The 56175-nt window shown below is 71.4% G+C and carries 52 protein-coding genes (2 of these 52 only partly in view); 32 read left to right on the forward strand and 20 right to left on the reverse strand.

The window, feature by feature from the left end:
- Positions 1–1517: the 5' portion of an FtsX-like permease family protein gene (locus M8C13_RS33035; protein ID WP_252484693.1), read on the reverse strand. Its footprint begins 985 nt before the window's first position; the window shows 1517 of its 2502 coding nt (coding positions 1–1517); it begins with the start codon at positions 1515–1517; its stop codon lies beyond the left edge, outside the window.
- A gap of 3 nt (positions 1518–1520) precedes the next feature.
- A complete protein-coding gene (locus M8C13_RS33040; RefSeq protein ID WP_252484694.1) occupies positions 1521–2246 on the reverse strand; it encodes an ABC transporter ATP-binding protein in 726 nt (241 codons plus the stop codon).
- A gap of 89 nt (positions 2247–2335) precedes the next feature.
- Between M8C13_RS33040 and M8C13_RS33045 the strand changes: the two genes are divergently transcribed.
- The 8 genes from M8C13_RS33045 (at position 2336) to M8C13_RS33080 (ending at position 10469) form a co-directional block, all read left to right on the forward strand.
- Positions 2336–3553, forward strand: coding sequence for a sensor histidine kinase (locus M8C13_RS33045; RefSeq protein ID WP_252484695.1), 1218 nt, complete (start codon positions 2336–2338; stop codon positions 3551–3553).
- 13 nt (positions 3554–3566) lie between these two features.
- The gene (locus M8C13_RS33050; protein WP_252484696.1) at positions 3567–4214 is read left to right on the forward strand and encodes a response regulator transcription factor; all 648 of its coding nucleotides are present in this window, start codon (positions 3567–3569) and stop codon (positions 4212–4214) included.
- A 1063-nt stretch (positions 4215–5277) separates the two neighbouring features.
- A complete protein-coding gene (locus M8C13_RS33055) occupies positions 5278–5898 on the forward strand; it encodes a hypothetical protein (RefSeq protein WP_252484697.1) in 621 nt (206 codons plus the stop codon).
- Positions 5898–6428: a hypothetical protein gene (locus tag M8C13_RS33060; protein WP_252484698.1), complete on the forward strand. Its 531-nt coding sequence runs from the start codon at positions 5898–5900 to the stop codon at positions 6426–6428. Before M8C13_RS33055 ends, M8C13_RS33060 begins: the two co-directional genes overlap by 1 nt.
- Positions 6421–7203, forward strand: a complete 783-nt coding sequence (locus M8C13_RS33065) for a hypothetical protein (protein WP_252484699.1) — start codon at positions 6421–6423, stop codon at positions 7201–7203. Before M8C13_RS33060 ends, M8C13_RS33065 begins: the two co-directional genes overlap by 8 nt.
- A 319-nt stretch (positions 7204–7522) precedes the next feature.
- On the forward strand, positions 7523–8692 hold the full coding sequence (locus M8C13_RS33070; RefSeq protein WP_252484700.1) for a lactate 2-monooxygenase: 1170 nt from the start codon (positions 7523–7525) through the stop codon (positions 8690–8692).
- The gene (locus M8C13_RS33075) at positions 8689–9651 is read left to right on the forward strand and encodes a 2-hydroxyacid dehydrogenase (protein WP_252484701.1); all 963 of its coding nucleotides are present in this window, start codon (positions 8689–8691) and stop codon (positions 9649–9651) included. The genes M8C13_RS33070 and M8C13_RS33075 overlap by 4 nt, the downstream gene beginning before the upstream one ends.
- A gap of 575 nt (positions 9652–10226) precedes the next feature.
- Positions 10227–10469: a response regulator transcription factor gene (locus tag M8C13_RS33080; protein ID WP_252484702.1), complete on the forward strand. Its 243-nt coding sequence runs from the start codon at positions 10227–10229 to the stop codon at positions 10467–10469.
- Here M8C13_RS33080 and M8C13_RS33085 read toward each other — a convergent pair.
- Genes M8C13_RS33085 through M8C13_RS33100 form a run of 4 tightly spaced genes read right to left on the reverse strand, consistent with a single transcriptional unit; the run spans position 10462 to position 12726 of the window.
- The gene (locus M8C13_RS33085; protein ID WP_252484703.1) at positions 10462–11226 is read right to left on the reverse strand and encodes a class I SAM-dependent methyltransferase; all 765 of its coding nucleotides are present in this window, start codon (positions 11224–11226) and stop codon (positions 10462–10464) included. The genes M8C13_RS33080 and M8C13_RS33085 overlap by 8 nt on opposite strands.
- Before the next feature lie 19 nt (positions 11227–11245).
- Positions 11246–11512, reverse strand: a complete 267-nt coding sequence (locus M8C13_RS33090) for a hypothetical protein (protein WP_252484704.1) — start codon at positions 11510–11512, stop codon at positions 11246–11248.
- Entirely contained in the window at positions 11509–11958 is a 450-nt protein-coding gene (locus tag M8C13_RS33095) for a cupin domain-containing protein (RefSeq protein WP_252484705.1), read from the reverse strand. Before M8C13_RS33095 ends, M8C13_RS33090 begins: the two co-directional genes overlap by 4 nt.
- Before the next feature lie 9 nt (positions 11959–11967).
- Entirely contained in the window at positions 11968–12726 is a 759-nt protein-coding gene (locus M8C13_RS33100) for an SDR family NAD(P)-dependent oxidoreductase (RefSeq protein WP_252484706.1), read from the reverse strand.
- Positions 12727–12894: 168 nt separating this feature from the next.
- Here M8C13_RS33100 and M8C13_RS33105 point away from each other — a divergent pair, with 168 nt between their 5' ends.
- The 7 genes from M8C13_RS33105 (at position 12895) to M8C13_RS33135 (ending at position 18457) form a co-directional block, all read left to right on the forward strand.
- Entirely contained in the window at positions 12895–13962 is a 1068-nt protein-coding gene (locus tag M8C13_RS33105; protein ID WP_252484707.1) for an NAD(P) transhydrogenase subunit alpha, read from the forward strand.
- The gene (locus M8C13_RS33110) at positions 13959–14249 is read left to right on the forward strand and encodes an NAD(P) transhydrogenase subunit alpha (protein ID WP_252484708.1); all 291 of its coding nucleotides are present in this window, start codon (positions 13959–13961) and stop codon (positions 14247–14249) included. The genes M8C13_RS33105 and M8C13_RS33110 overlap by 4 nt, the downstream gene beginning before the upstream one ends.
- Positions 14246–15616, forward strand: coding sequence for an NAD(P)(+) transhydrogenase (Re/Si-specific) subunit beta (locus M8C13_RS33115; protein WP_252484709.1), 1371 nt, complete (start codon positions 14246–14248; stop codon positions 15614–15616). The genes M8C13_RS33110 and M8C13_RS33115 overlap by 4 nt, the downstream gene beginning before the upstream one ends.
- A gap of 246 nt (positions 15617–15862) precedes the next feature.
- Positions 15863–16675, forward strand: a complete 813-nt coding sequence (locus M8C13_RS33120; protein ID WP_252484710.1) for a class I SAM-dependent methyltransferase — start codon at positions 15863–15865, stop codon at positions 16673–16675.
- Positions 16676–16718: 43 nt separating this feature from the next.
- Positions 16719–17054: a hypothetical protein gene (locus M8C13_RS33125; protein WP_252484711.1), complete on the forward strand. Its 336-nt coding sequence runs from the start codon at positions 16719–16721 to the stop codon at positions 17052–17054.
- A gap of 151 nt (positions 17055–17205) precedes the next feature.
- Positions 17206–18153, forward strand: coding sequence for a DUF3048 domain-containing protein (locus M8C13_RS33130; protein ID WP_252484712.1), 948 nt, complete (start codon positions 17206–17208; stop codon positions 18151–18153).
- A 130-nt stretch (positions 18154–18283) separates the two neighbouring features.
- Positions 18284–18457 carry a hypothetical protein gene (locus tag M8C13_RS33135; RefSeq protein ID WP_252484713.1) on the forward strand — a complete coding sequence of 58 codons (174 nt, stop codon included), beginning with the start codon at positions 18284–18286 and terminating at the stop codon, positions 18455–18457.
- A gap of 1 nt (position 18458) precedes the next feature.
- Here the strand turns inward: M8C13_RS33135 and M8C13_RS33140 are convergent, their stop codons facing one another.
- On the reverse strand, positions 18459–19856 hold the full coding sequence (locus M8C13_RS33140) for a PLP-dependent aminotransferase family protein (protein WP_252484714.1): 1398 nt from the start codon (positions 19854–19856) through the stop codon (positions 18459–18461).
- Here M8C13_RS33140 and M8C13_RS33145 point away from each other — a divergent pair.
- Positions 19855–20808 (forward strand): DMT family transporter, encoded by a 954-nt coding sequence (locus tag M8C13_RS33145; protein WP_252484715.1) that lies wholly within the window; start codon positions 19855–19857, stop codon positions 20806–20808. The two genes, M8C13_RS33140 and M8C13_RS33145, sit on opposite strands and share 2 nt — an antisense overlap.
- A gap of 223 nt (positions 20809–21031) precedes the next feature.
- Here the strand turns inward: M8C13_RS33145 and M8C13_RS33150 are convergent, their stop codons facing one another.
- Complete coding sequence (locus tag M8C13_RS33150) at positions 21032–22369, reverse strand: PLP-dependent aminotransferase family protein (RefSeq protein ID WP_252484716.1); 1338 nt, start codon at positions 22367–22369, stop codon at positions 21032–21034.
- A 60-nt stretch (positions 22370–22429) separates the two neighbouring features.
- Between M8C13_RS33150 and M8C13_RS33155 the strand changes: the two genes are divergently transcribed.
- From M8C13_RS33155 to M8C13_RS33180, 6 genes are all read left to right on the forward strand, one after another.
- Positions 22430–23056 (forward strand): DJ-1/PfpI family protein, encoded by a 627-nt coding sequence (locus M8C13_RS33155; protein ID WP_252484717.1) that lies wholly within the window; start codon positions 22430–22432, stop codon positions 23054–23056.
- A 72-nt stretch (positions 23057–23128) separates the two neighbouring features.
- Positions 23129–24241 (forward strand): sensor histidine kinase, encoded by a 1113-nt coding sequence (locus tag M8C13_RS33160; RefSeq protein WP_252484718.1) that lies wholly within the window; start codon positions 23129–23131, stop codon positions 24239–24241.
- Entirely contained in the window at positions 24238–25572 is a 1335-nt protein-coding gene (locus M8C13_RS33165; protein ID WP_252484719.1) for a hypothetical protein, read from the forward strand. Before M8C13_RS33160 ends, M8C13_RS33165 begins: the two co-directional genes overlap by 4 nt.
- The gene (locus M8C13_RS33170) at positions 25554–26213 is read left to right on the forward strand and encodes a response regulator transcription factor (protein WP_252484720.1); all 660 of its coding nucleotides are present in this window, start codon (positions 25554–25556) and stop codon (positions 26211–26213) included. Before M8C13_RS33165 ends, M8C13_RS33170 begins: the two co-directional genes overlap by 19 nt.
- A complete protein-coding gene (locus tag M8C13_RS33175) occupies positions 26210–26617 on the forward strand; it encodes a RidA family protein (protein WP_252484721.1) in 408 nt (135 codons plus the stop codon). Before M8C13_RS33170 ends, M8C13_RS33175 begins: the two co-directional genes overlap by 4 nt.
- A 53-nt stretch (positions 26618–26670) precedes the next feature.
- Positions 26671–28137: a SulP family inorganic anion transporter gene (locus M8C13_RS33180; protein ID WP_252484722.1), complete on the forward strand. Its 1467-nt coding sequence runs from the start codon at positions 26671–26673 to the stop codon at positions 28135–28137.
- 5 nt (positions 28138–28142) lie between these two features.
- Here M8C13_RS33180 and M8C13_RS33185 read toward each other — a convergent pair whose 3' ends face one another.
- Complete coding sequence (locus tag M8C13_RS33185) at positions 28143–28589, reverse strand: DUF6098 family protein (RefSeq protein ID WP_252484723.1); 447 nt, start codon at positions 28587–28589, stop codon at positions 28143–28145.
- A gap of 43 nt (positions 28590–28632) precedes the next feature.
- Here M8C13_RS33185 and M8C13_RS33190 point away from each other — a divergent pair, with 43 nt between their 5' ends.
- Positions 28633–29664 carry a PHP domain-containing protein gene (locus M8C13_RS33190; protein WP_252484724.1) on the forward strand — a complete coding sequence of 344 codons (1032 nt, stop codon included), beginning with the start codon at positions 28633–28635 and terminating at the stop codon, positions 29662–29664.
- On the opposite strand, the gene M8C13_RS33195 is transcribed toward M8C13_RS33190, so the two are convergent.
- A complete protein-coding gene (locus tag M8C13_RS33195) occupies positions 29661–29828 on the reverse strand; it encodes a hypothetical protein (RefSeq protein WP_252484725.1) in 168 nt (55 codons plus the stop codon). The genes M8C13_RS33190 and M8C13_RS33195 overlap by 4 nt on opposite strands.
- Before the next feature lie 88 nt (positions 29829–29916).
- On the opposite strand from M8C13_RS33195, the gene M8C13_RS33200 reads away from it, so the two are divergent.
- Entirely contained in the window at positions 29917–31440 is a 1524-nt protein-coding gene (locus M8C13_RS33200; protein ID WP_252484726.1) for a CYTH and CHAD domain-containing protein, read from the forward strand.
- Positions 31441–31918: 478 nt separating this feature from the next.
- On the forward strand, positions 31919–32650 hold the full coding sequence (locus M8C13_RS33205; RefSeq protein ID WP_252484727.1) for a GNAT family N-acetyltransferase: 732 nt from the start codon (positions 31919–31921) through the stop codon (positions 32648–32650).
- Here M8C13_RS33205 and hrpA read toward each other — a convergent pair.
- Complete coding sequence (hrpA, locus tag M8C13_RS33210) at positions 32643–36539, reverse strand: ATP-dependent RNA helicase HrpA (protein WP_252484728.1); 3897 nt, start codon at positions 36537–36539, stop codon at positions 32643–32645. The genes M8C13_RS33205 and hrpA overlap by 8 nt on opposite strands.
- A gap of 118 nt (positions 36540–36657) precedes the next feature.
- Between hrpA and M8C13_RS33215 the strand changes: the two genes are divergently transcribed.
- Entirely contained in the window at positions 36658–37167 is a 510-nt protein-coding gene (locus M8C13_RS33215; protein WP_252484729.1) for a GNAT family N-acetyltransferase, read from the forward strand.
- Here the strand turns inward: M8C13_RS33215 and M8C13_RS33220 are convergent.
- The gene (locus M8C13_RS33220) at positions 37134–38345 is read right to left on the reverse strand and encodes a cytochrome P450 (protein WP_252484730.1); all 1212 of its coding nucleotides are present in this window, start codon (positions 38343–38345) and stop codon (positions 37134–37136) included. The genes M8C13_RS33215 and M8C13_RS33220 overlap by 34 nt on opposite strands.
- Before the next feature lie 164 nt (positions 38346–38509).
- Here M8C13_RS33220 and M8C13_RS33225 point away from each other — a divergent pair, with 164 nt between their 5' ends.
- Complete coding sequence (locus M8C13_RS33225) at positions 38510–39535, forward strand: hypothetical protein (protein ID WP_252484731.1); 1026 nt, start codon at positions 38510–38512, stop codon at positions 39533–39535.
- A gap of 128 nt (positions 39536–39663) precedes the next feature.
- Here M8C13_RS33225 and M8C13_RS33230 read toward each other — a convergent pair whose 3' ends face one another.
- The 3 genes from M8C13_RS33230 to M8C13_RS33240 form a co-directional block, all read right to left on the reverse strand.
- Positions 39664–41679, reverse strand: coding sequence for a GAF domain-containing protein (locus tag M8C13_RS33230; protein WP_252484732.1), 2016 nt, complete (start codon positions 41677–41679; stop codon positions 39664–39666).
- Positions 41676–42980, reverse strand: coding sequence for an MFS transporter (locus M8C13_RS33235; protein WP_252484733.1), 1305 nt, complete (start codon positions 42978–42980; stop codon positions 41676–41678). Before M8C13_RS33235 ends, M8C13_RS33230 begins: the two co-directional genes overlap by 4 nt.
- Positions 42981–43052: 72 nt before the next feature.
- Positions 43053–43808, reverse strand: coding sequence for a 3-hydroxybutyrate dehydrogenase (locus M8C13_RS33240; RefSeq protein ID WP_252484734.1), 756 nt, complete (start codon positions 43806–43808; stop codon positions 43053–43055).
- A 133-nt stretch (positions 43809–43941) separates the two neighbouring features.
- Between M8C13_RS33240 and M8C13_RS33245 the strand changes: the two genes are divergently transcribed.
- Positions 43942–44913 (forward strand): DUF5914 domain-containing protein, encoded by a 972-nt coding sequence (locus M8C13_RS33245; RefSeq protein ID WP_252484735.1) that lies wholly within the window; start codon positions 43942–43944, stop codon positions 44911–44913.
- Between the two features lie 4 nt (positions 44914–44917).
- On the opposite strand, the gene M8C13_RS33250 is transcribed toward M8C13_RS33245, so the two are convergent.
- Positions 44918–46459 carry an FAD-dependent oxidoreductase gene (locus tag M8C13_RS33250; protein WP_252484736.1) on the reverse strand — a complete coding sequence of 514 codons (1542 nt, stop codon included), beginning with the start codon at positions 46457–46459 and terminating at the stop codon, positions 44918–44920.
- Positions 46456–47187 (reverse strand): class I SAM-dependent methyltransferase, encoded by a 732-nt coding sequence (locus M8C13_RS33255; RefSeq protein ID WP_252484737.1) that lies wholly within the window; start codon positions 47185–47187, stop codon positions 46456–46458. Before M8C13_RS33255 ends, M8C13_RS33250 begins: the two co-directional genes overlap by 4 nt.
- 67 nt (positions 47188–47254) lie before the next feature.
- Between M8C13_RS33255 and M8C13_RS33260 the strand changes: the two genes are divergently transcribed.
- Complete coding sequence (locus tag M8C13_RS33260) at positions 47255–47728, forward strand: hypothetical protein (RefSeq protein WP_252484738.1); 474 nt, start codon at positions 47255–47257, stop codon at positions 47726–47728.
- 244 nt (positions 47729–47972) lie between these two features.
- Here M8C13_RS33260 and M8C13_RS33265 read toward each other — a convergent pair whose 3' ends face one another.
- Positions 47973–48245, reverse strand: a complete 273-nt coding sequence (locus M8C13_RS33265; RefSeq protein ID WP_252484739.1) for a zinc finger protein — start codon at positions 48243–48245, stop codon at positions 47973–47975.
- On the reverse strand, positions 48242–49801 hold the full coding sequence (locus M8C13_RS33270) for an amidase (protein ID WP_252484740.1): 1560 nt from the start codon (positions 49799–49801) through the stop codon (positions 48242–48244). The genes M8C13_RS33265 and M8C13_RS33270 overlap by 4 nt, the downstream gene beginning before the upstream one ends.
- Before the next feature lie 223 nt (positions 49802–50024).
- On the opposite strand from M8C13_RS33270, the gene M8C13_RS33275 reads away from it, so the two are divergent.
- A complete protein-coding gene (locus M8C13_RS33275; RefSeq protein WP_308202883.1) occupies positions 50025–50375 on the forward strand; it encodes a metalloregulator ArsR/SmtB family transcription factor in 351 nt (116 codons plus the stop codon).
- Entirely contained in the window at positions 50357–51790 is a 1434-nt protein-coding gene (locus M8C13_RS33280) for an ABC transporter substrate-binding protein (protein ID WP_252484742.1), read from the forward strand. The genes M8C13_RS33275 and M8C13_RS33280 overlap by 19 nt, the downstream gene beginning before the upstream one ends.
- A 277-nt stretch (positions 51791–52067) precedes the next feature.
- On the opposite strand, the gene M8C13_RS33285 is transcribed toward M8C13_RS33280, so the two are convergent.
- Positions 52068–55274: a BTAD domain-containing putative transcriptional regulator gene (locus tag M8C13_RS33285; protein ID WP_252484743.1), complete on the reverse strand. Its 3207-nt coding sequence runs from the start codon at positions 55272–55274 to the stop codon at positions 52068–52070.
- 68 nt (positions 55275–55342) lie between these two features.
- Between M8C13_RS33285 and M8C13_RS33290 the strand changes: the two genes are divergently transcribed.
- Positions 55343–56175, forward strand: the 5' portion of a protein-coding gene (locus M8C13_RS33290) for an MFS transporter (RefSeq protein WP_252484744.1). Its footprint extends 343 nt past the window's final position; only the first 833 of its 1176 coding nucleotides appear in the window; it begins with the start codon at positions 55343–55345; its stop codon lies off the right edge, out of view.

Raw genomic sequence — 56175 nt, forward strand, 5'->3', positions numbered from 1 at the left:
AAGTGGGTGACCGCGAAGCCGATGGTCAGCACCAGCGGGGTCACCGCGGCGGCCAGGCGGCGGGAGTTCGCGGTGCTGTTGTGCGCGGCCAGGTACCGGTCGGCCCTGGGGGAGCACAGGAACAGCCCCGCGGCGATCCGGGTCGCGGCCGAGGTGAGCACCGGGCCGAGCAGGCCGAGCCCGATGATGGCCAGCAGCGCCGACATGCTGGCCGGGACCTGCGCCACTGGACCGGGGATGAACAGGGTTGAGCAGGCCCCGGCCAGTGCCACGCCCAGCAGCGCCCACCCGGTGACCAGGCGACCGCGGCCCAGCGCCGCCGGTTCCACCGCGGCCTCGCCGAGCGCGGCCGTCGGCTTGAGCTTGAGCATCCGCCGGGCCGCGGTCAGGCTGGCCAGCTGGGCCGCGCCCACGCACAGCAGCACGGTGGCCAGCAACGGGACCGGGCCGATGGACAGGGTGAAGTCCTCGGCCACCACGCCGATCGAGGCGAACATGCCCAGCAGCCACTGCGCGGCGAACACCCCAGGGGCCAGGCCGAGCAGCGCGGCGAACCCGGACACCAGCAGGGTTTCCGCGGCGATGAGCCCGCGCACCTGTTTCGGGGTGGCCGCGATGGCGCGCAGCAGGGCCAGTTCCCGGCGGCGCTGGTTGAGCACCAGGGCCAGCGTGCTCGCGGTCACGAAGACCACGATCATCAGCACAAAACCGGCGAAGGAGCCGGAGACCATCATCAGCACGAACCTGGACCGCGCGCCGTCCAGGTTCTCCGCCTCGCCCCGGTCGAGTCCACTGTGGACGATCACCCCGGGCGGCAGCTGCTTGGCCAGATCGGGTGCGGGACCGAAGACGCCGATCGCGGAGACCTGGTCCGGCCTGCCGGAGAGGGCGCGCGCGGTGTCGTCGTGGAAGAACACCGCGGACTGGCGCACCAGCCGGTCCCGGCCCGCCGGTGCGGCGATACCGCTGACCCGGTAGGCGCGCGGGGCCGAGTCCACCATGATCCGCACCTGGTCACCGGCCGAGATCCCGGCCCGCTGGGCCAGCTCGGCGTCGAGCACCACCTCACCCGAGCGGGGCGCGGTGCCGGAGGCCAGCGCGAACGGGGTCAGCGGCGCGCTGCCCCAGCCGTGGCCCAGGGTGCGGCCCTGGTCCGCGCCGGGCAGCACCCGGTTGTCCTTGCCCACCACGGTGGCCGGGAAGCTCACCTCGCCGATCGCGCGTTCCACTCCGGGTATCCGGCGCACCTGCTCCACCAGCGCCGCGGGCAGCGGCACCTGCTCGGTCAGGTCCTCGCTCAGGTCCGTTTTCTCCGGCCGTGCCACGGTGATCGCGCGGTCGCCGCCGAGCACCACCGGCGCGGCCGCGTAGCGCTGCGCGGGAACCCCGCCGAAGAGCCCGGACTGCAACAGCACCCCACAGGCGGTGAGCAGGACCGCGCCGCCGAACAGCGCCAGGAAAGCCGCGGTGAACCCGCCCTTGCGGGCCCGGATCGTCTGCCAGGCAAAGGAGAACACCGCTCACCACTCCCCGAGGTGGGTCATCCGCTTGGCCACCTGGTCCGCGTCCGGCCCGGGCAGCTCGTCCACGAACCGGCCGTCGGCCAGGAACAGCACGCTGTGTGCGTGCGCGGCGGCCACCGGGTCGTGGGTGACCATCACCACGGTCTGGCCCAGCTCGTCCACCAGCTGCCGCAGCAGCCGCAGCACCTCCGCGCCGGTGCGCGAGTCCAGCGCGCCGGTGGGCTCGTCGGCGAAGACCACCTCCGGCCTGGCCACCAGCGCGCGGGCCACCGCCACCCGCTGCTGCTGCCCGCCGGAGAGCTGCCCCGGCCGCCGGTGCAGCAGCCCGTCCAGGCCGACCCGGCGCACGATCTCGTTGAGCCAGACCACATCCGCGCTCCGCCCGGCGAAGCGCAGCGGCAGGGTGATGTTGTCGGTGACGCTGAGCGAGGGCACCAGGTTGTAGCCCTGGAAGATGAACCCGATGCGCTCGCGGCGCAGCTCGGTCAGCTTCGTCTCCGTCAGCCCGGTCAGCTCGGTCTCGCCGAGCCGCACCGAGCCGGAGGTGGGCGTGTCGAGCCCGGCCGCGCACTGCAGGAAGGTGCTCTTGCCCGAACCGGACGGCCCCATCACGGCGGTGAACCGGCCCCGCGGGATGGCCCTGCTCACCCCGCGCAGCGCCGTGGTCGCGTGGTCACCGCTGCCGTAGACCTTGGTGACCGAGTCCAGTCGTACTGCTGTCATGGCCACGACGGTAGGTTTCAGGGGATGTGCCGCGACATCCCGCGCGGTGCCGGATCAGGGGTGGAGCCAGCTCTACCACGGGAGGTCGGATGCGACCGGAGCTGCTGCGGGTGTGGCGGGCGATCCTCAGCCTCGCCCTCGGGTTCGCCACCGCGCTGGCCGGCCTGTTCGTCCTGTTCGGACTGTTGATCTGCGTCATGCTGGTGTTCACCCTGCCGCTGCTGCCGCTGGCGGTGCGGGTGCAGCGCTGGCTGGTCGCGGTGGACCGCCGCCGGGTGGCCGCGCGCACCGGCCGGCCGGTGGAGGAGCGCTACGCCGAGGTCTCCGGCCCGCTGCCGCAACAGGTCGTCACCGTGCTTACCGACCCGGCCACCCGCAGGGACCTGCGCTGGTTGCTGGTGCACGCCCCGGCCGGGGTGGTGCTGGGCCTGCTCGGGTTCGCGGTGCCGGTCTCGGTGCCGCAGAACCTGGTGGTGCCGATGATCTGGTGGCTGGTGCCCGGCGGCCTGGACAGCTCCTACGGCATCCACGTCGACTCCTGGCCGAGCGCCGGGCTGTCCGTGCTCACCGCGCTGGCCGCCGCGCTGGTGTCCTGGTGGCTGCCGCCGAGGCTGGCCGACTGGGAGGCGGGCTGGGCGAGCAGGCTGCTCTCACCCGGCCGGGCCAGCCTGGCGCAGCGGGTCGCCGAGCTGACCGCGACCAGGGCCGCCGCGCTGGAGGCGCACGGCGCCGAGCTGCGCCGGATCGAACGCGACCTGCACGACGGCACGCAGAACCGGCTGGTCGCGGTGGTCATGCACCTGGGCATCGTGGAACGCGCGCTGCGCCGCGACCCGCCGACCGCGCTGGCCTCGGTGCTCACCGCGCAGAACGCGGCCACCGACGCGCTCACCGAGCTGCGCGAGGTGGTGCGCAGCATCTACCCGCCGGTGCTGGCCGACCGCGGCCTGGACGGCGCGGTGGACGCGGTGGTCGCCCGCTGCCCGATCCCGGCCACCCTCACCGTCACCGGCCTGCGGCGGCTGCCCGCGGCGGTGGAGGCGGCGGCCTACTTCGTCATCGCCGAGGCGCTGACCAACGTGGCCAAGCACAGCGGGGCCGAGCACGCGGAGGTTTCCCTTGCCGTGCAAGGAGACCACCTGGTGATCGAGGTCCGCGACGACGGCCACGGCGGGGCCGAGGAGGCCAACGGCACCGGGCTGACCGGCATCCGCCGCCGGGTCGCCGCCTTCGACGGCCAGACCACCCTGTCCAGTCCCGAGGGCGGCCCCACCGTGCTCGGCGTGCGCCTGCCGACCGGAACCTGAGAGGATCACCCCCGTGCGGATCATGATCGCCGAGGACGACGCCCTGCTCCGCGAGGGCCTGACCCTGTTGCTGCGCAGCGAGGGCCTGGACGTGGTCACCGCGGTCGAGCACCCCGAACAGCTGCTGGCCGCGATCGACGCGGACACCCCGGACGTGGCCGTGGTCGACGTCCGGCTGCCGCCGACCTTCACCGACGAGGGCCTGCGCGCCGCGGTCGAGGCCCGCCGCAGGCACCCGGAGCTGGCCGTGCTGGTGCTCTCCGCCTATGTGGAGGACAGCTACGCGGGCGAGCTGCTGGCCAGCCCCGGCGGCGGGGTCGGCTACCTGCTCAAGGAACGCGTCGGCAAGGTCGCCGACTTCCTGGACGCGCTGAACCGGGTCGCCGCCGGTGGCACCGCGCTGGACCCGGAGGTGGTCTCCCAGCTGCTGGTCCGCCGCCGCGCCGACGACCCGATCCGCTCGCTGACCGCCCGCGAGCGCGAGGTGCTGGCGCTGATGGCCGAGGGCCACTCCAACACCACCATCGGCGAGATGCTGGTGATCAGCGCGGGCGCGGTGCACAAGCACATCGGCAACATCTTCACCAAGCTCGACCTGCCCAGCACCGACGGCGCGGGCCACCGCAGGGTGCAGGCCGTGCTGGCCTACCTGCGCGCCTGACCCGGATCCGTGCCGCCCAGCCGAGAAGCCGATGTCGGTCGTCGAACTGACCACTTTCATCACCAAGGCGGACCAGACCTCCGCGGCACGGACGAGTCCAGGGCCAAGGGCGCAGGCGCGCAGGAAGTGCGTCTGCTCCTTGGGCTGGCTGGTGCCTCGATCGACCGCAGCATCCAGCCACTGCCGCAGGTGCCCCTCCACCTCGGTGCTTTCCTGACTCCAAACCAGGGCGAGGCCCAGGCACACGTGCGTTCGCAGCAAGGCACTCCACTCCGGCAGGCGATCAGCCATGGCGTGCGTCCGTCGCCACGCGGTCGCGTGTCGCCAAGGTGCTCCGCGCATGATGCGCGGGGGGCTGTAGGGCCGAGCCAGCTGCCACACGGGCGTGAGCCAGCGTTGCGCTGCAGCCGACCGTTGAACCGCCACCAGGTTGTGGGACTCAGCCTGGAGCCAGGCCACCGGGAACCCAGGATCGCAGCTGCTGCGCGACCGCCTCGGTGGTGTGCTCGGCCTCGGTCAGGTTTGGTGCGCATCACGGTGTAGCGCCGGATCAAGTCGTGCATTAGCCACCGGCTACGGCTGTCCTCCCTGAGCAGCGAGGCCTGCGCCAGCCAGCCCTGGCCACTGGCACGCCGATCAGACCGGCCGCGGCGGCCAGTCGACTGCCATGCTTCAGCCTAGGTTGCCGTGCTCGGTACCCGCAGATCACCGAAGGTGTAGACGTTTCCCAGAGTCATCAATGGTGCGTAGCAGATGTCCTTTGGCTCGCCTTACTGACGCACCGACGAGCAACGCCATCCAGCCTCGGCGTTTGCTCCGTAAGGTTCCGAAGAGGTGACTGGTCTAGTCAAGTGCATGGTGCATGAACAAGGTGCCATTAATGATCATTTGGTACGTCGTTCCGCGCTAGTGATCTCGGTGCTTCTGAGCTGCGAGAGCAGCATGAAGTCAGCTAAGGCTGTCCTACCTTCATGTCCCTAAATGGCAACATGCCGTGCCGCCTTGTTGTAGGTCTGTCGGTGGTAGACGTAGCCTGATGCCCTCGGCGTAGTGGAGTGGTGCAATGGAAGTAAGTGAGACGCTAAAGAAGGCGTGGGCAGTTGTGCAGGAAGCCGACTTGCCCGAATCGATTCACGAGGTGGCGTTCCGAGAAGCGGTTCGCCTGCTTGCCTCTGCCGGAAATGGCCTGGCAGGTGAACCAAGGGTCGGGAATCATTACGGCGGGAGAACTGCTGGCCAGAATGATGCTTCGATCCGTGAAGGATCCAACGGCGATGGTGTCCCCCCTTTGACCGAAAATGAGATGTACGACCGTGTTGCGCAGCAGACCGATGTCGACCGTAACAAGTTGGAGCGCATCATCCACCTGGATGATGGCGACCCTAAGATTAGCATCGCTGGGATCAAGCTCGGTAAGAAAAACGCCGAGAGGGCGCGGGCGGTTGCGCAGATCCTGACTATTACTCGTGGCTTTGGTCTGGGCGAGAGCGAAACTTCTCTGGAGGTTATCCGTGCTGAGTGTGACCGTCTAAAAGTCTACGACGCGAACAACTTCTCCTCGCATATGAAAGCCCTTAATGGCTACGTCATCAATGGAAGTGGTCAGAATCGACGTCTGCGCGCCAAGGGGCCTGGTGTCGCAGCATTCGCCGATCTTGTAAATAAAGTGTTAGGAACTGAGTAATGGGCGATCTGGAGATCGATGCGATGTCGATAGTGGCAACTGCAATTGCCGATCTTGATGAGGCTGCTCAGGGTCGAGTCCTGCGCTGGGCGGCTGAGCGGTACTCCGTGCCCCTACCTATAGCTGGCCAGAGTGGGAATGGGCCCAGTGGCAGGATTGCTTACGAGGCCGTCTCTGGCGCTGATTTGAAGATTGCAAAGGAAACGACGACCTTCCAGTACTTTGCTGAGTTGTTCGCGCGGGCCCAGCCGAAGTCAGAAGCGGACAAGGCGCTGGTAGCTGCATACTGGATACAGGTGCATCAGAAGTACGACCAGTGGCCATCCCGGCTCCTCAATGTGGAGCTGAAGCATCTCGGCTATTCGCTGTCGAATGTGACGATGGCGCTTTCAAGCAATATGAACAAGAAGCCTCAGCGTGTTATGCAGCTCAAGAAATCTGGAAGTAGTAAGCAAGCGAACAAGATCTACAAAGTTACCAACGAGGGGATCGTCTACGTCCAAGGCATGTGGAGTGGCGGGAGTGTTTAAGGTGGGACTCTCGCCTGAAGACGCCTTTTCGGTCCTGCCTGTATCTCTGCGTAATGACTTGTTGTCAGCGTTCAATGAGATCGTGAAGAACTATCGGGAGCATCGTTGGGAGCCCTCGGAGTTAAATGGTGGCAAGTTGTGTGAGGCCGTGTACACGGTCTGCAAGGGCTGGTTGTCGGGGGGCATGTATCCAGTGCGAGCCGAGGGTCCAAAACGATTCCCCGATGCCTGTTTGGATTTGGCGATCACCTACCAGTGTGTGCCAAACAGCCGGTCTGCGCGCATCCTGATTCCCCGCATGATGATCGGGTTGTATGATATCAGGAACAATCGTGGAGTGGGACACGCAGGCGCTGATGTGGATCCGAATCAAATGGATGCGACAGCGGTCCTTTATGTTGCCAAATGGCTAATGGCGGAGCTGGTGAGGATGTTGCACACGCTTACTACCGAGGAGGCTACCGCAATCGTGGACGGCCTCATTGGGCGTGAAGTCTCGTGGGTGTGGGCACTCGGCGACAAAAAGCGGGTCTTGCGCTCTGGCATGACCTGGAAGCAGCAGACTCTTGTATTGCTACTTACGGATTCGGGCGATGTTCCTGAGGTGGACCTGATTCGATGGTTAGAGCATCCTAATCCGGCGTCATTTCGAAGGGATGTGCTGAAACAGTTGCACGTGTTGCGGCAGATAGATTTTGATACTGCCAAGCGAACAGTTCGGTTGCTTCCGCCCGGCGTGACCGCTGCCGAAGAACTGATTAATGATCGATCTTAAATGTGACGCAAGTAGCCGCCGCTAATCGCGTGATGGTCGATGGGTGGATGTCCAGTTCGCCGATCCGTTGCGGATCGACACAGTACACCGCTTTGAGGTCACCGCGTCTGCACAGGGACTTGCTAAGGAATCGCGAGCGGAATCCGATCGAAAACTCGTACCGGACCTGGTCGCCATCCGGGCTGCCGTAGTCGGACGCGGCGAGCGGCAGACCGAGTGCTTGCGACCTTGGGCGATTCGAACAAGCATGGACGGATCGAGCAGATGCTGATGACCTCGAAAACCAGGTTGACGGCGTTAGTGGATGGAGAGCCACGAAATGGCTGGTCAGTACGGTGCCTACCAGAACGAGATCTACCTGCAGGGCCTCGCCGACCAGCGGCCGCCGATGAGCACCGACCCCACCACCCTGGAGGCGATGGCCAAGGGCCTGATGGACCCGGGCCCGTTCGGCTACGTCGCGGGCGGCGCGGGTTCCGGGGCCACCGTGCGGGCCAACCGGGCCGCCTTCGACCACTGGCGGCTGGTGCCCCGCATGCTGCGTGAGGCGACCCAGCGCGACCTCAGCACCACCGTGCTCGGCCAGCGGCTCCCCGCGCCCGTGCTGCTCGCGCCGATCGGCGTGCAGGCGATCGTGCACCCCGACGCCGAGTCCGCCACCGCCCGCGCGGCCGCGGAGCTCGGGCTGCCGATGATCCTGTCCACCGCCTCCTCCAGCACCATCGAGGAGGTGGCCGAGGCCGGTGGCGAGGGGCCGCGCTGGTACCAGCTGTACTGGCCCAACGACGACGAGGTGTGCGCCAGCATCCTGCGCCGGGCCAAGGCCGCCGGGTACACCGCGCTGGTGGTCACCCTGGACACCTGGACCCTGGCCTGGCGGCCCACCGACCTCGACCAGGCCTACCTGCCGTTCCTGCGCGGCATCGGCACCGCGATCCCGTTCTCCGACCCCGCCTTCCGCGCCGGACTGGAGAAAACCCCCGAAGAGGATCCGCAGCTGGCGATCCTGCGCTGGGTCGGGCTGTTCACCGGGCAGGACAAGAGCTGGGACCGGCTCTCCTTCCTGCGCGAGCACTGGGACGGGCCGATCGTGCTCAAGGGCATCCAGCACGTGGAGGACGCGCGGCGGGCCGCGGACGCCGGGATCGAGGGCATCGTGGTGTCCAACCACGGCGGCCGCCAGGTCGACGGCGCGATCGCCTCCCTGGACGCGCTGCCCGGCATCGCCGAGGCCGTCGGCGACCGCTTGGACGTGCTGTTCGACTCCGGCGTGCGCACCGGCGCGGACGTGCTCAAGGCGCTCGCCCTGGGTGCGAAGGCGGTGCTGCTCGGGCGGCCCTGGGTGTACGGGCTCGCGCACAGCGGCGAGGCCGGGGTGCGGCACGTGCTGCGCTCGATCCTGGCCGACACCGAGCTGACCCTCGGCCTGACCGGGCACCGCACCCCCGGCGAGCTGGACCGGGACGCGCTCGCCGAGGTGCCCCGGTGAAGGTCCTCGCGGTGCTGTCCCCGCACGTCGGCGGGACCAAGCTCAGCGGCATGATCGCCGCGGCCCTCGGTGACGGCTTCGAGCTGACCGCGGTGGAGGAGACCGGGGCCGACCCGGTGGCGCTGCGCGAGGCCGAGGTCATCCTCAGCGCGCTCGCCCCGGTCACCGCCGACCACCTGGCCAAGGCCGGACGGGCCAGGCTGATCCAGTGCGCCAGCCACGGTTTTGACCACATCGACCTGGCCGCCGCCCGCGCCGCCGGGATCACCGTGTGCAACATCGGCTCCACCGGCGCCGAGGCCCAGGACGTGGCCGAGCAGACCCTGTGCCTGATGCTCGCGCTGGCCAAGCAGCTCATCCCCGGCCACAACGCGCTCACCCAGGGGGAGTGGGCCTTGCCGCGCTTGCAGTTCAGCATCACCGAGCTGTTCGGCAAGACCCTCGGCATCGTCGGCTTCGGCGCCATCGGCCGCGAACTGGCCAAGCGCGCCAAGGCTTTTGACCTGCGCCTGGTCTGCGCCACCCGGCGCGGCCTGCCCGCCGAGCTGGCCGAGCGCCATGAGATCACCGAACTGCCGCTGGACACGCTGCTCGCCGAGTCCGACTACGTGTCCCTGCACCTGCCGCTCACCGAGGCCACCCGGCACCTGATCAACGCCGACCGCCTGGCCCTGATGAAACCCACCGCCATCCTGATCAACACCGCCCGCGGGGCACTGGTCGACCAGGAGGCGCTGGCCGCTGCCCTGCACGCGGGGCGGCTCGGCGGCGCGGGCCTGGACGTCTTCGACCCGGAACCGCCACCGGCCACGCTGGCCCTGCTGCGCGCGCCCAACGTGGCGCTGTCCCCGCACGCGGGCGGAGTCACCAGGGAGTCCATGCTGCGCATCGCCGCCGCGGCCCTGGACAACGTGCGCCGCTACGCGACCGGGCAGGCGCCCGCCGACGTGGTCAGCTGACTGCCCGCTACAGCGGACAAAGAACCACCGGTATTTTCCGCTGGGCAAAAGGATTTTTGATGGCAAACTGTGCCGTAACCAAGCCGGTTGGGCCACTGAGGCAACCAACTCGGTCATCATCTCCGGCGCCCCTTGACGCATTTCCGCGCCCACTCTCCGACTGAACCATGCCCGCTTTCCGCCCGTTTCCGGACAACGATTGCCCAACCGGACTCCCGGCGGCAACTGGACAAAGCCCCCGAAGCACGCATCGGCCATCCAGACCAACCGGGCACAACCGGGTCCTGAACCGTCCGGCCTGGCGACACGCCTGCCCGCTTCCCGCCCGACTCGCCGGGGAAGCGCTCCCATCTGGGGTCGCCGATCCACACGTGTTGATGTCCGTACCCGGCCGTTCCGGGCACCGGCAAGATCGCAACAAGCCCGGAAGCCGACGCTGCCGATCTTGGACAGCCGGTGCCAGACTGGCCGTGCTAGCAGGGGCTGAGCTGCGGCGGACGCGGGTGTCGGCCGTTGGCCCCAGGCGAGACCAGGGGGCGGTGTGCGCGCCCCCGCGGTGTGAGGAGGCCCTGAAGATGATGTTGCAGACGAGTCAGGTCCAGCGTCCGGCTGAGCTGCCCGAGGACCTGCTCGATCCCCAGGCGCGTGCTCTGCTGTCCCTGATGTGCTCCGGCTGCACGGACGAGTCGATCGCCCGCCAACTGGGCATCAGCCCCCGTACCGTGCTGCGGCGGATCCGGACCCTGATGGACCGGGCCGGGTGCATGACCCGGTTCCAGCTGGGTTGTCACGCCGAACGCAGGGGCTGGCTCAACTGAGCGGTTTCCGCGCCTCGATCAGAAAACGGGTGGTGTGCGCCAGGAATGAGCCCTCGGATTCGATCCGCTCGTGCAGTCGCCGGAGGTCCGGCAGGTATTCGGCGACCGTGAACCCGGGCACCATCCAAATCACTTTGCGCAGGAAGTAGACCACCGCACCGATGTCGTGGAAGACGGTGCGCAACGACTCCATCCGGAGATCGAGCACCTCCAGCCCGGCAGCCTCGGCCGCCGCGCGCGCCGCCTCCGGATGCCGCCCGTTGCGCACCTCTTCCGGCTGCGGCCCGAGGAAGAACTCCACCAGCTCGAACACGCTGGCCGGCCCCACCTGCTGGGAGAAGTAGGTGCCGCCGGGCGCCAGCACCCTGGCGATCTCGGCCCACCACACGGTCACCGGATGACGGCTGACCACCAGGTCGAAAGTGTTGTCCGGAAACGGAAGCGGCGGCTCGTCGGCATCCAGCAGCACCTGCGCGCCCCTGGGTTCCAGCAGCGCGCGCGCCTTGGCCAGGTTCGGTTCCCAGGACTCGGTGGCGAAGGTCCGCTCAGCGAGCTGCGGCACGCCGGCCAGCACCTCGCCGCCGCCGGTCTGGATGTCCAGCGCGACCTTGGCCGCGGCCATCCGTTCGCCCATGGACCGCTGGTAGCCCCACGAGGGCCGCTGCTCGGTGGCGCGGCCGTCCAGCCAGGAGAAGTCCCAGCCGTCGACGGAGACCGCCTCGGCCTCGGCCACCAGTTCCTCGAAGCTCCTGCCCATGCGGGCATGGTGGCACCGGTTACGGCTTGGGGCGACCGGATAACCGCCAGGCGTCGAAGGCCTCGATGCCGCTGATCCCGTGGTCCAGCACGGCCCGGTAGACCTCGAAGCTCGGCTCCTGCCACGGCCAGAGGTCCAGGTCCCGCCGGACCATCAGCCCCAGCGCGGCACTGCCCACCACGGTTGGTTCTCCGGCTGTCGCCAGCCGCTCGGTCAACCCCAGCTCGGCGAGCACCGCCTCGGCTTCGGCCCGGACTTCTCCTTGCCGTGCCAGCGAATCCGTCATTTCGGCGACAGCCTGCGGATCTCCTCGGCGTGGTCCGGATAGGACAGTGCCAGCTCGTCCCCGGCCGGGAAGTCCACCACGTCGTCGGTGTACGGCGGGGCCATGAACGTGCCCAGCAGCGACCACTCGCCCACCGGCTCACTGGCCTGCCAGGTGCCAGCGGGCACCACCACCTGCGGCCGTTGCCCGGCCGCCAGGTCCAGCCCCAGCACCGGCCGCTGCACCCGCCCGTCCGGGTGCAGCAACAGCATCCGCGCGGGCGAACCGGCGTGGTAGCTGAACACCTCGGGGTGGGCCAGGCGGTGCAGGGCGGAGAAGTTGCCGCCGGTCATCAGGTAATAGATGCCGGTGCCCTGCTCGGTGCGCCAGGTCTGCGCCCAGAAACCGCCCTCCACGGGCAGGGGCTGGAGGCCGAGCTCGGCGATGATCTGTTCCGGTGTGAGCACGGGATTCCCTTACCAGTTCGGGTGGGTGGACATACCGCCGTCGACCACCAGGTTCTGCCCGGTGATCCAGGAGGCCAGCGGCGAGGCCAGGAACACGCAGGCGTTGCCCACGTCCTCGGGCTGACCGAGGCGGCCAAGGGGAGCGGCGCGCTGCCAGCGTTCGACGCCTTCCGGCCACTGGGTTTCCAGGCCCTCGCGGTGCAGCAGGCCGGGGCTGACTGCGTTGACCCGGATGCCCAGCGGGCCGTACTCCAGCGCGGCGGTGCGGGTGTGCATGAGCAGGGCGGCCTTGGCGGTGCTGTAGTGCGCGTGGCCGAAGGCCGGCTGGCTGCCCTCGATCGAGGCGATGTTGACCACCGAGCCGCCGGGGTCCATCCGGCGGACGGCGGTGCTGGTGGTGAGGAAGACCGCGTCCAGGTTGGTGTCCAACACCTCGCGCCACTGGTCGAAGGTCATCTCCGGCAGTGGCTGCACCGGTTGCACGGCGGCGTTGTTCACCAGGGTGTCCAGCCGGCCGAAGTGGTCCACTGTGGACTCGATAAGGTGCCGGACCTGGTCGGGGGAGAGCAGGTCGGCGGGCAGGGCCAGCGCGTTCGTGCCGCGGTCCTGGAGCTCGGCGACCAGGGCGTGCGCCTGGGTGACGCTGGTGCGGTAGTGCACGGCCACGGCGGCGCCCGCCTCGGCGAAGCGGCGGGCCAGGCCGTGGCCGAGGCCGCCGGCCGCGCCGGTGATCAGGGTGACGGTGCCGGAGAGGTCGGGGAGGGTCACCCGTTGACCGTATCGGCTACCGCCGTCCGAGTGGTTCGCCCCCGGTGCGGATGATCTCCGGTGGGCGCGGAAGCCGCAGAACAGCGGGGTTCCAGCCGCCGATGGGGGTCAATACGGTGAAACGGGAAATGTGGTCCAGATCACCGTACGTCCGTTACGGTTGGCGTTGTGAAGGTCGGAGTACCCGCGGAGTCGCGGGCCGGCGAACGCAGGGTTGCCTGTCTGCCAGGGACGGTTCCCCTGCTCACCGGCGCGGGACTCACCGTGCTCGTGCAGTCCGGCGCCGGTCACCACGCCTGCGCATCCGACGATGACTACCGCGCCGCCGGGGCCCAGCTCACCGAGGACCTCGGCGCGGCCGACCTGCTGGTCGGCGTGCAGCCACCCGACCCGGCCGTGGTGCGGGCCGGTACCACCGTGGTCAGCCTGTTCGTGCCGCCCGAGGACGCGCTGACCGCGTTGCGGGACAAGGGGATCACCGCCTACAGCCTGGCGCTGCTGCCCCGGATCACCAGGGCCCAGGGCATGGACGCGCTGTCCTCCCAGGCGCTGGTCGCCGGGTACCGGGCGGTGCTGCTGGCCGCGGAACGGCTGCCGCGCTTCCTGCCCATGTTCACCACCGCCGCGGGCACCATCGCCCCGGCCAAGGTGCTGGTGCTGGGGGCCGGAGTGGCCGGCCTGCAAGCGATCGCGACCGCGCGGCGGCTGGGCGCGGTGGTCTCCGCCTACGACGTGCGGGCCGCGGCCGCGGAGGAGGTGCGCAGCCTGGGCGCGCGGTTCCTGGAACTGGAGCTGGGCAGCCAGGAGGGCGCGGGCGGGTACGCCGCCGCCCAGTCCGAGGACTTCCTGACCCGCCAACGGGAACTGCTCACCACCCAGGTGGCCGCCGCGGACGTGGTGATCACCACCGCCGCGGTGCCCGGCAAGCAGGCCCCGGTGCTGGTGACCGCGGACATGGTGGCCGGCATGGCCCCCGGCTCGGTGCTGGTGGACCTGGCCGCGGAGTCCGGCGGCAACTGCGAGCTTTCCGTTGCCGGGCAAGAGATCCGGCACGGCGAGGTGACCGTGCTCGGCGCGCTCAACCTGCCCAGCGGCATGCCCGCGCACGCCAGCGCGCTCTACGCCCGCAACATGGCCAACTTCGTGCGGCACCTCACCGTGGACGGCGAGCTGCGCGCCGACCCGCTGGCCGATGAGATCCTGGCAAGCTGTTGCGTCACAAAGGAGGCGACGTGACCAGCGAGATCAGTCTGCTGACCATCTTCCTGCTCTCGGTCTTCCTCGGGTTCGAGGTGGTGTCCAAAGTGGCCACCATCCTGCACACCCCGCTGATGTCCGGCGCCAACGCCATCCACGGCGTCATCCTGGTCGGCGCGATCCTGGTGGCGGGCAAGGCGGAGAGCACCGTGGAGCTGGTGCTGGCGCTGCTCGCGGTGGTCTTCGCCACGGTCAACGTGGTCGGCGGGTTTGTCGCCACCGACCGGATGCTGAGCATGTTCGGCGGCAAGGAGCGCAGGCGATGAGCCAGGACCTGGTGCACCTCGTCTACCTGCTCGCCGCGCTGTGCTTCATCCTGGCGCTCAAGGGTTTGAGCACCCCCAAGCACGCCCGCGCGGCCAACCTGGTCGGCGCGCTGGGCATGCTGTTCGCGGTGCTGGTCGCCTTCTTCGACGGCCGGATCGGCAACGTGGGCTGGATCCTGGCCGCGATCGCCCTCGGCGTCGTCGTCGGCGTGCCCGCGGCCCGCGCGGTGAAGATGACCGCGATCCCGCAGATGGTCGCGCTGTTCAACGGCGTCGGCGGCGCGGCGGCGGCCCTGGTCGCGCTCACCGAGTTCCTGGCCACCCCGGGCAGCACCGGCATGCGCGCGGCCACCGTGTTCGGCGTGCTGGTCGGCAGTGTCAGCTTCTCCGGCAGCCTGCTCACCTTCCTCAAGCTCCAGGAGCTGATGACCACCCGCCCGGTGACCCTCCCTTATGGACGGTCGGCCGCGATCGGCGTTTCCGTGCTGTGCCTGGGTTTGGCGGTGGCCGTGCTGCCCACCGCATCCACCGGGCTGGTGATCGGGCTGACCGTGGCCGGGCTGCTGCTCGGCGTGCTGTTCGTGCTGCCGGTCGGCGGCGCGGACGTGCCGATCGCGATCTCCCTGCTCAACGCCTTCACCGGCCTGGCGGTGGCCGCCTCCGGCTACGTGCTGGGCAACACCCTGCTGATCGTGGCCGGCACCCTGGTCGGCGCCTCCGGCACCCTGCTCACCCGGCTGATGGCCAAGGCCATGGGCCGCTCGCTGACCAACATCCTCTTCGGCGCCTTCACCGCCACCGCGGCCGGCGGCGGTGGCCCGGCGGAGTCCCGCACGGTGCGCGCGGGCACCCCGGAGGACATCGCCATCCAGCTCGGCTACGCCCGCACCGTGGTGGTGGTGCCCGGCTACGGTCTCGCGGTCGCCCAGGCCCAGCACGTGGTCCGCGAGCTGGCCGACCTGCTGGCCGCGCGCGGGGTGGAGGTCGCCTACGGCATCCACCCGGTGGCCGGCCGGATGCCCGGCCACATGAACGTGCTGCTCGCCGAGGCCGATGTGCCCTATGCGCAGCTCAAGGAGATGGAGGAGGTCAACCCGCGGCTGGCCAGCACCGACGTGGCCCTGGTGATCGGCGCGAACGACGTGGTCAACCCGGCGGCCAGGGACCAGCCGGACAGCCCGATCTACGGCATGCCGATCCTGGACGTGGACAAGGCCGAGTCGGTGGTCTTCCTCAAGCGCTCCATGCGGCCGGGGTTCGCCGGGATCGAGAACGAGCTGCTGTTCAACCCGCGCACCACCCTGCTCTTCGGCGACGCCAAGGACTCACTCGCCAGCCTGGTCACCGCAGTGAAACAACTGGCCTAGTGCCCCGAGTCGGAAGTTCGCCAGCGGTCTCGACGGCCCAGCTTCCCGCTGACCGCACCGCCGGAAAGCCCACGTACAACCCGGTACGAGGACTTCCCTGCGGCACGCCCAGCGGAAACCTGGACCGCCGATACCGCCACCGAACTTCCGACTCGGGACACTAGCGTTGCGCCTTTCCGGTGACACGGCGCGCGAGTTCCCCGCCTTGACGATCACGGTGGCGCGGCTGCCGTATCTTCTTCGATCATGATGGTTGCCGCGCGCGAGGCGTCGCTGGGACCGATCCACCTGGGACGCTTGACCGTCGACGCGGGCCGGGTCCCGGATGGCCGGACCAGCTACCAGGTGCTCAGCGATGTCGTCGCCGGTCAGCGCCGGGTGCTGGACTTAGGTTGCGGCGACGGCCACCTGCTCGACCTGCTGGCGCACGCGCACCCCAGGCGGTTGGCCGGCACCGAGCCGGTCGCGGAGCCGCTTTCCGTTGCCCGCCAACGGCCCGCGCTCGCCGGTGCGGCCCTCGCGGTGGCCTGCCCGAGCGCGCTGCCGTTCCCGGACGACAGCTTCGACGCCTGCGTCTCGCACCTCGCCCTGGCCCAGCTGAGCGACCTGGACCGGGTGGCGGCCGAACTGGCCAGGGTGCTCGCGCCCGAGGGCGTGCTGGCCGTGGTGCTGCCCGGCGGGGCCGTGCCCGGCACCGCCTACGAGGTGTTCAACGACCTCACCCGTTCGGTGCTGGAGGAGGTCCCGGTGGACCGCCGCCAGCCCGAGCTGGGCGACCGCCGCGCCCGGCACCGGGCCGGTCTGGAGCAGGTGCTCGGCGGCGCCGGGTTCGGGCAGGTGGACTGGCGCACCATCCGGCTGGACCTCACCGGCGGACTGGACCAGGTGTGGGCGCGGATGGTCGAGATCTACGACCTCGGCCCGCTGGACCCGGCCGCGCTGGCCACCCTGCGCCGCTGTTTCGACAGCACCGTCACCGTATTGCCGGACGGCCGGGTGCCGTGCGCGATGAACCTGCACCTGGCCGTGGCCTTCGCACCCGGCGGTTTCACAGCGTGAACAAGAGGGTACGCTGCGCAAGCAAGCGGAATCGAGGTGAACGATGACGGCAGGGCAAGAGGCGGCGCAGGACGATCCGGAGCTGGTCGTGCTGGCCGCGCTGCGCGAGGCAGGCTGGATATTCCGGCCCTGGGTCGAGGCAGGGCAGACCCTCGGCCTGGCCGGTTCGTTCACCGACCGCGACTTCACCGACGCGGTGTTCATCGCCGACCGCGACGACGCCCGCGCGGTCCGCCTGCTCGCCGACCAGCCCGGCGCCAAGGGCGGCGTGGTCTGGGACTGCTCGGGCAGCCTGCGCGAGGTGGTGGCCGAGCTGATGGCCCTGCCCGCCCCGCACACCCGGCTCGCGCCGCGGCTGGTCATCGCCAAGTGGCCGTAAGACCACCGGCCTGGCCGGGGAGCCGACGGTGGCGGACTCCACCACCCTGCTGCTGGCGCGGCTGGACGAGGAAGCGCTCACCTGAAAGTGCGGTCGCTGGCACCCCCCGAACTCGCTAACCTCACTGCACTGGCCCCGCCGGGAGGTTGCCGTGCGCCCACTGACCATCCCGCTCCTGTCGCTCCTGCTGCTGAGCGCCTGCTCGACCCCAGCCCCGCCGCCCAGCAGCCCGTCCATCTCGGCGGCCGAAGCCCCTTCGCCGCTGACCGGACTACCCACCGCGGCCGGTCAGCCGGTGCTCGCGGTCAAGGTCGACAACGTCTCGCCCGCGCGTCCGCAGACCGGGCTCACCCAGGCCGACCTGCTCTACCTGGAACCGGTTGAGGGCGGACTGACCCGGTTCGTCGCGGTGTTCAGCTCGCGGCTGCCCGCCTCGGTCGGGCCGGTGCGCAGCGCCCGGGAGTCGGATCTCGAGCTGCTGCAACAGTTCCAGCGTCCCGCGCTGGCCTACTCCGGCTCCGCGCCCGAGCTCGCGCCGCGGATCGGCGCCGCCCCGCTGGTGCCGGTGCCGCCGGACAAGGCCCGGGACGCCTACACCCACGACTCCCGCCGCGCCGCCCCGCACAACACCTACGCCAGCCCGGAGAAGCTGCTGGCCGCCGCGCCCGGCGCGGGTGCGGTGCGCGACATCGGTTTCCGCTTCGGTACGGCCCCCGAGGGCGGCGCGGAGACCACCCAGCACGTGGTGCGCTACCCGGCGGCGGTGGTGTCGCTGGACTACAACCCGCAGGAGCAGCGCTGGCGGGTCGGCATGGACGGCGCGCCACTGGCCGCGGCCGAGGGCGGCGCGCTCAGCGTGGGCACCGTGGTGGTGCAGAAGGTCGTGGTGCGCGACTCGCCGTTCCGGGACAGCAAGGGCACCAGCCCGTTCGCCCAGACCGTCGGCTCCGGTGAGGCCACCGTGCTGCGGGACGGGCGGTCCTATCAGGGCCGGTGGTCACGGCCCGCTGCCGACAACGGGACCACGTTCACCCAACCGGGCGGTCAGCCGCTCACCTTCGCTACTGGACCACTCCTCGTGTTGCTTGTACCAGCATGAATGCTGTGACGCAGCACCTATAAGGCCGATCGGGCGATGACTTGCCGGTAACTCCGCACCGGCAGGTAGATCTGTTGTCCGGCAAGGGAAGTCGGGCGCGGCCGGTGGAGGATGAGGTAGTGAGGTCGTGATGTACCAGAGCGTGGTCCAGCAGGACGCGGTGGCCACCCGCGAAGACATGTTGGCAGCGGCCAAGAAGGTGGTGGAGTTGTTCGTCCCGGACACCATCGCCGAGATGCTGGACGAGATCCAGCGCCGTCCCCAGTCGCCGGTCATCCCCCAGCAGGCGAGGGCACGGGACTGAGTCACAAGCTCGCGAACGCCGCGGCCAGCCGCCGCACCCCCTCCCCGAGCACCTCGGGGGCGGCCGCGCCGAAGGTCAGCCGGAGATGCGGAGCCGGTGGTTCCGCGGCGTACCAAGGTCGTCCGGGAAACACGACGACGCCGTGCGCCGCGGCCGCGGTGGTCAGCGCGAGATCATCCACCCCGTCGGGCAGCCGGGCCCACACGTGCAGCCCGCCGCGGGGCAGCACGGCCAGGGTCAGCTCGGGCAGGTGCGTGGCCAGCGCGGTGACCAGGGTGTCCCGGCGCGCCAGTAGTTCGGCGCGCAGGGTGCGCTGGTGCCGCGCCCAGGCCGGGGAGGCCACGAACTCCAGCGCGGCCTCCTGCAGCGGCCCGGAGACGAAGAAGTCGTCGGCCACCCTGGCGGTGCGGATCCGCGCGCCCGCCGCGCCGCGCGCGCCGATCGCGGCCACCCGCAGGCCGGGCGCGCCCGCCTTGGTCAGCGATCGCAGGTGCACCACGTGGCCGTGGAGGTCCTCGGCGACCAGCGGCAGCGGCTGCTCGCCCTCGATCACCAGGTCCCGCGCCCAGTCGTCCTCCAGGATGAACGCCCTGGCCGCGCGGGCCGCGGCCAGCACCTCGGCCCGCCGGTGCGGGGCCAGCACCGCGCCGTGCGGGTTGGCGTAGGCGGGCTGGCAGTAGAACAGCCGGGCCCCGGTGCGCTCGAAGGTGGCGGCCAGCAGGTCGGGGCGCACGCCGTCGGCGTCCACCGGCACGCCCACCACGCGCAGGCCGAAGGCGCGCGCGGCCGCGATCACGCCCAGGTAGGTCGGCGCCTCCACCAGCACGGTGTCGCCCGGCACGCACAGCGCGCGCAACGCGGTGCCCAGCGCGGACTGCCCGCCGGGGCAGACCACCATGTCCCCGGCCCGCAACGCCCCACCGGTCTGGCGGGCGAACCAGGACCGCAGCTCCAGCCTGCCCTCCACGGTGCCGCGCTCCCAGGCCGAGGGCCGCCGGGCCGCCCTGGCCAGCGCCGCGCCGAGCGCGCTCACCGGTTGCAGCGCGGCCTCCAGGTAGCCGGCCGAGAGCGGGATCAGCTCGGGACGCGGCATGGCCAGCAGCTCGGGCAGCGCCTCTTCACCGGCCCTGCGCTCGCCGAGGGCCACCGCCTGCCAGGACAGGTCGGCCACCTCGGTAACGCCGGTGGCGCGCGGGGCGACAAAGCTGCCCTTGCCCGGCCGCACCTCCACCAGGCCCTCGCTGGCCAGCCGGCGGATCGCCCGCTGCGCGGTGACCGGCGAGATCCGGTGCCTGGCCATGAGATCCCGCACCGAGGGCAGCTGAGAGCCGACCGCGGCGGAGGTGACGTGCGCCCGCAGCTCTTGGATAACGCGGCGGGCGGCGTTATCGTCATTCATGAGGGACAAGAGTAACGTAATCGCCCAGAACCGGATAACGGGCGGCTTCCTGCTCGGCGCGCTGGGCGTGCTCAGCTTCAGCCTGTCGCTGCCGCTGACCCGCCTCGCGGTGGCCGAGCTGAACCCCTGGTTCGTCGCCTTCGGCCGGGCCGCGGTGGCCGGGGTGCTCTCCCTCGGCTACCTGTGGCTGACCGGCTGGGGACGGCTGAACCGGCGGCAGCTCGGGCGGCTGCTGCTGGTCGCCCTGGGCGTGATCATCGGCTTCCCGCTGTTCACCTCGCTGGCGCTGACCGTGCAGACCGCCTCGCACGGCGCGGTGGTGATCGCGGTGCTGCCCGCGGCCACCGCGGTGTGGGCGGTGCTGCGCGCGGGGGAGCGGCCCAGCGGCCGGTTCTGGCTCTCCAGCGGCGCCGGCCTGCTCGCGGTGCTGGTGTTCCTGGGCACCGCGGGCGGGCTCAGCGGGAGCTTCGAGTTCGCCGACCTGTTGCTGCTGGCCGCGGTGGTGCTGTGCGGCCTGGGTTACGCCGAGGGCGGCGCGCTGGCCCGCGACCTCGGCGGCGCGCGCACCATCTGCTGGGCGCTGGTCATCTCGCTGCCGCTGACCGTGCCGCTCACCGTGGTCTCCGCGCTGCCCATCGCACCGGCCGCGGTGAGCTGGCAGGCGTGGGCGAGCTTCGGCTACGTGAGCCTGGTGTCGATGTTCCTCGGCTTCTTCGCCTGGTACGCCGGACTCGCCCGCGGCGGGGTGGCCAAGGTCGGCCAGGTGCAGCTGGCCCAGCCGGTGTTCACGCTGAGCTGGGCGGCGCTGCTGCTCGGCGAGGAGATCGGGTTGTACACCGCGCTGATGGCGGTGGTCGTGCTGGCCTGTGTGGTGCTCACGCAGCGGAGTCGGACGGTTGCTCCTTCCGTGCGGGTCGATCGACCGTCACCACAGGTGGCCCGCCGGTCCTAGGGTTGTTCCTGGCGGGTGGGGGGCGAAGAGGCAACTGGGGGTTTTCTTCGCCGAGGCCGCCGAGCCGGCGCGTTGGTCCGGGCGGGACCGACGCGACGCTGCGGCGGCGGTGGCCGCGTGCGCCTCCCGTGGGCACACGCGGCACCATCCCGCCGCACACCCGGACGAGGAACGTGATCTCGATTAGCCGTAGTCGCTTGCCCAGGGCAAGGATCGGGCCAGGTCAGCGGAGCGCGTCCGCCTCGACCACCTGCCGGAGCGTGTGCAGGGTCCGGCGCAGCTCGGCGGGTTCGACCGAACCCAGCGCCAGCCGGAGTGCTTGCGGCACAACGGTAGTGGCCGCGAACTGCTCCGCGGTGGATACCGAGATGTGGTGCCGGGCAAGGGAAGCCGCGATGCGGTCCGCCCGCGCGCTCTCGACCAGCGGCAGCCAGAGGAAGTAGGAGGCCGGGTGGCCGAGCACGGTGAGCCCGGCCAGGGCTTCGCGGGCGATGGCCTGCCGGGCCTTGGCGTCCGCGCGTTTCTCGGCTTCGAGGCGGTCCACGGTGCCCTCGGCCAGCCAGCGGCAGGCGAGCTCGGTGGTCAACGGGGGCGTGTGCCAGGTGGTGGCCCGGACCGCCCGCTCGATCGCGGCCACCCGCTCCGGCGGTGCGGCGAGGAAGCCGACCCGCAGGCCGGTGGCCACGCTCTTGGACAGGCTGGAGACGTAGACCGTGCGCTCCGGGGCCAGCGCGGCCAGCGGCGGCGGGCAGTCCTGCGCGAGGTAGGCGTAGGCGGCGTCCTCGATGATCAGCAGGTCGTGGCGGCGGGCGAGCGCGACCAGGCGGTCGCGGGTGGTGCGGGAGAGCACCCAGCCGAGCGGGTTGTGCAGGGTCGGCATGGTGTAGATCGCGCGGACCGGGCGCTGGGCGCAGAGCTGTTGCAGCGCACCAAGATCCGGCCCGGAGCGGGTGACCGGCACGGCCGCGAGCTCCAGGCCGAGCGTCTGCGCGAGCACCCGGAAACCCGGGTAGGTCAGCGCGTCCACCGCGACCACGTCGCCGTGCTGGAGCGCGGCCATCGCGGTCACCGCCAGCCCGTGCTGAGCGCCGCTGACCAGCAGCACCCGGTCCGCGGGCACCCGCAGGCCGCGGCGGCGCAGGTGTCCGGCGACCGCGGCCCGGTCCTTGGCCCGGCCGCCATGGGGCTGGTAGTGCAGGTAGGAGTCGAGCTCGCCCGCGGTGGCCAGCTCGCGCAGGCCCTGGCGCAGCAGGTCGGCCTGGCCGGGCACCGAGGGGTAGTTGAACCTGAGGTCCACCGCGTCGGCGGCCACCGACTGCTCGTCGACGCCCTGACCCGGCCGCGGCGCCAGGTCGCGGACGAAGGTGCCCCGGCCCTGCTCGCCGCTGACCAGTCCCATCGCCGCCAGCTCGGCGTAGACCCTGGAGGCGGTCACCAGCGCGATGCCCTCGCGGGCGGCCAGCTCGCGGTGGGTGGGCAGCCGGGTGCCCACCGGCCGGCGCCCCGACCGGATGTCCGCGGCCAGCGCGTCCACCAGGCGCTTGTACCGGGGGATCCGCATGGCTGATTGTATGCATGACAATTTTTCGACTGTCCTGGATCGGCTGCCTAGGCTCGCGCCATGCACATCGCGATCCTGACCTTCGAGGGCTACAACGAGCTGGACTCGCTCATCGCGCTCGGCCTGCTCAACCGGGTCAAGCAGCCGGAGCTGCGGGTGACGATCGCCAGCCCCGCGCCTACGGTCCGCTCGATGAACGGCGTGGTGATCGAGTCGATGGCCACCCTGGAGGAGGCCTGCGCCGCGGACGCGGTGATCGTCGGCAGCGGGTCGCGCACCCGCGAGGTGGTCGAGGATCCCGCGATCATGGACGTGCTGCGCGGGCTCGACCCGGCCCGCCAGCTGCTGGCCGCGCAGTGCTCGGGCACGCTGGTGCTGGCCAGGCTCGGACTGCTCAACGGCGTCCCGGCCTGCACCGACCGCACGAGCAAGCCGTGGGTGGTGGCCGCCGGGGTCGAGGTGCTGAACCAGCCCTTCTACGCCAGGGACAACGTGGCCACCGCCGGCGGCTGCCTCGCCTCGCACTACCTGGCCACCTGGATCATCGCCAGGCTGGCCGGACCTGAGGCCGCGGAGGAGGCGCTTGCCTATGTGGTGCCAGTCGGGGAGAAGGAGGAGTACATCGGCAGGGCCATGCGCAACGTGCGCCCGTACCTACGGTCCGAACAGGCTCTTGCACTGGGCTGATCGTGAAGTCGGCCTCACTCCCAGCGACTATCGGCGGACCCAGCTAGCCAACACGAGCTAGTCTCTCCAGCCATGGACCCGGAGTGGGCGATCGAACGCGAGTTCCGTCGCTCAGCCCTCCGGTATTCCTTGCTTGTACGCACAGTCGTGCTGGCCTGCGCCGGACTGCTCGCGCCCCTCTCCGGCGCGGAGAACCTCTCGGTCACCATCGCCGCCGTGCTGGCGGTCAACCTGTGGAACCTGGTGCTGTGGTGGGCCGACGGACGCTGGGTGCTGCCCGTCGACCTGGCCGTGCTGACCGCGTTGTGCCTGCTCCAGGGCGAGATCGAGCCGGCGGCCGCGCTCGATGACGGGACCAGCTGGGTGCTGGTCATGGTCTCGGTGGTCGCGGTCAGCTGGCAGTGGCGGATCCCGCCCGCGCCCGGCGCGCTGGTCGTGGTGGTGCTGGTGCTGTTCGTGGCCTACTCCGGCGGCGTCGCGCTGGTGGCCGAGTGGGACACCGGAATCCCCTACGGCCTTTGGCTGTTCGTCGAGGCCGGGCTCGCGCGACTGCTGTTCGTGCTGGTCTGCCGCGGCGCCAGGGCAGCCGACACCGCCACCGCCCTGGCCGCGGAAGCCGCCCGCGCGGCCGAGGTCGAAGCCGCCAGGAACCGGGAACACCGCGAGTACCTGGCCACCCTGCACGACACCGGCGCGGCCACCCTGCTGATGGTCGGCATGGGCGTGGCCACCAAACCCGAACCCTGGCTCGCCGAACAAGCGGCCAGAGACGTCGCCGCCCTGGCCACCCGCCCCGAACCCGACCACGACCCGGTCCACCTCGCCACGGCCCTGACCCGCGCCGCCGAGGCCGCACCCGTGGCGGTGGACCTGCGGTTCGAGTACCAGCCGGTGGTCACCGCGGACGTGGCCGACGCCCTGGCGCGCGGCGTGGCCGAGGCACTGCGCAACGTGCACCGGCACGCCGGGGTGGACCGGGCGTCGCTGGTGGTGTCCGGGGACGGAGCCCGGGTGGTGGTGGAGGTGCGGGACGAGGGAGCCGGGTTCGCGGTGGAGGCGGTGTCGGCGCAGCGGCGGGGGCTGACCGGGTCGGTGGTGGCGCGGATGGACCGGGTCGGCGGGCGGGGGAGTGTGCGGTCGGCGCCGGGGGAGGGGACGACGGTGCGGTTGGAGTGGCCCGGATGAGGCGGGGGGCGTGGGGTGGGTGGCTGGCGCGGGTGCGGCGGGGTTGGGCTTGGCGGGATGGCGGGGCTGGCACTGCCGTAGGCCGGATCGGCGACCAGGCTGGTACTGCCGCACGCCAGACCGGCGACCAAGCCGGTGCTGCCGCAGCGCGAACCACCGGCGAGACCGGCACCGAACCAGCGCGGACCACCGGTCAGCCAACCCCCGCCGCGCCCCGGACCAGCGCCGAGACAGACATCCTCGCCGCCCGCAGCCCCGGGTGGACCGCCGCCGCCTACCTGCGCGGCCTCCGGCTGGCCACCGTCCTGATCACCTTCGCCGGGCTGCTCGGCCTCGCCCTGCCGGTGATCATCGCGCACGCCGAGGTCTACCGGTCCCTGGCCATGGAGCTGGTCGCCTTCGGCATCCTGTTCGCGGTCGCGGTCTTCTGCGCGGTCCGGGCCGATCCGGGGCGCTGGCGCTGGCCGTTGCTCGTCCTGGTCTTCGCCTCCGCCCTGCTCGCGCTGACCGGGGTGCCGCCGGAACTGGTGGTGAGCCGGGCCGAATGGTCCTTCATGTTGCTCGGCTGGTTCGGGATACTGTTGTTGCTGGACAAGGGGATTGGCGCGTTGCTGATCTTCCTCGGGGTGCATGCGGCGGTCAACCTCGGCCAGCTCGTCCTGGTGGGGCAGGCGAACCGGGCGGCGCTGGTGGGGCTGTTGATCGCCGGGGTGACCGTGTTCGGTTACCAGGTGGCGGTGGGGTTCGCGGCGGTGATGTTGCACCGGATCGCGGCGAAGGCGGCGGTGGCGGCGCGGGCGGAACAGCAGCGGCGGACGGCGACGGCGATCGCGGCGGAGTTGCAGCGGGACCACCAGGAACGGTATGCCGCGTTGTCGCGGACCGCGTTGCCGTTGCTGGTGGACCTGGCCGCGGGGCGGGCCGATCCCGGGGATGAGCTGGTGCGGCGGCGGGCGGCGGTGGAGGCGGCGCGGATGCGGCGGTTGTTCGCGGAGGGGGACGAGGTGGCGGATCCGTTGTTGCACGAGCTGGCCGCTTGCATCGACACCGCGCAGCGGCAGGGGGTGACGGTGCAGCTCGCGGTGCGCGGGCAGCGGCCACCGCTGGCGCTGGCGGTGCGGCGGGCGCTGACCGAACCGGCGCTGGCCACCCTGGTCGCCGCGGCCAGCACGGCGAGGGTGACCGTGGTCGGTTCCGCTAACGCCGTTACGGTAAGCGTGGTCGCCGACGCTCCGGAACCACCGGTGGTGCGGGCCGATGGCGTTGAGGTGACGAACCTGGTGAACGCGGATCGGGTGTGGGTGGAAGCCAAGTGGCGAGCGCAGAACTGATCACCGCGGTGGTGGTGGACGACCACCCCGCGATCGTGGCCGGTGTCCAGGCCTGGTGCAGGCTTGCCGATCCGCCGATCGAGGTGCTGGCCACCGGGCCCACCGTCGCCGAGGCCTGGACCGAGCCCGGCGCCAGCGCCGACGTGGTGGTGCTGGACCTGCACCTGGGCAACACCACCCAGCCCGGCTACGGCGACCTGACCAGGCTGGTCGACGCCGGGCGGCAGGTGATCGTCTACACCATGCGCGATGACGCGGAGACCGCGCTGACCTGCGTGGACATCGGCGCCTTCGCCTACCTGACCAAGGCCGAGGGCCAGACGCACCTGGTGGCGGCCATCCGCGCCGCGGCGAACAACCTGCCGTACACGCCCCCGGCGCTGGCCGGTGCGATCGGCACCGACACCAGGGGCAACCGGCCCCGGCTCGCACCGCGCGAGCAGGACGTGCTGGTGGAGTGGTTCACCTGTGAGTCCAAGGAGATGGTGGCGCAGAAGCTCGGGCTGTCCGCGCGTACCGTGAACACCTACATCGACCGGGTGCGGATCAAGTACGCCAACGTCGGCCGGGCCGCCCCGACCAAGGCCGCGCTGGTGGCCCGCGCCATCCAGGACGGCCTGGTTGCCTTGGAGGACCTGTGATCCAGCGTTGGAGCCCGGCGGTGGTCGGCCCGCCGGTCGGCCAGTACAGCCACCTGGCCACCGCGCCCGCCGGGCACGAGCTGCTGTTCGTCGCCGGCCAGATCGGGGCCCGGCCGGACGGCAGCATGCCTGCCGACGCGGAGTCCCAGTCCCGCCTGGCGCACGAGAACCTGGCCGCGCTGCTCGCCGAGGCCGGCGGCGGTCCCGAGCACCTGCTGAAGCTGTTCACCATGGTCGCAGGCACCGAGCACCTGCCTGCGGTGCGCGCCGGGCGGACCGGGCTGTTCGAGCAGTGGTTCCCGGCCAAGGACTGGCCCGCGCACTCGCTGATCGTGGTGGCCGGGCTGGCCGCCCCGCACATCCTGATCGAGGTGGAAGCGGTGGCTGCGATCCCCCGGGGGTGACCGGGGCCACTGGATTCGATCATTCACCGCGCCGCGAGCTAGGTTCTGCTCTCGTGGCCTCGTCCCGTTTCGCCCGTCCCGCCTGGCTCAACCCCAAGGTCCTGCGCACCGAGGTGCTCGCCGGGCTGGTGGTCGCGCTCGCGCTGATCCCGGAGGCGATCTCCTTCTCGGTGATCGCCGGGGTCGACCCGAGCCTGGGCCTGTTCGCCTCCTTCACCATGGCGGTGACCATCGCCGTCTTCGGCGGCCGCCCGGCGATGATCTCCGCGGCGACCGGGGCGATCGCGCTGGTGGTGGCGCCGGTGGTGCGCGAGCACGGGGTGAGCTACCTGATCGCCACGGTGATCCTGGGCGGGCTGGTGCAGATCGCGCTCGGCGCGCTCGGGGTGGCCAAGCTGATGCGGTTCGTGCCGCGTTCGGTGATGGTCGGCTTCGTCAACGCGCTGGCCATCCTGATCTTCCTGGCCCAGCTGCCCGAGCTGTACGGGGTGCCGTGGGCGGTGTACCCGCTCTTCGCCGCCGGGGTGGCGGTCATGGTGTTCTTCCCCCGGCTGACCAAGGTGGTGCCCGCGCCGCTGGTGGCGATCATCGCGCTGACCGCGATCACGGTGGCCGCCGGCATCGCGGTGCCGACCGTCGGCGACCGCGGCAAGCTGCCCAGCAGCCTGCCGGTGCCCGGCCTGCCGGACGTGCCGTTCACCCTGGACACGCTCAAGATCATCGCGCCCTACGCGGTGGCGCTCGCGCTGGTCGGGCTGATGGAGTCGCTGATGACCGCGAAGCTGGTCGACGAGCTGACCGACACCCGCTCGGACAAGACCCGCGAGTCGATCGGCCAGGGCATCGCCAACGTGGTCACCGGCCTGTTCGGCGGCATGGGCGGCTGCGCGATGATCGGCCAGACGATGATCAACGTGAAGAACGGCGCGCGCACCCGGCTGTCCACCTTCCTAGCCGGGGCCTTCCTGATGGTGCTGTGCATCGTGTTCGGGCCGCTGGTCTCCCAGATCCCGATGGCCGCGCTGGTCGCGGTGATGGTGCTGGTCGCCGTCGGCACCTTCGACTGGCACTCGGTCGCGCCCAGGACCCTCAAGCGGATGCCGGCCGGCGAGATCGGCGTCATGGCGGTCACCGTGGCGCTGGTGGTGGCCACTGACAACCTGGCCATCGGCGTCATCGCGGGCACCATCACCGCCATGGTCATCTTCGCCCGCCGGGTCGCCCACCTGGTCACCCTGGACGCCGTCCGCGAGGAGGACCGGGTGGTCTACACGGTCAACGGCGAGCTGTTCTTCGCCTCCAGCAACGACCTGGTCGGCCAGTTCGACTACCCGAACGACCCGGACCAGGTGGTCATCGACCTGAGCCGGGCGCACATCTGGGACGCCTCCACGGTGGCCGCGCTGGACGCGGTGACCGCCAAGTACGCCGAGCGCGGCAAGACGGTGGAGATCATTGGCCTGAACCAGCACAGCGCGGCCATGCACGGCAGGCTCACCGGGGAACTGACCAGCCACTAGCCCGGCTACCGGCTGCCGCCGCGGTCCAGCGGGCCCCAGTCGGCGCGGTACTCGGTGACCGTGCGCTCGGCCTCGGTCAGCACCTCCTCGGCGATCCAGGCCACCGCCCGGTCGCACCGCACCAGCGGCTCGTTGTCCGGCCCCCGGCCCACCTCAGCCCCCTGGAACAGCCAGGGCCGCACCTGCGGACCACGCCGTTCGCGCAGGTGGCGGTAGTCGTAGAGCCGGCGGGCCACCCACACCGTCAGCGGCCGGTCCGCCCACCACCGCTCCACCGCCAGTGGGTTGGCGGACAGGCCGGGCAGCTCCACCCCGGTCAGCTCGTCCTTGCTGACCGACCCCTGATCGGTGTCCGGTCCCTTCGACCAGCGCAGGTAGAGGTCCTCCGGGTGTTCGTCGACGACCTTGGCCAGCTCGTCCAGGCTGGTCAGCGTAGGTAGCTCCGCCTCCATGGCCAGAGGAGTTGCCCGGGATCAAGCGGGGTATTCCTGGCTGGTGGATCCCGTTCGGGCGTTGCGCCAGATCGCCTTCCACCTGGAGCGGGCCGCCGAGCCGACCTACCGGGTGCGGGCGTTCCGCCGCGCCGCGTCCACCGTCGAGCCGCTCACCGAGCAGGAGCTGCGGGAGCGGGCCGAGCGCGGCACGCTCACCGACCTGCCCGGCATCGGCAAGGCCACCGCCGCCGTCATCACCGAGGTCCTCGCCGGTCAGCAGCCCCGCTACCTCACCTCGCTGCTGGACACCGCGCCCACCCGCACCGGCGGCGAGGAGCTGCGCCGGGCCCTGCGCGGGGACTGCCACACCCACTCCGACTGGTCGGATGGCGGCAGTCCGATCCTGGAGATGGCCGAGGCCGCCCGCGAGCTGGGCCACGAGTGGATCGCCCTCACCGACCACTCACCCCGCCTCCGGGTCGCCAACGGCCTCTCCGCCGACCGCCTGCGCGCCCAGCTCAAGTTGGTCCGGCAGCTCAACGAGCGGCTGGCCCCGTTCCGCATCCTCACCGGCATCGAGGTCGACATCCTCGACGACGGCAGCCTGGACCAGGACCCCGCCCTGCTCGCCGAACTGGACCTGGTCGTGGGCAGCGTGCACTCCAAGCTCCGCATGCCGGCCGCGGAGATGACCGAACGCCTGTGCGCCGCGGTGGCCAACCCGCACCTGGACGTCCTCGGCCACTGCACCGGCCGCCTGGTCACCGGCAAGGGCCGCCCGGAGTCCCAGTTCGACCCGGAACGCGTCTTCACCGCCTGCCGCGACCACCAGGTGGCCGTAGAGATCAACTCTCGCCCGGAGCGCCTGGATCCGCCCCGCAGGCTGCTCCGCCTGGCCGTCGAGCTGGGCTGCGAGTTCGCCATCGACTCCGACGCGCACGCCCCCGGCCAGCTCGACTGGCTCAGCTACGGCTGCGCCCGGGCCCAGGAATGCGGAGTGGACGCGGACCGAGTGATCAACACCCGCACGGCGGCGCAGCTCATCCGCCGCGGCAAGGCCCGCGCCCCCTCCCGTGTACGTGCCCGTACCTAGACCTCTTCCTCATCCAGTGGGACCGATCGGTGCTGGTCTGCCACATCGGCGGGATCGGCCTCCAGTGGCCGCACGTCGATGAGCACGTCCTCTTCCTCCGGCATCACCTCGGTCCTCTGTTCCAACGCGTCGGCCTCGGGGACTTCGTCGGCTGGGCGGTTCATCGCACACCTCCTCCCCAGGGCCGTTCCCGATCACCGCGAACCACAAACACCAGGTGCTGAACGGCCGGATCTCGGGTAAGCATGCAAGATGGCGACCGAAACGCGGGAGATCGAACGCAAGTACGAGGCGACGGAACCACTGGTCCTGCCCGACCTGGACGGCCTGCCCGGCGTCGCCGCCCTGCTGGGCCCCGACGAGCTGGCCCTGGACGCCACCTACTTCGACACCGCCGACCGCCGCCTGCTCGCCGAGGGCATCACCCTGCGCCGCCGCACCGGCGGTGACGACGCCGGCTGGCACCTCAAGCTGCCCCTCGGCCCGGACACCCGCGAGGAGATCCGCCTGCCACTGGGCCGCAACCGCAAGGTCCCCGCCCCCCTGGCCACACTCGTCCGCGCGCACACCAGGGGTAACGACCTCGCCCCCATCGGCCGCCTGCGCACCACCCGCCGCCGCTGGCACCTGGTCGACACCGAGGGCACGGTGCTGGCCGAGGTGGTCATCGACGACGTCAGCGCCCAGACCATGGGCGAGTCCGCCACCCTGGACACCTGGCAGGAGGCCGAAGTGGAGCTGGTCAACGGCGACCTGGCCCTACTGTCCACAGTGGACGAACGCTTCACCGCAGCGGGAGCCCACCGCAGCACCTCCAAGTCAAAGATCGGCCGCCTGCTGGGCACCCCGCCCCGCCCGGTCTTCGCGCACACCCCACCCCGCCCCCTGACCAAGAAGTCCTCCGCCATCACCGTCGTCCTGGCCTACCTCCGCGCCCACGCCGCCGCCCTGGTGGCAGGCGACATCCTCATCCGCCGCGACAAGCCGGACGCCATCCACCAGATGCGAGTGGCCACCCGCCGCCTGCGCAGCACCCTGCGCGCCTACGGCAAGGTCATCGACAAGGAGCAGACCGGCCGCCTGTCCGACGAGCTCAAATGGCTGGGCGCGGTCCTGGGCGAGGCAAGAGACCTGGAAGTCCTGCACGAGCGCTTCACCCAGCACATCCAAGACACCCCGGACGAGCTCGTCCTCGGCCCGGTCCAGGCCAGGGTCGACGGCCACTACCGCCAGGAGTTCGCCGCCGCCCGCAAGAAGGTCCTCGCCGAACTGGACGGCCAGCGCTACCTGGACCTGCTGTGCCTGCTGGAGTTCGTCCTCTCCGAGCCCCCGCCCACCCGCCTGGCCACCCACCCCGCGAAGGACGTCCTGCCCCAGCAGGTCCGCCGCGCCTACCGCAAGCTGGACCGAGCGATGACAGAGGCGGCGACCAAGGATGGCCCGGAACAAGAACTGGCCCTGCACGAAGCCCGCAAAGCAGCCAAACGAGCCCGCTACGCCGCCGAAGCGCTGGAACCGGTGTTCGGCAAGAACGCCACCCGCTTCCGCAAGCGAATGAAGAGCATCCAAACCCTCCTGGGCCACCACCAGGACGCCGTAGTAAGCCGCCAAGCCCTCCGCGACCTGGGTATCCAAGCCCACCTGGCGACGGAGAACGGCTTCACCTACGGCCTGTTCCTGGGCCGCGACGAAGCAAAGGCGGCACAAGCCCGCACCGAACTCCCAGCGCTCTGGCGCAAGGCTTCGGCGAAGAAGCATCGAAAGTGGCTCCGCTAGTAGCGGCCGGACAGGAAATCGATGCCGGTCCGCTAGGCGTACCAGGTGGCGAAACCGGGTGGGGCCTGGCGGTCGGGAAGCATTGACCGGCAGCACAGACCGGATCAGCGGCCCGCAAGGCGGCGGACCGGGCATTTGGTTCCAGCCGGTCCAGGACGCAAAGACCGTGAAGAACCGCCTGTTATGTACCAGGAAGGAATCGACCACTACGCGATAGCGATGAAGGACCCCGAAGAGAACGAGTTCGACATCAACTGACCGCGACCGCCCAACAAGCAGAAGCAAACGCCCGCCAGCGGCAATAACGCTCTATGCGAGCGGTTGATTTTGTGATTTTGTTTGGGGGGAGGCCATCCCATAAGCTACCCCAGCGATTGGGCAGGCCTCACCGCCTGCCCCGAAAGCCCAATCAGGGATGGCCTAGGGGCCCCAAACCAAATCACAAAATCAACCGCACAACGCGGCTAACCTAAGAGCCATGCACCTGGCAACCCTGGCCAACCGCCCAGACCTCCGAGCAGCCCACGCGGCAATGGACTCCGCCTGGCCAGAGTTCATGCGGCACTCCCCGGTCTCCGCCCTCCTGGACACCGCGATCGACCGCTTCCCCGAGTACCAGCTCATGCTGCTCGAACAAGAAACCCTCATCGGCTACGGCCACAGCGTCCCCTTCACCTGGGACGGCAACCCCGAAACCCTGCCAGACCAAGGCTGGGACGCCATCATTGGCGACGCGTTGGCCGACGCCGACGAGCAACGCCAGCCCACCGCCGCCACCCTGCTGGAAATCGTGGTGGTCCCGGAGCGCCAAGGCGAAGGCCTGTCCACCCGCCTCGCCACCGCCCTGCGCGACCACGCCGCCCAAGCCGGCCTCACCGATCTCGTGGCCCCGCTCCGCCCCAGCCACAAACACCTGGAACCCCACACCCCCATGCCGGACTACGTCGCCCGCCGCCGCCCGGACGGCCTCCCCGAGGACCCCTGGCTGCGCGTGCACGTCCGCCTGGGCGCGCAGATCCTGCACACCTGCCCGGCTTCCATGGCCATCGCCGGTTCCCTGGCCCAATGGCGCGAATGGACCGGCCTGCCCTTCGACCGTGACGGCACCGTCGAGGTGCCGGGCGCGCTCGCCCCCGTGCTGGTCTCCACCGCTCAGGACCACGCCGTCTACGTGGAACCGAACGTCTGGATCCGGCACCGGCTCAGCTAGTCAGCAACTCGTCCATCGCGCGATAGATCCGCTTGTCCGAAACCGGATAAGCCGTCCCCAGGGACTGCGCGAAATACGAAACCCGCAGCTCCTCAATCATCCACCGAATCTTGGCCAACCCAGCCGCAGCCTGCGGCACCTCGCGCCGAAGCTCCAGATACGCCTGATGCACCTGCGAAACCTGAGCCTGCAACTCCGCATCCCGCCGAGGATTCTCCCCAACCTTCTCCAGCCGATGCTTGGCCGCCCGCAGATACCGCGGCAGATGCACCACCCGGGACCACCCAGTAGCAGTCACAAACCCCTTGTACACCAACGCATCCACCTGCTTCCGCACATCCGCGGCAGCATCCAGCGAAGCCTTGGTCTCCAACACGGCAGACACCTCATGCCAAGCCATCAGCGTCGCCTCAACGTGCCCCACCACCTCGAACACCGCCAGCTGCAACCCGCCCCGAACCCCATCCCGGAGCTTGTCGAACCCAGCCGCGTCCCAAGCAGGCCCGCCCCCAGCCGCGATCAGCTTGTCCGCCGCCGCATTGATGCAGTCCACCAGCAGATCAGCCACCCCGCCATGCGGATTCCGGCTCAACGTCAGCTTCGCCTGGTTGCTCAGTCCCCGCTGCAACTGCTTCACCGGCGAGGGCACCGTCAGCAGCAACAACCGCCGCGTCCCGCGCCACATCGCCCGCCGCTGCTCGGCCGCGCTGTCCAGCATCCGGACCGCCACGCTGTCCGTCTCATCGATCAACGCCGGATAAGCGGTGACCGTGAACCCGTTCTGCTCCTGCGAAAAAGTCTTCGGCAGCGTCCCGATGGTCCAGTCCCGCAACCCGGTCCGCTCCAGCTCGTTGCCCGCCTTGGACAACGTCTTGCGCACCTGGGCCGTGAGCTTCCGCTTCAGCGCCGCCAGGTCCTTGCCCTCGGCCAGCACCTTCTCGTTCTCATCGACCACCCGATACGTGGTCTTCAGGTGGTCCGGCACCTGGTCCAGCTGCCAGGCCTCCCGGGGCACCTCGATCTGGGTGAGCTCGTGCAGCACGTCTTCCACCGCGTCCAGCACGTGGCCGTCCTCGACCGAGAGCCGGCTCAGCAGCGCCTCGGCCACATCGGGCACCGGCACGAAGTTGCGGCGCAGGTTCTTCGGCAGCGACTTCAGCAGCGAGACCACGATCTCCTTGCGCAGCCCGGGAATGTGCCAGGCGAAGCCGTCGCCGTCGACCTGGTTGAGCACGCCGACCGGGATGTGCGCGGTGACCCCGTCGTCCCGCCTGCCCGGCTCGAACCGGTAGGTCAGCGGCAGCGTCACCCCGCCCTGCCGCCAGTCATCGGGGTAGTCGGCCTCGGTGATCGACCCGGCGGTGGCGTTGATCAGCGCCTGCTTGTCGAAGGTCAGCAGGTCGGGAGTTTCCCTGCGGGTCTTCTTCCACCAGCTGTCGAAGTGCCGCCCGGAGACGACCTCCTTGCCGATCCGCTCGTCGTAGAAGGCGAACAGCGTCTCGTCGTCGACCAGGATGTCCCGCCGCCGCGCCCGGTCCTCCAGCGCCTCGACCTCGCCGAGCAGCGCCCGGTTGGCGTGGAAGAACTTGTGCGTGGTCTCCCAGTCGCCCTCGACCAGCGCGTGCCGGATGAACAGCTCCCGGCTCAGCTCCGGGTCGATCCGGCCGTAGTTGACCTTGCGGTTGACCACCAGCGGGATCCCGTACAGGGTCACCCGCTCGATGGCCATCACCGCGCCCTGCTTCTTCTCCCAGTGCGGCTCGCTGTGCGTGCGCTTGACCAGGTGCCCGGCCAGCGGCTCGACCCACTCCGGCTCGATCCGGGCGGCGATCCGGCCCCACAGCCGCGAGGTCTCCACCAGCTCGGCCGCCATCACCCAGCGCGGTGGCTTCTTGAACAGCGCGGAGCCGGGGAAGATGGCGAAGCGGGCACTGCGCGCGCCCAGGTACTCCTTCTTCCGCTCCTCCTGCAGACCGATGTGCGACAACAGGCCGGACAGCAGCGCGGTGTGGATCTGCTGCTCCGGCGCGGGATTGCTGTTCGGGGTGATGCCGAGCTGCTTGACCACCTGGCGCAGCTGGCTGTGGATGTCCTGCCACTCCCGCACCCGCAGGTAGTTCAGGTACTCCGCCTTGCACAGCTTGCGGAACCGGTTGCTGGAGAGCTCCTGCTGCTGCTCCCGCAGGTACTCCCACAGCTTCAGGTAGGCGAGGAAGTCGGAGTTCGGATCGGCGAAGCGGGCGTGTTTGCTGTCCGCGTCCTGTTGCTTGTCCGCCGGCCGCTCGCGCGGGTCCTGAATGGACAGTGCGGCGGTGATCACCAGCACCTCGCGCACACAGCCCAGCTCGTCGGCGGCCAGCACCATCCTGGCCAGCCTGGGATCCACCGGCAGCTGGGAGAGCTTGCGCCCCAACGGGGTCAGCCGCTTCTTCGGATCGCTCTGCTCAGGGTCGAGCGCGCCCAGCTCCTGCAACAGCTGCACGCCGGCGGTGATGTTGCGGGCATCCGGCGGGTCGATGAACGGGAACGCGGCCAGGTCGCCCAGACCCAGCGAGGTCATCTGCAGGATGACCGAGGCCAGGTTGGTGCGCAGGATCTCCGGATCGGTGAACTCCGGCCTGGCCTCGAAGTCCTCCTCGCTGTAGAGCCGGATGCAGATGCCCTCCGACACCCGGCCGCAGCGGCCCTTGCGCTGGTTGGCCGAGGCCTGGGAGACCGGTTCGATCGGCAGCCGCTGCACCTTGGTGCGGTGGGAGTACCGGGAGATCCGCGCGGTGCCGGGGTCGATCACGTACTTGATGCCGGGCACGGTCAGCGAGGTCTCGGCCACGTTGGTGGCCAGCACGATCCGCCGTCCGGTGTGCGCCTGGAACACCCGGTGCTGCTCGGCCGCGGACAGCCGCGCGTACAGCGGCACCACCTCGGTGTTGCGCAGCTCCCGTTTCTCCAGCGCGTCCGCGGTGTCCCTGATCTCCCGCTCGCCGCTGAGGAAGACCAGGATGTCGCCAGGCCCCTCCAGCAGCAGCTCGTCCACCGCGTCGGAGATCGCGGTGACCTGGTCCCGGTCGGTGTCCTCGGTCTCGCTGTCCGGGTCGATGATCGGCCGGTAGCGGACCTCCACCGGGTAGGTGCGGCCGGAGACCTCGATGATCGGGGCGTCGCCGAAGTGCCGGGAGAACCGCTCGGGGTCGATGGTCGCGGAGGTGATGATCACCTTGAGGTCGGGGCGGCGGGGCAGCAGCTGGGCCAGGTAACCGAGCAGGAAGTCCACGTTGAGGCTGCGCTCGTGCGCCTCGTCGATGATCAGCGTGTCGTAGCGGGACAGCGTCCGGTCGTTCTGGATCTCGGCCAGCAGGATGCCGTCGGTCATCAGCTTGACCAGGGTGTCCGTGCTGGACTGGTCGGTGAAGCGGACCTGGTAGCCGACGGTCTCGCCGAGCGAGGTGCCCAGCTCCTCGGCGATCCGCTCGGCCACCGTGCGCGCGGCCAGCCGTCGGGGCTGGGTGTGCCCGATCAGCCCCTGCACGCCCCGGCCCAGCTCCAGGCAGATCTTGGGCAGCTGGGTGGTCTTGCCGGAGCCGGTCTCGCCCGCGACGATCACCACCTGGTGGTCGCGGACCGCGGCCAGGATCTCGTCCTTGCGCTGGCTGACCGGCAGCTGCGCCGGGTAGGTGATCTTGGGCCGGGAGTTGCGCCGGTTCTCCAGCCGGAGCTCCGCCGCGGCGACCTCGCCGGCGATCTCCGCGGTGACCGCGGCGCGCTTCCCGGCGTCCCGCAGCTTGCGGGCCCCCTCGATACGACGGCGCAACCGACGCTGATCACGCAGCATCAGCTCGGCGAGACGGTGGTGGAGTTCGGTGAGCGAGGGGCTCACAAGCGGCGTACCCATACTGCGGACCAGTTTAAGTGCCCGGCAAACGGTTTTCCCCGCTCACCCCGCGCACGGTGGTGAAACCCACGCGGCCGGGTAACGCCGGCGTCACCTGCCGCCCCCAGGATCGGGGGCCATGGACGACTTACCGGAGCTGATCCGGCTCGCCGGGCGCACCGCGCTGCTGCGCCGGGCCCGCCCGCCGGACCTGGACGGCCTGGTCGAGCTGCACCGCCGCTGTTCGGCGGAGACGCTGCGCCGCCGGTTCCTGGGCGCGCCGCAGACCAGCGGGCGGGCGCTGGGCTGCCTGGTCAGCCAGCACGCCACGCACACCCAGCTGGCCATGGCCGGGGCCGAGGTGGTGGGCGCGGGCAGCGTGTTCCAGGCCGCCGACCCCGCCGAGCTGGCCTTCCTGGTCCGCGACGACTGGCAGGGCAGGGGCCTTGGCCGGGCGCTGCTGCGGCGGCTGGCCAAGGCCGCGGTCGCCGACGGGGTGCGCGCGGTCTGCCTGCACACCTACGCCGACAACGCCGTGGTGCGGCACCTGCTCGACTCCTACGGCCTGCCCGGCCGCGGCAGCATCGCCGACGGGGTGCTCACCGTGCGGGTCGATCACCAGGTGATCGGCAGCTCCGCGACTCCGTAGACCGCCTGGCGCGGCTGGAACCGGATCTGCTCCGGCGGCACGGCCAGCGCCAGGCCGGGGAACCGGCGCAGCAGCGCGCTGAACGCGGCCCGCATCTCCGACCTGGCCAGCGTCGCGCCGAGGCAGTGGTGCGCGCCGTGCCCGAAGGCCAGGTGCGGGCGCGGCGGGCGGTCCAGCAGCAGCTCGTCCGGGCGGTCCAGCTGCTCGGGGTCGCGGTTGGCCGAGGCGAGCACGAACACCACGAGGTCGCCCGCGGGAATCCGCTGCCCGTGCAGCTCCACGTCCTGCACCACGATCCGGGGCACCCCGGAGGCGACCACGGTGAGGAAGCGCATCAGCTCCTCCACCGCGTTGTCCATCCGGTCCGGGTTGGCCCGCAGCCAGGCCAGCTGCTCGGGGTGGGTGAGCAGGGCGTAGGTGCCGATGCCCAGCATGTTCGCGGTGGTCTCGTGCCCGGCGAGCAGCAGCAGCGAGGCGATGTTGACCAGCATGTCGTCGTCCACGGTGGCGCCGTGCTCGCGGATGAGCATGCCGATCAGGTCCTCACCCGGGTTCGCCCTGGCCTTGGTCACCAGCGAGTGCATGTAGGCCTGGCCCTCGCGGTTGAGCGCGATCCGCTCCTCCACCGGCAGCAGCGCGTTCATCTGCCGCGCGCTGCGGGCCTGGAAGTCGGCGCGGTCGGCGTAGGGCACGCCGAGCAGCTCGCAGATCACCAGCGAGGGGATGGGCAGCGCGAAGTTGGCCACCAGGTCCGCGCCCGGCCCAAGCCGCTCCAGCTGGTCGAGGTGCTCCTCGACGATCACCCCGATCCGCTCCTCCAGCCGCCGCATCCGGCGCACGGTGAACTCCGAGGTCAGCAGTCTGCGCACCTGGCCGTGCTCCGGCGGGTCCAGGAACAGGATGTTGCCCTTGCGCATCCGGTCCGCCTCTTCCCTGGTCAGCCCCGGCGGCAGCGGGCGCGCGCCGAGGACGTCCGGGTTGTTGCTGAACCGGGTGTGGTCGCCGAGGCCCGCCCGCACGTCCTCCTGCCGGGTGAGCAGCCAGGCCTCGCCCTTGGCGCCGAAGACCTCGAACGGGACCTTGCGTATCGCCCGGCTGTCGCGCATTTCGGCCAGCTCGGGCGTCGGCGCGAAACCGTTCCGGGTCATGTACAGCGGGACGTTCACCGTGTCGGTCATGGTTCCCCCTCCAGTATTGCGTTGCCTGACTACCTAAGTTAGCCCCGGGCGGCGGAACTGTCTCTCCATCTCGCGAGGGAGCGGGTTCGCGCCAGGGGGTGAGCCAGGGGCCGCGGATCCGCGACACCGTTGCGGCAACACCGCCCTCTACCTCAGGAGACACCATGATTCGCTGGTCGGCCACGATCTGGTCAGCGCTGTACGCCGTGTTCGCTATCGGCTGGACGTTCGGCGCCCCCGGCTACCCCTTCGGGCCTGCGGACCCGTCCGCGCAGCTGTCCGCCCTCGGCGCGGTCCCGGCCGCGACCAGCGCCCCACTGCTCGCCCTCGGCATGACCACCGCGACCGTGGTGGCGTTGCTGATGTCCCTTGGCAGCAAGGCGATCCGCCCGCTGCTGCTCACCCTGGCCTGGCTGGTCACGGCCGCGCTGGCGCTGTTCCTCAACGACGGCCGGGTGCTGATGCTGGTCGGCTACCTGCCGATCGTGCTCATCGGCGCGCCCTTCGGCTGGCCCCCGGTCAGCTACCTGGACAAGTTCGACACCGCCAACCTCAACCAGTTCGCCATCGTCCTGGGCGCCCTGCTCTGGCTGGCCGCGACCCTGAACTACCAGCGCCGCACCGCGGACGCCTGCCTGAGCTGCGGCATCGGCCCCCGTCCCGTGCCCGCCCTGGCCACCCCCGTCGCGGCCGCCCGATGGGGCAAGTGGTGCGCCTACCTGGCCTTCCTGGTCCCGCTGGCCTACGCGCTGACCCGGTGGGCCTGGTTCGCCGGGTTCAGCCTCGGGCTGATCAGCGAGGAGTTCCTGCGGGAGGGACAGGAGAACGGGCTGTGGATCGCGGGGGCGGGGCTGGGCACCTTCGCCGCGCTGGGCGGGCTGCTCACGCTGGGGCTGGTGTACCGGTGGGGCGAGGTCTACCCGTTCTGGGTGCCGGGGCTGCGGGGCAAGCGGGTGCGCCCGCTGGCGGCGATCATCCCGGCCACGTTCGTCTCGGTGATCGTGACGGCGGCGGGGCTGGGGGTGTTCCTTCGGATGGTCGGGCGGGTCGGGTTCACCGAGTTCATCGTCAACCCGATGACGTTCTTCCCGTTCTGGGGCTTGGCGCTGGGCGGGGCGACGGTGGCGTACTTCCTGCGGCGGCGGGTCGAGTGCGATCGGCATGCGTCAAAAGTTTCGGCAGGTCTGTGACTTCAGTGATGAATGAAAGTAATCCGCCGGACTGACAAACCCAAAACCGCGGGGGAGGCGAGGCATGAAGATCGCGGGCGTGGTGGAGCGCAGGTTGCTGGTGAACTACCGGGTCGAGCCGGATCAGCTCAGCCGGACAACCGGTGCAGTCGTAACGCCAGCTGGACCTCCAGCGCCCGCGCCGGTTCCTGCCAGTCCGCGCCCAGCAGGTCGGCCACCCGCTCCAGCCGCTGGGTGACCGTGTTGACGTGCACGTGCAGCGCCTCCCTGGTCCGCGCGGGCGAACACCCGTGCCCGAAGTACTCGGTGAGCGTGCGCACCAGCTCCGTGCCCCGCCGGGCGTCGTAGTCCAGCACCGCGCCCAGGGTGTCCCGGACGAACCCGGCCACGTCGGCCCGGTCGCCGAGCAGCACCCCGACAAAGCCGAGCTCGGCCACGGCGGCGCCCTCGCCACGACGGCCAAGGGCGAGCAGCGCCCGCAGGCACCGCTGCGCCTCCCGGTGCGCCGCGCCAAGCCCGCCCAGCCCGTCAGCCACACCCCGCCCCGCCCCCGGCAACCCCGGACCCGCCGCGCCACCGCCAGCCCCGCCGCCGCCGATCCCTGCGCCGCCACCCGCCGCGCCGCCGCCGACCGCACCTCCGCCCGCCGCGCCTCTGCCGGTCGTGCCCTCGCCCGTCGCGCCGCCGCCGAGCGCGCCCCCGCCGAGTGCGCCCCCGCCGAGCGCGCCCCCGCCCGCCACCACCACCGGCCCCGCTCCACCCACCGTCACCGGCCCACCGACCGCCGCCCCTAGCTCCGCCGCCACCGTCCGCGCCACCGCCCCCGGATCCTCCCCGGGTATCAGCAGCACCGCCCCCGCCGCCAGCCCCTGCGCCGCCCGCGCCACCCTGGCCGCCGCCACCCCCACCCGCTCCCGCGCGCTCTCCGCGACCAGCACCACCTGCCGCCGCCCCAGGTCCACGCCCAGCCGGGCCGCCCGCGCGAGCAGCGCGTCCGGGTCGGCGGTGCCGGCCAGCAGGTCGGTGAGCAGTTCGCCGCGGACCCGGTTCTCCGCCTCGGCCACCGAGCGGCGCAGCAGCAGCACCAGCGCGGTGACCACCCCGGCGCGCTCGAACAGCCGCTGGTCGGCCTCGGTGAGCTCGGGGCGGTCGGTGAGCACCATGGTGCCGAGCAGTTCCGCCCCGGCCAGCACCGCGCACACCCAGCGCCTGCCGCTGCGCACCGCCCGGCCACTGGCCCTGGCCTCGGCCACCGCCTGGGCAGGCACCCGGGGCGGGGCGGTGCCGGTGCGGGCCAGCACCGCGCCCTCGGCGTCGCGGACGGCGATGCCGCCGCCGAGCAGCTCGGCCACCGCGACCGCGACGTCGTGCACGTCGCCGCCGCGCAGCACCAGGTCGGTGAGCCGGTCGTGCGCGGCCTCGGCGCGGCGCAGGGCCTCGTGGTGGGTGCGGGTCTGCTCCAGCAGGCGGGCGGTGTCCAGGGCGACGGCGGCGTGGTCGGCGAGGCTGGTGAGCAAGGCGATCTCCTCGGGGGTGAACGAGCGGGTGTCCCGTTCACCTGCGTACAGCACCCCGATGACCCTGTTCGCCAGGCGAAGCGGGACGCCGAGAATGGACACCAGGCCCTCGTCGGCGACCGCGGCGTCGATGGCGGCGGTGTGCGCGAACTGGGTGTCGCTGAGGTAGCCGGCGGTGGCCGCGGGTTCCGCGGTGTGCGCCACCCGCCCGCCGAGGCCCTCGCCCATGCCGAGCCGGACCTGCTGGAACCGCACCGAGATCGAGCCGTCGGTGACCCGCATGTAGGTGTCGCCCGCGGTCTCGTCGTTGAGGCTCAGGTAGGCCAGGTCGGTGCCCAGCAGCAGCCTGGCCCGCCGCACGATCGAGCGCAGCACCGCGTCCACGTCGCGCAGCGCGGCCAGGTCGCCCGCGGTGTCGAACAGCGCGGCCAGCTCGGCCTCCCGCCGCCGGTGCTGGCCGAGGGTGCGGTGGATGCGCAGGGCGTGCTCGGTCGCCTCGGCCAGCACCCGGAGCCGTGCGGCGGGCAGGCCGGTTTCCCGTGCGGCGGCCAGGGGCCGGGCCAGTTGCTCGGCCTCGGCGCCGGTGGCCAGCAGGCCGAGCAACTGGGCCAGGTCGGACTCGCTCACCCGAGCTGCTCGCCCCTGGTCTCGCGGGAGAGCAGCACCGCGCCGGTGGTCAGCACGGCGGCCAGGAACAGGTACACCGAGATCGGGAACGAGGACCCGAACTGCTGCAACAGGGCGGTGGCGATCAGCGGGGCCAGCGCCCCGGCGAAGATGGAGGCCAGCTGGTAACCGACCGAGGCGCCGGAGTAGCGGACCCTGGTGCCGAAGAGCTCGGAGAAGAACGCCGCCTGCGGCCCGTACATCGCGCCGTGCAGGATCAGCCCGACCGTGGTGCCCAGGGTGATCAGCCAGAAGGACTTGGTGTCCAGCAAGGCGAAGAAGGCGAAGCCCCACAGCCCGGTGCCGATCGCGCCGAACAGGTACACCGGTTTGCGCCCGAGCCGGTCCGACAGCGCGCCCCACAGCGGGATCGAGACGAAGTGGATGGCCGAGGCGATGAGCACCGCGTTCAGGCCGGTGGACTTGGGCAGGCCGAGCGGCCCGGTCAGGTAGACCAGGATGAACGCGGTGAGGATGTAGTAGCAGACGTTCTCGGCGAACCGGGCGCCCATGGCCACCAGCACCTCGCGCCGGTGCTCGCGCAGCACCCGCACGATCGGCGGCGCCTCGCGCTCCCCGGTCTGCTCGGCCTTGGCCTGAGCTGCCAGAAACACCGGCGACTCGGCCACCGCCAGCCGGATCCACAGCCCCACCGCGACCAGCGCGCCGGAGAGCAGGAACGGGATCCGCCAGCCCCACTCCAGGAAGTCGGCCTCGGGCTGCACCGCGGCCAGCACCGCCAGCACCGCGGTGGCCAGCAGGTTGCCCGCGGGCACCCCGGCTTGCGGCCAGGAAGCCCAGTAGCCGCGCCGTTTCGGGTCACCGTGCTCGGAGACGATCAGCACCGCCCCGCCCCACTCCCCACCAAGCGCGAAGCCCTGGACCAGCCGCAGCAGGGTGAGCAGCAGCGGGGCGGCCGCGCCGATGGTGGCGTAGGTGGGCAGCAGGCCGATCAGGAAGGTCGCGCCTCCCATCATCAGCAGGCTGATCACCAGCAGTTTCTTCCGCCCGAGCCGGTCCCCGAAGTGCCCGAACACGATGCCGCCCAACGGCCGGGCGACAAAGCCGATGGCGTAGGTGACGAAGGCGAGCAGGGTGCCGGTGAGCGGGTCGGAGGTGGGGAAGAACAGGGTGTTGAACACCAGCGCGGCGGCCGAGCCGTAGAGGAAGAAGTCGTACCACTCGATGGTGGTGCCGATCATGCTGGCGCCAACGATCCGGGTGATGGAGGACCGCGCGGGAGCGGCGGTGGGGACGGACATGGATCACCTCACGTCATCGGGAGGGCAGGGGAGGGAGAGAGTAAATCGTTACGCCCGATTCAGGAGCGCAACTCACCGCGCGGTCCAGCCGCCGTCAATGGGTATCGAAACGCCGGTCAGATGTCCGCTCTGCTGGCTGCACAACCACAACACCGCCTCGGCCACCTGCGCAGGCTCCAGCAGCCGCTTCACCGCGGTCCGGTCCAGCAGGATGTCGGTGAGCACCTCCTCCTCACTGATCCGGTGCGCCCGCGACAGATCGCTGACCTGCTTCTCTACCAACGGCGTCCGCACATAAGCCGGATTGATGCAGTTGCTGGTGACCCCGTACGGCGCCCCCTCCAGCGCGACCACCTTGCTCAACCCCTCCAGCGCGTGCTTGGCCGCGACGTAAGCGGACTTGAACGGACTCGCGCGCAACCCGTGTACCGAGGAGATGTTGACCACCCGCCCCCAGCGCCGCTGGTACATGTGCGGCAACACCTTCCGCAAGATCAGGAACGGCGCGGTGACCATGACGTCCTGCATCAGCCGGAACACCTCCGGCGGGAAATCGCTGATCCCGGCCACGTGCTGCATGCCGGCGTTGTTCACCAGAATGTCCACTGTGGACGGAAGGGTGTCGATCGCGGCGGGGTCGCTGAGGTCGATCTCGTGTGCCACGCCGCCGTAGTCCTCGGCCGCGGTGTGCACCGCGGGGCCGTTCTTGTCCACCAGGTGCACGGTCGCGCCCGCGCAGGCCAGCATCTTGGAGATGGCCAGTCCGATGCCGCTGGCGGCGCCGGTGACCAGTGCGGTGCGCCCGATCAGCCCTGGTTGAGTGGTCATGGACTCCGACGGTAGGCAAGTCGGGGCCCGCTGACCATGTGCGCGGGCACCACACCGCCGGGAGAAACAGTGGATTCCACCCACATGCACGCGTGCGGTCGCTGGATGTCACTGTGCGTACTAGCGTTGCAGCATGCCTCGCCGTGGTTTGCCGTTGCGGTTGCTGAACACCCCGGCCTGGCCGGAGCAGGAGCCGACCTGGCGGGCGGCCAAGCCCAGCCTGATCGCCGCCGCCCTCAAACGCGCGCAGGCCCGCCCGGCCGGGAACTGGTTCGTGCTGGCCGCCAGCAACGAAGTTCCCGCCACTAGGCCGTTCGGCCGAACCATCGCCGGGGTTGAGGTGGTGGCCTGGCGTGGAACCGACGGCACGCTGCACGCCGCGCCCGGTTCGTGTCCGCACCTGGGCGCGCCGTTGTGCCAGGCCGCGGTGCACGGCGGGAAGCTGTTGTGCCGCTGGCACGGGCTGGCGCTGGGCGCGGCGGGTTTCCCTGGCTGGCAGCCGTTTCCCGCGCATGACGACGGTGTGCTGGCCTGGGTCCGGCTGGACTCCGTCGGTGGCGAGCAGCCGCTGCCGGAACCCGTGCTGCCGCAACGCCCGGCGGCCGGCGCGCTGTCCGCGGTGGCCACCGTGATCGGCCGCTGTGAGCCGGAGGACGTGCTGGCCAACCGGCTGGATCCCTGGCACGGGGCCTGGTTCCACCCGTACTCCTTCGCCAACCTGCGGGTGGTCTCCGCGCCGGAGCGCGACGAGGAGGAGGACCGCTTCCTGGTCGAGGTGACTTTCAAGCTGGGCGGCCGGGTCGGGGTGCCGGTGCTGGCGGCCTTCACCTGCCCGGAGCCGCGCACGGTGGTGATGCACATCGTCGAGGGCGAGGGCGCCGGCAGTGTGGTGGAAACCCATGCCACGCCACTGGGTCCGGGGCGCACCGCGGTGATCGAGGCGACCATCGCGCACTCCGACCGGCCCGGGTTCCGCTTCGCCAGGGCCGCCGCGCCGGTGGTGCGGCCGGTGATGCGCTGGGCGGCGCAACGGTTGTGGCGGGACGACCTGGACTACGCCGAGCGGCGGTACGCCTTGCGCCGCACCGGTCGCTTCCCCGGCTGAGCCCTCAGCGCAACCGGCGGGCCAGCGTGCGCAGCAGCGGACTGCGGCCCTGCGTGGGCACCGTCCACAGCGTCCGGCCCTGCACGTCCCACTGGCCCAGCACCGCGTTGGCGGCCTGGAAGCCGGAGGTGGCCGCGCGTTCCATCAGCGCCACCGGCAGCCCGGTGCGCACGTGGTCGCCGGCCACCACCAGGAACTCCTCCGGGGTGGTCACCGTCAACCGCTCGGGGTAGGTGCCGGGCAGGAACAGCGGGCAGTCGGAGCGGATCTCGAAGCGTTCGTCCACGATCCGGGCGTCGGCGGTCTCCGGGTACACCTTGCCCAGCTGGGCCAGCAGTTCCGCGCGCACGTCGACCAGCACCGCGTCGGCGGGGATGGCGTAGGCGTGCAGTTCGACCACCGCGCCGTCGCGGCGGGCCGCCCAGTCCCTGGCCTGGTGCTCGTAGCGGTCCAGCACGCTGATGTTGTCCAGCGGCCCGAACCCGGCGGTGCCCAGGAAGCCGGCCCGGTCGGCGCGCACCGGGCGGTCCAGCCACAGTCGCAGCACGCCGAAGCGGGGTGCGGTGCGCAGCCTGCTGACCGCGCCGCGCCAGTCCGCGGTGGCGATGCCGGGGGAGTCGCCGACAATGGTGCGCAGGCCGCCGACGTCGGTGGCCAGCACCACCGCGTCGGCCTCCAGCGGGGCCAGTGAGCCGGCCAGGTGCACCGCGTAGCGGCGGCGGGCGCTGGGTTCCACCGCGGCCACCCGCACGCCGGTGCGGATGTCTGCGCCGCGGCCGGAGAGGTAGCGCCCCAACGGTTCCCACAGGCCGTGCGGGAACGGGTCGGCGGCCACGTCGAAGACCAGGCCCTCGCTGGAGCCGAGGAAGTAGATGTGGAACATCACCGCCAGTTCGGCCGCCGACAGCAGCCGGGGATCGCTGAAGAAGCTGCGGGAGAACACCTCGAAGGCCAGGTCCCTGGCCGCCACCGGGAACCCGATCCGGTCCAGGAACTCCACCGCGTCGATGTGGTCGAGCTCGGCGTAGGTCTCCGGCACCCGTACGTCGAGCAGCGTCATCGCCCTTCGGGCGTCCACTGTGGACAGTTCGGCCCAGGTGAAGGTGGGGCTGCGCAAGGCGAACGCGGCGGCGTTCCACGGCGGGGTGGTGGGCAGGCCGGCGAAGGTGTCGGCGTGGCCGTTGCTGTGCAGCAGCGGGTAGTCGGTCAGCGGGGTGAGCGCGCGCAGCTCGGGGTCGGCGCGGCGCAGCAGCTGGCGCAGGTTGTAGTACTGGCGGAAGAAGGCGTGGAAACCGCGGGTCATGGTGGCTTCGCTGCCGTCGGCCAGGGTCACCGGCCAGCCGCCGACCCGCCCGCCGAGGTAGGCCTCGCGTTCCAGCAGCACCACCTGCACGCCCCGGTCCGACAGCGCGGTGGCCGCGGCCAGCCCGGCGATGCCGCCGCCGATCACCACCACCCTGGGCCGGGTGGGCAGGTGCTTGACGTCGGCGCGGCTGCCGCGCGGCAGGTGCTTGACCGCGCGCCGGTCGGTGCCCAGGGGGATCATGCGGTGCCTCCGTCAAGTCTCCGGCGCCCGCGCACGGTGTGCGTGACGCCGCGTTGCCAGCCCCCGGCCGATCCGGCGCGGACCTCGGTGAAGCCGTTGCGGCGCAGCCGGTCCTGGAGCGCGTCCACCCGGTCGAAGTCCAGCACGCTGCGCCAGAGGTAGCGGTAGAGGCCGGTGCGCCCGGTGGTGAGCAGCCCGGCCGGGATGATCACGCCCCAGCACACCGCCGTCCAGACCGCGCGGCTGAGCGGTCGGCGGTCCAGGGTGTAGTCGTGCAGCACCAGGTGGCCGCCGGGGCGCAGCAGCGCGAGCAGGTCGGTGAGCACGGCGTCCGGGTCGGCGACGTTGCGCAGCAGGTACCCGGCGAAGATCGCGTCGAAGGGTCCGCGCACCCCGGCCGCGGCCAGCCGCTCGGCCCTGGCGTGCACGAAGGACACGCTGCCCGGCCACTGCTTGCCGCGCGCGGCGGCCAGCATGCCGCCGGAGGCGTCCGCGCCGACCACGGTGGCCAGCGGGTAGGCGGCCAGCACGGCGGCGGTGGAGGCGCCGGTGCCGCAGCCCAGGTCCAGCACCCGCTGCCCGCCGCCCTGTTCGCGCAGGCCAAGGCGGCTGGCCGCGCGGCGCAGGTCCCGGTGGTACCCGAGGTTGGCGCCCACCAGCAGGTCGTAGCGGCGGGCGTGCGCGTCGAACTCGCTCTGCAGCTCATCGGCGTCCAGCGCTCGGTTCATGAATTCAACCCTGCCGGAGCAACCCGGCGCGCGCACGCCGACGCCCGGACTCTGCCACGATTCGTTCATGGTCGAAGCCCAACCCCTGCGCCTGGTCATCCGCTGCGCCGCGGCCGCGGCCGTCGGGGCCTCGGTGGTGCTGCTGTGGCTGGCGGTGCTGCCGCTGCTGCCCTCCTCGTGTCCGAGCGAGCCGTGCGACGCCTCCCGGGGCTGGGCGCCCGTCGACTCGCTGACCAGCCCCGGGATCATGGTCGGGGTGGTGACGCTGCTGGCGGTGACGGTGGGCTGGTGGCTGCTGGGCATGCTCCAGGTGGCGGGCAACGCCTTCATCGCGCTGCTCGGGCCGGTGCTGGTGTTCCTGCTCAGCCGGATCGGCGGCCTGTTCGGGTTCACCCCGGCGCTGCCCTCGGTGGAGATGGCGGTGGTGGCCGCGGTGGCCTACCTGCTGGCCGCGCTGCTGACGGAGAAGACGGTGCCCTGGCTGTTCCGGCTGATCGCGGCCGGTGTGCTGGTGGCAGGGGCAGCGCTGAGCGGTCTCTAGCGGTCCCCAGACAGACAGCAACCCCCGGACCTGTCTCCCACCGGTAGCTGGGTGGGCCGAGTCGGACTGGGCTCGGAGGTCCGGGGGCCGGTAGCTGTCTGGAATTCGCTCAGTGAAGCCGAAGGCGGTCCTAGCGGACAGCCACCTCACGAGTCCTGTTGATATCCAACGCTGGACCACCTCCTCTCTCGTGTACCGCCACGCTAATCCGCCGTGTTCGGCGCTCGCAACGGCATTTTCGAGATCAGTTCCGGCGGGACAGCGCGGCCTGCGCGGTCTTGGCGATGTGCCAGCAGTCGTCGCAGGTCGCCCAGCGGATCCACTCGTGCTCGGAGGCGGTGCGGGTGAGCACCTGGCGTCCGCACAGGGTGTCCGCGGGCTGGCCCGGCCGGTGCGAGCCGTGCGCGCCACAGATGGCGTGCCGCCTGCCCTCCACCGGCATCCAGTAGAAGAGCAGCTGCTCGGGGCTGGGACTGCCGAACTCCGCGGGCAGCCCGTGCTCGGGCAGGATGGTCATGGCTGCTCCCTGGTCGCGGCGAAGGCGTGCGCGGGTGCGGGCGGGAAGCCACCCAGCGCGGTCTCGACGGCCCTGGCCACGCGCAGGCACAGGTCGTCACGGTGATGTGGTCCGACGATCATCATGCTCACCGGCAGCCCGTCCACCCGGCCGGCGGGCACGGCGATCGCGGGGTGGCCGCTGGCGTCGAAGGGGGCCACGTTGGGCACCAGGCCCAGCGCGGCGGCCACGTACTCCTCGCGGCTGGCCCCCGGGCCGGGCAGTGGTTTGGGCACGTGCGGGGCGGTGGGCAGCACCAGCACGTCGACCTCGGCCAGCGCCTGGTCGTAGCCCTTGATCAGGTGCGGCACCAGGTTCTGCGCCATGCCGTAGTGCGCGCCGTGGTACCGGTCGATGGTGTAGCCGCCGTTGAGGGTGACCAGCTTGACCGTCTCGGAGAAGGCGTCGGCGTGCTCGGCGCGGCCGCGGCCGAAGTGCGCGATCAGCTCGGGGTCGTAGCGCCCGGCCCAGTTCCGGCCGATCCCGTTGCCCTCGATCATCTGCCAGGCGATGCCGTCGGTGGCGATGACCGTCCAGACGGCCATGCCGGTGCGGTGCCAGGGCACCGAGATCGGGGTGACCCGCGCGCCCGCCTCTGCCAGGGCGTGGGCGGCGTTGCGGACGGCGTCGTCCACCCCGGCCTCGGACAGCCCTGGGATGTCGAAACCCTCGGTGAGCAGGCCGATCCGCAGGCCCTTGACGCCCTCGTCCAGGCGCTTGAGGTAGTCGCGCGGCTTGAGCGCGGAGTCCTGGCGCGGGTCCTCGGGGTCGTATCCGGCCAGCGCGGTCAGCATCAGCGCGGCATCGCGCACGGTGCGGGTGATCGGGCCCAGGTGGTCGAGGGTGTTGTCCATGCTGAACGCGCCGGTGCAGGGCACCAGCCCGTGGGTCGGCTTGTGGCCGACCACGCCGCAGAAGGCGGCCGGGATGCGGATCGAGCCGCCCTGGTCGCCGCCGAGGGCCAGGTCGGCCTCGCCGGTGGCCACCAGCACCGCGGGCCCGGAGGAGGAGCCGCCGGAGGTGCGCTCGGGGTCCCACGGGTTGCGCACCGGGCCGGAGTGGGCGGTGTGGCTGCCCGCGGAGTAGCAGAGGTCCTCGCAGGTGCCCTTGCCGACGATGGTCGCGCCCGCGTCGAGCAGCCTGCGCACCGCGGTGGCGTCCTGCCTCGGCACAAAGCCCTGTAACGAGCGGGAGCCGTTGCCCATCGGCACGCCGGCCACCGCGATGTTGTCCTTGATGACCACCCTGCGCCCGGCCAGCGGGCCGTCCTCGCGGGTGGACAGCTCGGTGTAGAGCTGCCAGGCGTTGAGCGGGTTCTCCGCCGGGCTGGGCACGGCGTAGCTGCGGCTGGGCATCGGCGGGGCGTGCTCGGCGTAGAGCTTCTCCACCGCGTCGTAGCTGGCCAGCGTGGGGATCATCAGCCCGCGGAAGGACTCCAGGTCGGCGTCCTCGAGGGTGAAGTTGTAACGCTTGGCAAGCGCGCGGAGATCTTCGATACTGGGAGGGACTGTTCCCATGGCCGAAAATCCCCTCCGTCTGCGGTAGTGGGCGCGCCGAGTTACCGAAGCGTATTGAGCCTACCGTTACGTGTCAATGGATCTTGACGCGAGTGGCTGACCGCTCTGCGCCGGTTGGGTGCCGGAGAATCACCCACTTGTCTTGCTGGTTACCGGGTGGATCGCCTACAGTGATCAAATTGGGGCGGTCGTGGGGGCCGAGCGAGCATGGTGGGTGGTTGCTGTGGGCGGTGGTGCGTCCGCATTTGACGCGTTGGCCGACGACACCCGTCGCACCGTGCTCAGCCTGCTGCGCGAGCACGGCGAACTGACCGTCACCCAGCTGGCCGGGCACATCGAGCACATCGGCCGCACCGCGGTGTCGATGCAGCTCAAGGTGTTGCGCGAGGCCGGCATGGTGCAGGAGCGCCGCGCGGGCAAATATCGCTACTACTCCCTCCGGGTCGAGCCGATCAACGATGTGGTGGCGTTCCTGAGCACCCTGTACGGAGCGTCGCTGGACGGACTCGCTACGATCACGGAGAAGCACCGCGATCCGGAGGCGGAACAGCGCAGGTGGGGAACCTCGTACTGACGCAGCAGCGGGACGTCGCCCTGCCACCGGGGGATGTCTTCGGACTGCTGGGACAGGACAAAGCGGCGGGCTGGCTCTTCGGCGCGGACTACGACGCGTTCATGGTCGGCGGACTGGTCCGCTTCGAGCTCCCGGTCAACCCGGCCGACCCGCAGAGCCCGACCATCGAGGCCGTGGGCCGCATCGCCTACCTGGACCCGCCGCACAAGATCGTCATCGAGCAGCAGGTGCCCTGGCCCGGCCGGGTCTCCTGCACCATGACCCTGACCAACGGCGGTCGCGGCACCACCGTCCGCCTCGGCGTCGAGGTGCCCGACGACGCGGTCACCTGGTTGCTGCGGCAGCGTGGCTACGACCCCCTTGAGGAGCTGGCCGGACCGCGCACGATCCGGATCGGCGTGCTGGTCAGCAAGTCCGGACCGGCCAGCATCTTCGGCGGGCCGAGTGAGAACCTGGCCAGGATGGCCGCCGACGAGGTCAACGCCGACGGCGGCGTGGACGGCTGCCAGCTCCAGGTCGTGGTCCGCGACGACGCCAGCTCGCCGGACATCGGCGCCGAACAGCTCCGCCGACTGGTCCACGCCGACGGCTGCCGGGTGGTGATCACCAACTGCACCTCCGCTGTGTTCCCCGCCCTGGCCCGCTGGGCCCGGCGGCTGGGTGTCCTGCTCGTGCACACGCCGATCAACGAGGGCGGCCGCTACTCGCCCAACGTGGTGCGCCTGGGGGAGCGGCCCTCCGCCCAGTTGCGCGCCGCGCTGCCCGCGCTGGTCGCCGAGACCGGCGGCCGCACCTTCCTGTGCGGCGATGACTACGTCTGGCCGCGCGTGTGCAACCGCGAGGCCCGCCGCATCATCGAACGGCTCGGCGGCTCGGTGGTCGCCGAACGGTACAAACCCTTGGGCACCAAGGACTTCGCCGACATCATCGAGGAGATCATCAGCACCGGCGCCAGCCTGGTGGTCTCCACCTTCGTCGGCTCCGACGAAGCCCACTTCGAGCGCCAGAGCCATGCCGCGGGCCTGCGGTCCCGCTGCCGGACGCTGTCCATGGCCTTCGACGAGTCCACCCGCGAGCTGACCGGCGGCATCGCCGCCCAGGGTGTGTACAGCGCGTTCAGCTACTTCCAAGAGGTCGACTCCGCAACCAACACCGCCTTTCTCCACCGTTACCGGAAACGGTTCGGCGCCACCGCCGCACCGCTGTCCAGCATCACCGAATCGATCTACGAGGCCGTGCACATGCTCGCCTCCAGCGGCGCCCTCCGCCGGGACTTCGACCTGGGCGCCGTGTCGGCGGCGATGCGTGAGCAACGCGAGTCCGCACTCTGGCGGTCCGCACGTCCGGCCCAGGGCAAGGCGCCGCTGTTCCTCGCCAAGGCCGTGCCCCACGGTTTCACCATCGTCGAGCGCTGAGCAACCCGCTCCGCCCGGCCCTGTGGACAACTCGCCGCAGCCTGCCTCCCTGTGGATAAACCGCGCTTGCCCTAGGTGCGCCGCCGTAGAATGAGGTGCAGCCGGGCTGGAGAACGACCGCACCCTGAGTGGCCGCCGGAGGTGGTGTGCCGCTGGTCTCCGGAGGCAGTGTGCCGCTGCCGCTGCCGCTGGAGCTGGAGCTGGTGCGCCGCTGGCCGCCGGATCCGGTGTGGCGCTCCCCGCCGGGGCTGTTCTCCGCTGGCCCGGGTGCGTTCGCTCAGCTGGGTGCGGCTGCGGCGGAACCGTTGCTGAACGCGAGCGTGAATGCCTGCGCTCCCAAGGCATCCCGGGTCGCCGCGGTGATCCGGTCCAGGTCGCTCCGGTCGGCCAGCGGAGTTCCGGTGCTCTCGCGCAAGCGGTGGGCCGCGCCCAGCAAGCGGGCGGATTCCGTTGGGGCGTCAGAAAGGTGGGTGGCTGCCAGGCCTTCCAGGGCGGTGGCTTCGGCGTGCGGGTTGCCCAGCTGACGGGCGAAGGCCAGGGCCTGGGTGTGGTGGGTTCGGGCTTGAGCGGGGTTGCCCTGGTGGTTGGCCAGGTGGCCCAGTTCGGTGAGGACGGTGGTGTAACCGGGGGCGCGGCCGGTGCGGCGGTACCAGGCGGCGGCTTGGCTGAGGCGGTCTTCGGCCTCGGGGAAGTCGCCGGTGCGGCGGGCGAGCTGGCCCTGGGTGAGGGCGACGTGCACCTGGCCGGGTTTGAAGCCGCGTTCGGTGGCCAGTTCACCTGCCCGGGTGAGCAGGTCGCGAGCGGCGCGGTGGTCGCCGCGGAGCAGCGCGATGCGGCCGAGGCCGCACAGCCGGTCGGCGGCCTCGGCCCACATGCCGAGGTCTTCGGCCAGGGCGAGGCCGTCGCGGTGCAGCCGCTCGGCCAGGTCGTAATCGCCGTGCAGTTCGGCGAGGGTGGCGCGTGGGTAGGTGGTGAGCAGTTCGCCACCGCGGTCGCCGACCGCGCGGAACAGGGCGACCGCGGCTTCGGCGTGGGTGTGCGCGGTGGTCAGGTCGCCCCGGGTCAGGGCGTGGTTGGCCTGCACGCAGGTGGTGACGGCCAGGCCCCATGAGTGGCCGAGGGCGCGGAAGGCGGTCGCGGCGCGGGCGGCCAGTTCCTCGCTGGTGTCCAGGTCGCCGGAGTGCAGCAGGACGTAGCCGAGGAACCAGTGCGCCATCGCCTCGCCCACCGGGTCGTCCAGGCCGTCGAAGGCGGTGAGGGCGGTGCGGGCGCTGGCCGCCTGGCCGGGTTCGAGGTCGGCGACGATCGCGATGCCCGCGGCCCAGCAGCGCACCCGCGCCCGCGCGGCCGCGGGCGGTCCGGGCAGCGCGAGCGCCTCGGCGCACCAGCGGGCGGCCTGGCGCACCCGGCCGCGCCGCAGCCAGTACCAGGCCAGGGCGTCGGCCAGGCGCAGGGCGTGGGCGGCGTGCTGCTGGGCGACGGCGGTGTCCAGGGCGCACTGGAGGTTGCCGCGTTCGGCGTCGAGGGTGGTCAGGTCGGCGCTGGGGGTGGTCTCGGCCAGGGTGAGGTAGTAGTGGGAGTGCCTGGCGCGCACGGCTTCCGCCTCGCCGGAGTCGGTCAGGCGGGTGCGGGCGTAGGCGGCGACGGTGTGCAGCAGGCGGTAGCGCGCGCCGCCGTCGACCACGGTGACCATCGAGCGGTCGACGAGGCGGGAGAGCACCTCGGCGACGTCTCGCGCCGGAACGGCCGGGCCGGGGCCGAGCACCTTGGCGGCCTCGTGCGCCGCGAGGGCCGGGCCAGGACCAGCGGGGTCGGCGCGGGTCGGCGCGGTCCCCGGCGGCGGAGTGTCGGCGCAGATCGCCTCGATCGCGAACAGGGTGCCGCCGTCGAGTACTGCCAGGCGGCGCAGCACCACTCGTTCCGGGTCGGTGAGCAGGTCCCAGCTCCAGTCCAGCACCGCGTGCAGGGTGCGCTGGCGGGCTGGGGCGCCTCGGTTTCCGCCGGCGAGCAGGCGGAAGCGGTCGTCCAGGCGGGCGGCGAGCTGGTGCACGCCGAGGGAGCGGATCTTGGCAGCGGCTAGTTCCAGGGCCAGGGGGAGGCCGTCCAGGTCGCGGACCAGGGTCGTGACGGCGGGGGTGTTCGCCGGGGTGAGGGTGAAGGCCGGGTCGGCGTCTTGGGCTCGGGCGTGGAACAGGCGGACGGCGCTGGACTGGAGCGGGTCTTCGTGGTCGGCAGGCAGGTCCAGTGGGGTGACGGGGTGGACCAGTTCGCCGGGGGTGGACAGGGGTTCGCGGCTGGTGGTGAGGATGCGCAGGCCGGGGGCGGCGTGCAGGAGGGTGCGGGACAGGGTGGCGACCTCGTCGATGAGGTGTTCGCAGTTGTCCAGCAGGAGCAGGAGTCGCTTGCCCGCCAGGTAGGCGGTGAGGCGGTGGTGGTGGTCCAGGGGGTCGGCGGCGGGGATGGGGCCGAGCATGGTGTTCTCCCGGATGCCGAGCACGGTCATCACCGCCTCGGCCAGGGGGTCGGCGGCACGTACCCCGGCGAGTTCGACCAGCCAGGCGCCGTCTGGTTCGGTGTGTTCGGCCGCGGCGGCCAGGGCCAGGCGGGTCTTGCCCACGCCGCCGGGGCCGGTGAGGGTCACCAGGCGGGCGGTGGCGAGGGCTTTGCACAGGTCGGCGAGGGTGGTGTCACGGCCGATCAGCTCGGTGACCGGGGCGGGCAGGTTGCCGGGGTGGCGGACCGGCTCGGGGATCAGGGCGGGGTCCCTGGTGAGGATCGCCTGGTGCAGGGCGATCAGGGTCGGGCTGGGGTCGAGGCCCTGCTCGGTCAGGTGGGCGCGGAACTCGGCGTAACCGGCCAGCGCCTCGGGCTGGCGGCCGGCCAGGTACAGGGCACGCAGGTGGCCGGCGCGCAGGCGTTCGTGGGCAGGGTGGCGGCGCACCCACTCGGCGAGCTCGGCCAGGGCGGTGTGCTGCTCGCCGAGGGCCAGGCGGGCTTCGGCCAGGTCGGCCACGGCGGTCAGCTGTTGCTCCTGCCAGCGCTGGCGCACCGGGGCGGCGAAGGGGTCCTCGGCGAACTCGGGCAGGGCCGGGCCGCGCCATAGCGCCAGGGCCTCGGTCAGGTGGGCGGCGCGGGAGTGCGGGGCGGCGGTGCGCGCGCGGCGGAGCAGGGCCTGGAACTCGGCGGCGTCGGTGGGGGCCTGGAGGCGGTAGCTGTCCGCGCGGTACTCGATCAGGGCGCGGGCGCCCGGTTCGGCGGCGTCCAGGGCGCGGCGCAGGCGGGAGACGCGGATCTGCAGCGCGTTGACCGGGTTCGCCGGGAGGTCCGCCTGCCACAGGTCGTCGATCAGCGTGGGCACCGGGGTCCACGCGCCCTCGCGGGCCAGCAGCGCGGCCAGCAGAGCGCGCACCTCGGGACCGGGAACCGGGACGGGTGCGCCCTCGGCGGTCCACACCGCGAGTGGACCCAGCACTCCGAACCGCACCCGCTCACAGTACCGGCGGACAGCGGACGGACAGCGCACGGCAAGTGCCCGCGCGCAGGGTGATCGGCATGGACACCCGAGAAGGAAATGACAACCTGACCAAGCAGAAACCGCTGTTCGCCCAGCTGCTGCCGCTGGCGACCGCGCTGTTCGCGGTGGGCACCGACGGCTTCATCATCGCCGGGCTGCTGCCGCAGATCGCCGCCGACCTCCAGGTGGGCCTGGCCGCGGCCGGGCAGCTGGTCACCGGGTTCGCGCTGGCCTTCGCAGTGTCCGCGCCGGTGCTGGGCGCGCTGACCAGCGGGCTGGACCGGCGGAAGGCGTTGCTGCTGGCGCTGGCGGTGTTCACCCTGGGCAACATCGCCACCGCGCTCGGCCCGGACTACCTGACCGTGCTGCTGGCCAGGGTGCTCACCGCGGCCGGGGCCGGGCTGATCGGCGCGGCCGCGTTCAGCGCCGCGGCCGCGATCGCCCCGCCGGAGCGCCGCGGCCGGGCGCTGGCGGTGGTGATGGGCGGGCTGACCCTGGCCATCGCCTTCGGGCTGCCCGCGGGCACCTTGATCGGCGGCGCGGACTGGCGGCTGACCCTGTGGGCGGTGGCCGGGCTCGGCGTGCTGGCCGCACTCGGCGTGGCCCGGTTGCTGCCGCCGATCGCGCTGCCCGCCGAACGGTTGCGCGCCCGGCTGGCGCCGCTGCGGGAACCGTGGGTGTTCGGCCTGCTCGCGGTCACCACGCTGACCCTGGCCGGCACGCACGTGCTCTACACCTACATCTCCCCGGCGCTGGCCGGGGCCACCGGCGGCTCGGCCACCGCGCTGACCGTGGTGCTGCTGGCCTGGGGCGTGGGCAACATGGTCGGCAACACCGTGGCGGGCAGGCTCGCCGACCGCTACCCGCCGCG

Source organism: Crossiella sp. SN42 (assembly GCF_023897065.1).
Classification (GTDB): domain Bacteria; phylum Actinomycetota; class Actinomycetes; order Mycobacteriales; family Pseudonocardiaceae; genus Crossiella.

Excerpts from the sequence above, each read along its gene's own strand:
- M8C13_RS33040 (WP_252484694.1), bottom strand. The coding sequence starts at position 2,246 with ATGACAGCAGTACGACTGGACTCGGTCACCAAGGTCTACGGCAGCGGT.
- M8C13_RS33045 (WP_252484695.1), top strand. The coding sequence starts at position 2,336 with ATGCGACCGGAGCTGCTGCGGGTGTGGCGGGCGATCCTCAGCCTCGCC.
- M8C13_RS33055 (WP_252484697.1), top strand. The coding sequence starts at position 5,278 with ATGGAAGTAAGTGAGACGCTAAAGAAGGCGTGGGCAGTTGTGCAGGAA.
- M8C13_RS33060 (WP_252484698.1), top strand. The coding sequence starts at position 5,898 with ATGGGCGATCTGGAGATCGATGCGATGTCGATAGTGGCAACTGCAATT.
- M8C13_RS33070 (WP_252484700.1), top strand. The coding sequence starts at position 7,523 with ATGGCTGGTCAGTACGGTGCCTACCAGAACGAGATCTACCTGCAGGGC.
- M8C13_RS33080 (WP_252484702.1), top strand. The coding sequence starts at position 10,227 with ATGATGTTGCAGACGAGTCAGGTCCAGCGTCCGGCTGAGCTGCCCGAG.
- M8C13_RS33085 (WP_252484703.1), bottom strand. The coding sequence starts at position 11,226 with ATGGGCAGGAGCTTCGAGGAACTGGTGGCCGAGGCCGAGGCGGTCTCC.
- M8C13_RS33090 (WP_252484704.1), bottom strand. The coding sequence starts at position 11,512 with ATGACGGATTCGCTGGCACGGCAAGGAGAAGTCCGGGCCGAAGCCGAG.
- M8C13_RS33115 (WP_252484709.1), top strand. The coding sequence starts at position 14,246 with ATGAGCCAGGACCTGGTGCACCTCGTCTACCTGCTCGCCGCGCTGTGC.
- M8C13_RS33120 (WP_252484710.1), top strand. The coding sequence starts at position 15,863 with ATGATGGTTGCCGCGCGCGAGGCGTCGCTGGGACCGATCCACCTGGGA.
- M8C13_RS33125 (WP_252484711.1), top strand. The coding sequence starts at position 16,719 with ATGACGGCAGGGCAAGAGGCGGCGCAGGACGATCCGGAGCTGGTCGTG.
- M8C13_RS33135 (WP_252484713.1), top strand. The coding sequence starts at position 18,284 with ATGTACCAGAGCGTGGTCCAGCAGGACGCGGTGGCCACCCGCGAAGAC.
- M8C13_RS33145 (WP_252484715.1), top strand. The coding sequence starts at position 19,855 with ATGAGGGACAAGAGTAACGTAATCGCCCAGAACCGGATAACGGGCGGC.
- M8C13_RS33140 (WP_252484714.1), bottom strand. The coding sequence starts at position 19,856 with ATGAATGACGATAACGCCGCCCGCCGCGTTATCCAAGAGCTGCGGGCG.
- M8C13_RS33150 (WP_252484716.1), bottom strand. The coding sequence starts at position 22,369 with ATGCGGATCCCCCGGTACAAGCGCCTGGTGGACGCGCTGGCCGCGGAC.
- M8C13_RS33155 (WP_252484717.1), top strand. The coding sequence starts at position 22,430 with ATGCACATCGCGATCCTGACCTTCGAGGGCTACAACGAGCTGGACTCG.
- M8C13_RS33160 (WP_252484718.1), top strand. The coding sequence starts at position 23,129 with ATGGACCCGGAGTGGGCGATCGAACGCGAGTTCCGTCGCTCAGCCCTC.
- M8C13_RS33165 (WP_252484719.1), top strand. The coding sequence starts at position 24,238 with ATGAGGCGGGGGGCGTGGGGTGGGTGGCTGGCGCGGGTGCGGCGGGGT.
- M8C13_RS33185 (WP_252484723.1), bottom strand. The coding sequence starts at position 28,589 with ATGGAGGCGGAGCTACCTACGCTGACCAGCCTGGACGAGCTGGCCAAG.
- M8C13_RS33195 (WP_252484725.1), bottom strand. The coding sequence starts at position 29,828 with ATGAACCGCCCAGCCGACGAAGTCCCCGAGGCCGACGCGTTGGAACAG.
- M8C13_RS33200 (WP_252484726.1), top strand. The coding sequence starts at position 29,917 with ATGGCGACCGAAACGCGGGAGATCGAACGCAAGTACGAGGCGACGGAA.
- M8C13_RS33205 (WP_252484727.1), top strand. The coding sequence starts at position 31,919 with ATGCACCTGGCAACCCTGGCCAACCGCCCAGACCTCCGAGCAGCCCAC.
- hrpA (WP_252484728.1), bottom strand. The coding sequence starts at position 36,539 with ATGGGTACGCCGCTTGTGAGCCCCTCGCTCACCGAACTCCACCACCGT.
- M8C13_RS33215 (WP_252484729.1), top strand. The coding sequence starts at position 36,658 with ATGGACGACTTACCGGAGCTGATCCGGCTCGCCGGGCGCACCGCGCTG.
- M8C13_RS33220 (WP_252484730.1), bottom strand. The coding sequence starts at position 38,345 with ATGACCGACACGGTGAACGTCCCGCTGTACATGACCCGGAACGGTTTC.
- M8C13_RS33225 (WP_252484731.1), top strand. The coding sequence starts at position 38,510 with ATGATTCGCTGGTCGGCCACGATCTGGTCAGCGCTGTACGCCGTGTTC.
- M8C13_RS33235 (WP_252484733.1), bottom strand. The coding sequence starts at position 42,980 with ATGTCCGTCCCCACCGCCGCTCCCGCGCGGTCCTCCATCACCCGGATC.
- M8C13_RS33240 (WP_252484734.1), bottom strand. The coding sequence starts at position 43,808 with ATGACCACTCAACCAGGGCTGATCGGGCGCACCGCACTGGTCACCGGC.
- M8C13_RS33245 (WP_252484735.1), top strand. The coding sequence starts at position 43,942 with ATGCCTCGCCGTGGTTTGCCGTTGCGGTTGCTGAACACCCCGGCCTGG.
- M8C13_RS33250 (WP_252484736.1), bottom strand. The coding sequence starts at position 46,459 with ATGATCCCCCTGGGCACCGACCGGCGCGCGGTCAAGCACCTGCCGCGC.
- M8C13_RS33255 (WP_252484737.1), bottom strand. The coding sequence starts at position 47,187 with ATGAACCGAGCGCTGGACGCCGATGAGCTGCAGAGCGAGTTCGACGCG.
- M8C13_RS33260 (WP_252484738.1), top strand. The coding sequence starts at position 47,255 with ATGGTCGAAGCCCAACCCCTGCGCCTGGTCATCCGCTGCGCCGCGGCC.
- M8C13_RS33265 (WP_252484739.1), bottom strand. The coding sequence starts at position 48,245 with ATGACCATCCTGCCCGAGCACGGGCTGCCCGCGGAGTTCGGCAGTCCC.
- M8C13_RS33270 (WP_252484740.1), bottom strand. The coding sequence starts at position 49,801 with ATGGGAACAGTCCCTCCCAGTATCGAAGATCTCCGCGCGCTTGCCAAG.